At 60.7% G+C, this 57,671-nt stretch carries 50 protein-coding genes (1 of these 50 only partly in view); 29 read left to right on the top strand and 21 right to left on the bottom strand.

Annotated elements, in window-relative coordinates; all coding sequences use genetic code 11:
• The 5 genes from BV071_RS00700 to BV071_RS00680 form a co-directional block, all read left to right on the top strand.
• Positions 1 to 417 carry the end of an alpha/beta hydrolase gene (locus BV071_RS00700; RefSeq protein ID WP_052572705.1) on the top strand. Its footprint begins 1,263 nt before the window's first position, so only the last 417 of its 1,680 coding nucleotides appear in the window; its start codon lies off the left edge, out of view; its stop codon occupies positions 415 to 417.
• A gap of 79 nt (positions 418 to 496) precedes the next feature.
• A complete protein-coding gene (locus BV071_RS00695) occupies positions 497 to 1,210 on the top strand; it encodes a DUF3313 family protein (RefSeq protein ID WP_265593902.1) in 714 nt (237 codons plus the stop codon).
• Positions 1,211 to 1,296: 86 nt separating this feature from the next.
• Positions 1,297 to 1,683, top strand: coding sequence for a hypothetical protein (locus BV071_RS00690; protein WP_035600674.1), 387 nt, complete (start codon positions 1,297 to 1,299; stop codon positions 1,681 to 1,683).
• A gap of 18 nt (positions 1,684 to 1,701) precedes the next feature.
• Complete coding sequence (locus BV071_RS00685; RefSeq protein WP_081885690.1) at positions 1,702 to 2,634, top strand: polyphosphate kinase 2 family protein; 933 nt, start codon at positions 1,702 to 1,704, stop codon at positions 2,632 to 2,634.
• A gap of 93 nt (positions 2,635 to 2,727) precedes the next feature.
• Positions 2,728 to 4,428, top strand: a complete 1,701-nt coding sequence (locus BV071_RS00680; RefSeq protein ID WP_035600671.1) for an SbmA/BacA-like family transporter — start codon at positions 2,728 to 2,730, stop codon at positions 4,426 to 4,428.
• A gap of 20 nt (positions 4,429 to 4,448) precedes the next feature.
• On the opposite strand, the gene BV071_RS00675 is transcribed toward BV071_RS00680, so the two are convergent.
• The 12 genes from BV071_RS00675 to BV071_RS00620 form a co-directional block, all read right to left on the bottom strand.
• The gene (locus BV071_RS00675) at positions 4,449 to 8,210 is read right to left on the bottom strand and encodes a glycosyl transferase (protein WP_052572704.1); all 3,762 of its coding nucleotides are present in this window, start codon (positions 8,208 to 8,210) and stop codon (positions 4,449 to 4,451) included.
• The gene (locus BV071_RS00670) at positions 8,207 to 11,281 is read right to left on the bottom strand and encodes a discoidin domain-containing protein (RefSeq protein WP_035600669.1); all 3,075 of its coding nucleotides are present in this window, start codon (positions 11,279 to 11,281) and stop codon (positions 8,207 to 8,209) included. Before BV071_RS00670 ends, BV071_RS00675 begins: the two co-directional genes overlap by 4 nt.
• A 21-nt stretch (positions 11,282 to 11,302) precedes the next feature.
• On the bottom strand, positions 11,303 to 13,603 hold the full coding sequence (locus tag BV071_RS00665; protein WP_035600667.1) for an acetate/propionate family kinase: 2,301 nt from the start codon (positions 13,601 to 13,603) through the stop codon (positions 11,303 to 11,305).
• Positions 13,600 to 16,068 carry a glycogen/starch/alpha-glucan phosphorylase gene (locus tag BV071_RS00660; RefSeq protein ID WP_035600665.1) on the bottom strand — a complete coding sequence of 823 codons (2,469 nt, stop codon included), beginning with the start codon at positions 16,066 to 16,068 and terminating at the stop codon, positions 13,600 to 13,602. The genes BV071_RS00665 and BV071_RS00660 overlap by 4 nt, the downstream gene beginning before the upstream one ends.
• Positions 16,069 to 16,086: 18 nt before the next feature.
• Positions 16,087 to 16,950 carry a hypothetical protein gene (locus BV071_RS00655; protein WP_052572703.1) on the bottom strand — a complete coding sequence of 288 codons (864 nt, stop codon included), beginning with the start codon at positions 16,948 to 16,950 and terminating at the stop codon, positions 16,087 to 16,089.
• Positions 16,951 to 16,967: 17 nt separating this feature from the next.
• Positions 16,968 to 18,209 carry an ATP-dependent 6-phosphofructokinase gene (locus tag BV071_RS00650; protein ID WP_035600662.1) on the bottom strand — a complete coding sequence of 414 codons (1,242 nt, stop codon included), beginning with the start codon at positions 18,207 to 18,209 and terminating at the stop codon, positions 16,968 to 16,970.
• A 98-nt stretch (positions 18,210 to 18,307) separates the two neighbouring features.
• The gene (locus BV071_RS00645) at positions 18,308 to 19,978 is read right to left on the bottom strand and encodes a putative transporter (protein WP_052572702.1); all 1,671 of its coding nucleotides are present in this window, start codon (positions 19,976 to 19,978) and stop codon (positions 18,308 to 18,310) included.
• Positions 19,975 to 20,385, bottom strand: a complete 411-nt coding sequence (locus BV071_RS00640) for an STAS/SEC14 domain-containing protein (protein ID WP_265593901.1) — start codon at positions 20,383 to 20,385, stop codon at positions 19,975 to 19,977. The genes BV071_RS00645 and BV071_RS00640 overlap by 4 nt, the downstream gene beginning before the upstream one ends.
• Before the next feature lie 6 nt (positions 20,386 to 20,391).
• The gene (gene pckA / locus BV071_RS00635) at positions 20,392 to 21,975 is read right to left on the bottom strand and encodes a phosphoenolpyruvate carboxykinase (ATP) (protein ID WP_035600657.1); all 1,584 of its coding nucleotides are present in this window, start codon (positions 21,973 to 21,975) and stop codon (positions 20,392 to 20,394) included.
• 134 nt (positions 21,976 to 22,109) lie between these two features.
• Positions 22,110 to 23,963: an aspartate ammonia-lyase gene (locus BV071_RS00630; protein WP_075090808.1), complete on the bottom strand. Its 1,854-nt coding sequence runs from the start codon at positions 23,961 to 23,963 to the stop codon at positions 22,110 to 22,112.
• 20 nt (positions 23,964 to 23,983) lie between these two features.
• The gene (locus BV071_RS00625) at positions 23,984 to 25,300 is read right to left on the bottom strand and encodes an anaerobic C4-dicarboxylate transporter (protein WP_035600655.1); all 1,317 of its coding nucleotides are present in this window, start codon (positions 25,298 to 25,300) and stop codon (positions 23,984 to 23,986) included.
• Between the two features lie 13 nt (positions 25,301 to 25,313).
• Positions 25,314 to 26,765, bottom strand: a complete 1,452-nt coding sequence (locus tag BV071_RS00620; protein WP_052572701.1) for a DcaP family trimeric outer membrane transporter — start codon at positions 26,763 to 26,765, stop codon at positions 25,314 to 25,316.
• A gap of 264 nt (positions 26,766 to 27,029) precedes the next feature.
• Here BV071_RS00620 and BV071_RS00615 point away from each other — a divergent pair, with 264 nt between their 5' ends.
• Positions 27,030 to 28,706, top strand: a complete 1,677-nt coding sequence (locus BV071_RS00615) for a SulP family inorganic anion transporter (RefSeq protein WP_052572700.1) — start codon at positions 27,030 to 27,032, stop codon at positions 28,704 to 28,706.
• A 4-nt stretch (positions 28,707 to 28,710) separates the two neighbouring features.
• Positions 28,711 to 29,142, top strand: a complete 432-nt coding sequence (locus tag BV071_RS00610; protein ID WP_035600652.1) for a potassium channel family protein — start codon at positions 28,711 to 28,713, stop codon at positions 29,140 to 29,142.
• 101 nt (positions 29,143 to 29,243) lie between these two features.
• Here the strand turns inward: BV071_RS00610 and BV071_RS00605 are convergent, their stop codons facing one another.
• Genes BV071_RS00605 through cmoA form a run of 3 tightly spaced genes read right to left on the bottom strand, consistent with a single transcriptional unit; the run spans position 29,244 to position 31,912 of the window.
• Positions 29,244 to 30,347 carry a CPBP family intramembrane glutamic endopeptidase gene (locus BV071_RS00605; protein ID WP_035600649.1) on the bottom strand — a complete coding sequence of 368 codons (1,104 nt, stop codon included), beginning with the start codon at positions 30,345 to 30,347 and terminating at the stop codon, positions 29,244 to 29,246.
• A gap of 10 nt (positions 30,348 to 30,357) precedes the next feature.
• Positions 30,358 to 31,095 (bottom strand): isoprenylcysteine carboxylmethyltransferase family protein, encoded by a 738-nt coding sequence (locus tag BV071_RS00600; RefSeq protein WP_035600647.1) that lies wholly within the window; start codon positions 31,093 to 31,095, stop codon positions 30,358 to 30,360.
• Between the two features lie 16 nt (positions 31,096 to 31,111).
• Complete coding sequence (gene cmoA, locus BV071_RS00595) at positions 31,112 to 31,912, bottom strand: carboxy-S-adenosyl-L-methionine synthase CmoA (RefSeq protein ID WP_081885687.1); 801 nt, start codon at positions 31,910 to 31,912, stop codon at positions 31,112 to 31,114.
• A gap of 588 nt (positions 31,913 to 32,500) precedes the next feature.
• On the opposite strand from cmoA, the gene BV071_RS00590 reads away from it, so the two are divergent.
• Together BV071_RS00590 and BV071_RS32245 are read left to right on the top strand one after the other, a co-directional pair.
• Positions 32,501 to 33,817, top strand: a complete 1,317-nt coding sequence (locus BV071_RS00590) for a hypothetical protein (RefSeq protein ID WP_035600644.1) — start codon at positions 32,501 to 32,503, stop codon at positions 33,815 to 33,817.
• Positions 33,814 to 35,274, top strand: a complete 1,461-nt coding sequence (locus BV071_RS32245; protein WP_052572699.1) for a hypothetical protein — start codon at positions 33,814 to 33,816, stop codon at positions 35,272 to 35,274. Before BV071_RS00590 ends, BV071_RS32245 begins: the two co-directional genes overlap by 4 nt.
• 54 nt (positions 35,275 to 35,328) lie before the next feature.
• On the opposite strand, the gene BV071_RS00580 is transcribed toward BV071_RS32245, so the two are convergent.
• Complete coding sequence (locus tag BV071_RS00580; RefSeq protein WP_265593900.1) at positions 35,329 to 35,961, bottom strand: hypothetical protein; 633 nt, start codon at positions 35,959 to 35,961, stop codon at positions 35,329 to 35,331.
• A gap of 231 nt (positions 35,962 to 36,192) precedes the next feature.
• On the opposite strand from BV071_RS00580, the gene BV071_RS34115 reads away from it, so the two are divergent.
• The 5 genes from BV071_RS34115 (at position 36,193) to BV071_RS00560 (ending at position 42,090) form a co-directional block, all read left to right on the top strand.
• Positions 36,193 to 36,414 (top strand): helix-turn-helix domain-containing protein, encoded by a 222-nt coding sequence (locus BV071_RS34115; RefSeq protein WP_075090805.1) that lies wholly within the window; start codon positions 36,193 to 36,195, stop codon positions 36,412 to 36,414.
• Between the two features lie 94 nt (positions 36,415 to 36,508).
• Positions 36,509 to 37,528, top strand: a complete 1,020-nt coding sequence (locus tag BV071_RS00575; RefSeq protein ID WP_035600639.1) for a hypothetical protein — start codon at positions 36,509 to 36,511, stop codon at positions 37,526 to 37,528.
• Positions 37,529 to 37,705: 177 nt separating this feature from the next.
• A complete protein-coding gene (locus BV071_RS00570; protein WP_035600638.1) occupies positions 37,706 to 38,863 on the top strand; it encodes a hypothetical protein in 1,158 nt (385 codons plus the stop codon).
• 424 nt (positions 38,864 to 39,287) lie between these two features.
• Positions 39,288 to 40,700 (top strand): hypothetical protein, encoded by a 1,413-nt coding sequence (locus tag BV071_RS00565; protein WP_035600635.1) that lies wholly within the window; start codon positions 39,288 to 39,290, stop codon positions 40,698 to 40,700.
• Positions 40,701 to 40,710: 10 nt separating this feature from the next.
• Positions 40,711 to 42,090, top strand: a complete 1,380-nt coding sequence (locus tag BV071_RS00560) for a hypothetical protein (RefSeq protein ID WP_265593899.1) — start codon at positions 40,711 to 40,713, stop codon at positions 42,088 to 42,090.
• A 64-nt stretch (positions 42,091 to 42,154) separates the two neighbouring features.
• Here the strand turns inward: BV071_RS00560 and BV071_RS00555 are convergent, their stop codons facing one another.
• Entirely contained in the window at positions 42,155 to 43,162 is a 1,008-nt protein-coding gene (locus BV071_RS00555; protein WP_035600628.1) for a hypothetical protein, read from the bottom strand.
• A 65-nt stretch (positions 43,163 to 43,227) separates the two neighbouring features.
• Here BV071_RS00555 and BV071_RS00550 point away from each other — a divergent pair, with 65 nt between their 5' ends.
• The 10 genes from BV071_RS00550 (at position 43,228) to BV071_RS00515 (ending at position 48,731) form a co-directional block, all read left to right on the top strand.
• The gene (locus BV071_RS00550) at positions 43,228 to 43,494 is read left to right on the top strand and encodes a helix-turn-helix transcriptional regulator (protein ID WP_035600625.1); all 267 of its coding nucleotides are present in this window, start codon (positions 43,228 to 43,230) and stop codon (positions 43,492 to 43,494) included.
• Positions 43,495 to 43,875: 381 nt separating this feature from the next.
• On the top strand, positions 43,876 to 44,073 hold the full coding sequence (locus tag BV071_RS00545; protein WP_035600623.1) for a hypothetical protein: 198 nt from the start codon (positions 43,876 to 43,878) through the stop codon (positions 44,071 to 44,073).
• Between the two features lie 104 nt (positions 44,074 to 44,177).
• Positions 44,178 to 44,708, top strand: coding sequence for a hypothetical protein (locus BV071_RS00540; protein ID WP_035600622.1), 531 nt, complete (start codon positions 44,178 to 44,180; stop codon positions 44,706 to 44,708).
• Complete coding sequence (locus BV071_RS00535) at positions 44,705 to 45,535, top strand: PD-(D/E)XK nuclease family protein (RefSeq protein WP_052572698.1); 831 nt, start codon at positions 44,705 to 44,707, stop codon at positions 45,533 to 45,535. The genes BV071_RS00540 and BV071_RS00535 overlap by 4 nt, the downstream gene beginning before the upstream one ends.
• Before the next feature lie 200 nt (positions 45,536 to 45,735).
• Positions 45,736 to 45,873, top strand: coding sequence for a hypothetical protein (locus BV071_RS35055; protein WP_265593898.1), 138 nt, complete (start codon positions 45,736 to 45,738; stop codon positions 45,871 to 45,873).
• 94 nt (positions 45,874 to 45,967) lie between these two features.
• Positions 45,968 to 46,987 carry a DUF3150 domain-containing protein gene (locus BV071_RS00530; protein WP_075090804.1) on the top strand — a complete coding sequence of 340 codons (1,020 nt, stop codon included), beginning with the start codon at positions 45,968 to 45,970 and terminating at the stop codon, positions 46,985 to 46,987.
• Between the two features lie 65 nt (positions 46,988 to 47,052).
• The gene (locus tag BV071_RS00525; RefSeq protein ID WP_035600615.1) at positions 47,053 to 47,607 is read left to right on the top strand and encodes a hypothetical protein; all 555 of its coding nucleotides are present in this window, start codon (positions 47,053 to 47,055) and stop codon (positions 47,605 to 47,607) included.
• A 286-nt stretch (positions 47,608 to 47,893) separates the two neighbouring features.
• Positions 47,894 to 48,280: a DUF1257 domain-containing protein gene (locus tag BV071_RS00520; RefSeq protein ID WP_035600612.1), complete on the top strand. Its 387-nt coding sequence runs from the start codon at positions 47,894 to 47,896 to the stop codon at positions 48,278 to 48,280.
• A 20-nt stretch (positions 48,281 to 48,300) separates the two neighbouring features.
• On the top strand, positions 48,301 to 48,477 hold the full coding sequence (locus BV071_RS34110) for a DUF2997 domain-containing protein (RefSeq protein ID WP_265593897.1): 177 nt from the start codon (positions 48,301 to 48,303) through the stop codon (positions 48,475 to 48,477).
• Entirely contained in the window at positions 48,474 to 48,731 is a 258-nt protein-coding gene (locus BV071_RS00515) for a hypothetical protein (RefSeq protein ID WP_035600609.1), read from the top strand. Before BV071_RS34110 ends, BV071_RS00515 begins: the two co-directional genes overlap by 4 nt.
• Here BV071_RS00515 and BV071_RS00510 read toward each other — a convergent pair.
• Positions 48,710 to 48,988: a helix-turn-helix transcriptional regulator gene (locus BV071_RS00510; protein ID WP_035600606.1), complete on the bottom strand. Its 279-nt coding sequence runs from the start codon at positions 48,986 to 48,988 to the stop codon at positions 48,710 to 48,712. The two genes, BV071_RS00515 and BV071_RS00510, sit on opposite strands and share 22 nt — an antisense overlap.
• A 99-nt stretch (positions 48,989 to 49,087) precedes the next feature.
• On the opposite strand from BV071_RS00510, the gene BV071_RS00505 reads away from it, so the two are divergent.
• The 3 genes from BV071_RS00505 to BV071_RS34630 all read left to right on the top strand — a co-directional run bounded on the left by BV071_RS00505 (position 49,088) and on the right by BV071_RS34630 (position 51,586).
• The gene (locus BV071_RS00505) at positions 49,088 to 49,447 is read left to right on the top strand and encodes a hypothetical protein (RefSeq protein WP_035600603.1); all 360 of its coding nucleotides are present in this window, start codon (positions 49,088 to 49,090) and stop codon (positions 49,445 to 49,447) included.
• 25 nt (positions 49,448 to 49,472) lie between these two features.
• The gene (locus BV071_RS00500) at positions 49,473 to 49,853 is read left to right on the top strand and encodes a hypothetical protein (protein WP_035600600.1); all 381 of its coding nucleotides are present in this window, start codon (positions 49,473 to 49,475) and stop codon (positions 49,851 to 49,853) included.
• A 794-nt stretch (positions 49,854 to 50,647) separates the two neighbouring features.
• Positions 50,648 to 51,586 (top strand): AAA family ATPase, encoded by a 939-nt coding sequence (locus tag BV071_RS34630; RefSeq protein WP_052572696.1) that lies wholly within the window; start codon positions 50,648 to 50,650, stop codon positions 51,584 to 51,586.
• 1,384 nt (positions 51,587 to 52,970) lie between these two features.
• Here the strand turns inward: BV071_RS34630 and BV071_RS00490 are convergent.
• Genes BV071_RS00490 through BV071_RS00480 form a run of 3 tightly spaced genes read right to left on the bottom strand, consistent with a single transcriptional unit; the run spans position 52,971 to position 56,707 of the window.
• Complete coding sequence (locus BV071_RS00490) at positions 52,971 to 53,408, bottom strand: hypothetical protein (RefSeq protein WP_265593896.1); 438 nt, start codon at positions 53,406 to 53,408, stop codon at positions 52,971 to 52,973.
• A gap of 45 nt (positions 53,409 to 53,453) precedes the next feature.
• On the bottom strand, positions 53,454 to 55,478 hold the full coding sequence (locus BV071_RS00485) for an RHS repeat-associated core domain-containing protein (RefSeq protein WP_035600595.1): 2,025 nt from the start codon (positions 55,476 to 55,478) through the stop codon (positions 53,454 to 53,456).
• Positions 55,466 to 56,707: a hypothetical protein gene (locus tag BV071_RS00480; protein ID WP_265593895.1), complete on the bottom strand. Its 1,242-nt coding sequence runs from the start codon at positions 56,705 to 56,707 to the stop codon at positions 55,466 to 55,468. Before BV071_RS00480 ends, BV071_RS00485 begins: the two co-directional genes overlap by 13 nt.
• Between BV071_RS00480 and BV071_RS00475 the strand changes: the two genes are divergently transcribed.
• Both BV071_RS00475 and BV071_RS00470 read left to right on the top strand, forming a co-directional pair.
• Complete coding sequence (locus tag BV071_RS00475) at positions 56,682 to 56,969, top strand: hypothetical protein (RefSeq protein ID WP_265593894.1); 288 nt, start codon at positions 56,682 to 56,684, stop codon at positions 56,967 to 56,969. The two genes, BV071_RS00480 and BV071_RS00475, sit on opposite strands and share 26 nt — an antisense overlap.
• 234 nt (positions 56,970 to 57,203) lie before the next feature.
• On the top strand, positions 57,204 to 57,656 hold the full coding sequence (locus BV071_RS00470; RefSeq protein WP_035600587.1) for an Hsp20/alpha crystallin family protein: 453 nt from the start codon (positions 57,204 to 57,206) through the stop codon (positions 57,654 to 57,656).
• Positions 57,657 to 57,671 lie beyond the last annotated feature (15 nt).

Genomic DNA, 57,671 nt, shown 5'->3' with positions numbered 1-57,671 from the left:
AATCTCGCCAGCCGCCGCATTGTACGCTGGGCCTCAAACATCATCCGCTCGCCCCTCACCTTGCTGAAAGCCGGCACAGAAGGCTTGCAGGCCACCACCTACAAAGAAGGCGACCTGAAGCTCAGCCGCATCCCCAGCAGCGTGGATACGCTCACGCCTAACAACCGCTTCGTGAAGGCAATCAACCGGATCCCGCTCGCCCCGGGCTTCCCCTACCACACCATCATCGGCGACCGCGGTAAGGGCAACAGCCCGGACTCCAGCGATGGAGTGGTCCCCTACTGGAGCTCGCACATGGACGGCGCGGTCTCGGAAAAGATCGTGCCCTCCGGCCACAGCGCCCACCAGAACGACGAAGCAATCGCCGAAGTTCGCCGCATTCTCCTTCTGAATCGCAAGCTCTCTTCAGACCGCTGATCCCCCTTGCTCCTCTGCCGATTATACCAAAGTACAATAGCCACCCATTGAATTCCCGTCCAAGGTTCCTATGACGATCATGAATCCCGCTCAACTCCGCCGCGCCTCGATGGCGATTGCCTGTGTCTCCACCGCCCTTTTCGCATCCTGTGCACCTTCCTCGTCCAGCAGCGGACGCGGAGCCTTCTTGGAGAAGACCTGGGCCTCGAAGCAGTTCGAGAAGACCGATGTCCAAAAGAACTACACCTCGGTCTACATCGCGCCGGTCGATACCTCGCGCCTGTCGAAGCAGGATTGGTGGCAGAGCCAGAATTCCCGCACGCAGTCAGGCGTGCTTGAGAAGGACGCAAACAAGCTCGGTCGGCAGCTCAAATCTTCCCTGACCCGCGAGATCCGCAACTACCCCGGTAACAAGCTGGCCATCGCTTCCAGTCCGGGACCACACACCCTGACGATCGAAACTGCGATCACCGAACTGATCCCCTCGAAGGCCTATTGGAACGCTGGCGCGACGGCAGCGGGATTTGTCGTCCCGGGTGCAGGCCTGCTCAGCGCGGCCGGTAGCGGCAGCATCGCGGTGGCCGGTCGCCTGCGTGACAACAGCGGCACAGTGGCCACCTTCTCCGACAAGCGCAGTGACCAGCTTTCGCCGATCAATCTGCGCAGCTACGAGTGGTATGGCGGCGCGGAGAACAACATCGAGATCTGGGCCAAAAAGGGTGCCGAGTTCCTCAACGCCAAACCGGGATCGACCGTGAAGCGGACTTCCAGCGTCACTCTGAATCCCTTCTAACCACCTTGCCCCTGGAATCGCGGCTGCGCTGAAGCGCTACGACAGCAACGAAGCTCGAATACCCTGCCAATCCCAAGCTCCCTGCCATGAGCCTTGCATCCAAACTGTCGAATAACATCAGCGCATGCCGCCTGCTCAGCTTGGCGAAGCACCGGCTGGCCTCCGAGATCAGTCCCCGGGACACCCACGGTCCATACATCATCCTCCAGCACGGCTACGAGCCCGGGGATGCCACGATGAAGTCAGCCGACTACCTGCTCGGCCGTTCTGGATCCTGGCTTGGCACCCATTGGTTCATTCGGATGCCTTTGGCCGAGCGCCGCAAGGAATTCATCTTTGGCACCATGGCCGAGGTGATGGAACTGATGGACAACCTCACCAGCAAGGTGAATGTGGTCGGCACCCAGCCAGCAGGCGTCACCGACGACAGCCCGGTTGACGAGGAAATGCAAAAGGTCCTCGAAGGAAAGTAAGCCCCAACTGCTACAGCCATGAAATACGATCTGGACCCGGACCGGAAAATCAAGATCGAGGTCGGCAATGACGACCGCGTCGAATTCAAGCTGCGGGATATCATTGTCCCCCCCGATCATCAGATCTCGCTGAAGAAGGACTACGATCCCGATTTCACCGGCGGCTTCGAGGACAAGGCGGGGGCGCTCGAGAGGGTTGCCTCCAACGTCCAACGCCTCTCGGAACTCCAGGAGAAACTCTATGCCCAGGACATCTACGGCATCCTCATCATCTTTCAGGCCATCGACGCGGCCGGCAAGGACGGCGCGATCCGCCATGTAATGTCCGGCATCAACCCACAGGGCTGCCACGTGACCAGCTTCAAGGCCCCCTCCTCGGAGGACCTAGACCATGAGTATCTGTGGCGCGCCGCCAAGATGATTCCCGCCCGCGGAATGATCGGCATCTTCAACCGCTCCTACTACGAGGAGGTGCTCGCGGTGAAGATCCACCCCGAGTTCCTCGCCAAACAGAACCTGCCCGGCAAGCCCGGCGGAAAGGGCTTCTGGAAGCGGCGCTACCGCGAGATCAACCGCTTCGAGAAATACCTCACCAGCAATGGCATCATCCCGATCAAGTTCTTCCTCAATCTTTCCAGGGAGGAGCAGAAGAAGCGCTTTATCGCCCGCATCGACGAACCGAAGAAGAACTGGAAGTTCTCCGTGGCCGACTTCAAGGAGCGTGCCCTGTGGGATGACTACCAGCAGGCCTTCGAGGACATGCTGAATCACACCAGCACCGAGCATGCGCCTTGGTTCGTGATTCCCTCCGACAACAAGTGGTTCGCACGACTCGCGATCTCGGAAACTATCTGCATGGTCTTGGAGCGCCTCAAGCTGAAGTTCCCGGACATCGGTGACGAGCGCCGCGCCGAGTTGCAGAAAATCCGCGCGGAACTGGAGAAGGACTGACCGGGTAGCGCGGGACGGGCACTCCGCATTTTGGATGGCGTGATGGGGGCAAGTGGTTAGGCTCCACCAAAACCCGCCGGTCAGCCCTGCGACATGCCCGACAAAGCAGTTCCCAATTCCCGCCAGACCCTGAGGCGCCTGCGGCGCGTGGTGCGTCGTTTCCTTCGCTCCGAGGAGGGCAAAAAAGCCAAATGGCTGGCCGCGGCGCTCTTGATCCTGATGCTCGGGATCAATGGAATGAACGTGCTGAACAGCTACGTCGGCCGCGATTTCTTCTCGGCCATTGAGAAGCGCGACCACGCCGACTTCGTTCGCCAAGGCTGGCTCTATGTGGCGGTATTCGCCGGCTCTACGGTGGTTGCCGTATTTTTTCGCAACGCCGAGGAACGCCTCGCCCTTCTCTGGCGCGAATGGCAGACCCAGGAAGTGGTGAAGAACTACCTTTCGAAGCGAGTCTACCTCCACATGAAGGAGGCCGGGGCCATTACCAATCCCGACCAGCGGATGACGGAGGACATCCGCGCGCTCACGACCACCACGCTTTCGTTTCTGCTGATGATCTTCAGCGGGACTTTCACCGCGATCTCGTTTTCGAGCGTGTTGTGGTCAATCAATCCCCTTCTCTTCGTCGTCGCGATTCTCTACGCTGGCATTGGCTCCGCGCTGACCTTCTTTCTGGGCAGGCCTTTGATCCGCCTGAACTACCAGCAAGCCGACCGTGAAGCCGACTTCCGCTCCGAACTCATCTACGTTCACCAGGAAGCCGAAGGCCTCGCCTTTGCCCGGGACGAGCGCCGGATGCGCGAGAGGCTTATCGCCCGCGTCGACCAGCTTGTCGGCAACTTCCGCAAGATCATCGCGGTGAACCGTAATCTGAATTTCTTCACCAATGGCTACAACTACATGATCCAGTTGATCCCGCCGCTCATTGTCGCTCCGATGTTCATCGCAGGGGGCGTCGAGTTCGGCGTGATCGGCCAATCGACCATGGCCTTCGCGACCCTGGTCGGTGCCTTTTCACTGGTGGTGACCCAATTCCAGTCGATCTCCTCCTACGCCTCGGTCGTCACACGGCTCAGCGAGCTGGTGGATGCCTCCGAGCAAGCGATAGCACGCGACGAGCGCTCGTGCCTGGACTGCAAAATGACGGGCGACAAGATCGAGTACACCGCGCTCTGTCTCCTCGTCTCCGACAAGGATGGGCGCGTGGTCCTGAAGGACCTGAATGTCCTTCTGGCACCTCATCAAGACGTTCTCGTCACCGGTCCCAACCAGTTGGCGAAGGAGGCACTCTTCAGTGCCACGGCGGGCCTAAATGACTCGGGTAGCGGCAGCATCCTGCGACCACCATCAGGGAGCATTTCATTCCTGTTAGAGCAGCCTTATCTGCCGCCCGGCACGCTGCGCGAATTGCTGACCCCGCCCAAAACGACCGACGTTCCCTCCGACAGTGAGATCCTCACGGTATTCAAGGAACTCGGCCTGGAGATCCCCATGGCGAACGAAGGCAAGTTCGATGAGTCGCTCCGTTGGGCCGACGAACTCAGCTTCGGGGAAGGCCAACTGCTTGCGGTGGCCCGGGCGCTCCTTGCGAAGCCACGCTACATCTTCCTCGATCACCTCGATTCCGCACTGGATGCCGAGGAGTTCAAGGTGGTCCGCAACGCGATCGCACGCCGGAACATCGCCGCCATCGTCTTCGGCAATGGCAAGTCTGCGCCGGAGGAATTCGATGCGGTGCTGGATCTTCTCGCCGACGGGAGCTGGAAGTGGCGGGAGCGAAGCCCCGCCTAAGCAGGCGGGGCTCCCGTCTTTCAGCCTAGCACCACACGCACTTCGTGAGGAGTCTTTGAACCGGAGAGCTGGACCCTCGCGGCGTCCCCGGACAGCTCCACAGGCACACCATCCAGCGTCGCCGAGATCACCTTCCCGGTCTTGCCCGTGGGATTCTCGACCGTGAGTCGATAGCTTGCCGAGCCATTCGCCAAGCGACCGTCGATACTGAACTCAGGCCAGTCGTCCGGGATGCAGGGCTTGATCACCAAGGTTGAGCCATTCTCCACCCTCACGCCGAGGATCGACTCCACCGCAACGCGGTACATCCAGCCGGAGGAGCCCGTATACCAAGTCCAGCCGCCGCGACCAATGTGAGGCGGAGCCCCATAGACGTCTGCGGCCACCGCATACGGCTCGACCTTGTAGAGATCCGCTGCTGATTGGGTCAGCGAATGGGAGATGGGCGCGAGCATCTCCCATAGACGCAGTGCCCGATCATTCTCACCGTGCTCCGCGACCGACTGCACCGCCCAGCACGCGGCATGGGTATACTGGCCGCCATTCTCACGGACCCCGGCGACATAGCCTTTGATGTAGCCTGGATCGTTCGGGGTGTTGACGAAAGGCGGCGTAAGCAGGCGGATGAGCCCCTCCTTCTCCGACACCAGCTGGCGTTCCATCGCCGCCATCGCCAGATTGGCGCGGTCGGCGGGAGCAGCCTTGGAGATGATGGCCCACGACTGCGCCAAGGTGTCGATCTTGCACTCGTCGCTCTCCTTCGAGCCCAGCGGCGCACCGTTGTCATAGTAGGCACGCCGGTACCACTCGCCATCCCAGCCACCGGCATTGAGCGCTTCACCGAGTTTCTCCCGGTGCTCGCGGTAGCGGGTCGCGCGAGCGCTATCGCCGCGGCTTTCACAGATCGGTGCGAACTCACCCAAGATCCGATAGAGGAAGAAGCCAACCCACACACTCTCCCCCCGGCCCTCGCGGCCGACGCGACTCATACCGTCATTCCAATCACCGGTTCCCATCAGCGGCAGACCGTGGGTACCGGTAACCAGGGATCGGTCGATCGTCCGGCAGCAGTGGTCGTAGACGCTGCCATCTTCACCCGCTGGCTCGGGGGTGAGGTAGGTCTCATCATGACCATCCGCCAAGAGCGGAGCCTTCAGATAGGGCAGGATTTCATCAAGAATCGCCGTGTCTCCCGTGGCACGCAGATAGTCGCGCGTGAGGAGTGGCAGCCACAGCAGGTCGTCGGAGAAACGCGTGCGCAGACCGCGGCCGATCGGCTCGGCGTGCCACCAGTGAAGCACGTCCCCTTCGACGAACTGCTGGCTGGCGTGCAGGAGGATCTGGCGCCGCGCAAAGGAGGGATCGAGTGCGAGCAGAGCGCCCGAGTCCTGAAGCTGGTCGCGGTAGCCGAAAGCTCCGCTGGATTGATAGAAGGCGGAGCGCGCCCACATCCGGCAGCAGAGCGTCTGGTAAGGCAGCCAGGCATTCACCATCAGGTCCATCACCGGCGAAGGTGTGCGGACTTGCACGCCGCTGGAGAGGGACTTCCAGAAGTCCTGCATCTCCGCGATGGCCGCACGCGCGGCACTGGCATCACGATAGCGGGCGATCAGCTCAGCTGCGGCTGTTTCCGACATCGTCTCGCCTAACAGAACGACGCACTCCACCGTTCCGCCAGCGGGCAAGGTGAAGTCCGACTTCTGCACAAAGCAGGGATCAAGCCCGGCCCCACAAGCACCACCGAGTTCACCGCCACCCCGGAGGGCAGCAGGATTCGCCGGATTACCGTGGTGTCCGAGGAACTCTAGACGATCGCAGGAGAACCCGCTCGCCGCCGTCGCTGCACCACCAATGGCCAGGGCGGAGAAGGCAATGCCACCACGGAAATCTCCGGCGCCACGATTCACTGCGCGCAAGCTTCCATCCGCCGCTCGGCTCGTGACGATCAGGCTTGGCCGTTCCGGCAAGGTCCCCATCACCAAGCGCTGGTAGGCGGTGAAGGACAGGCGCTTTTCTTTGGAGGAACGGTTGGTCAGCCGCACGATCACGATCTTCACAGGGTCGTGGCGCGGCACCCCCATGGTTGTCTCCTGCTCGATGTCCTTGCATGAAGACAGAAAACGTGTTGCGCCATGACCGTGGCGGACTTCGAAGTCAACGCCAGCGGGCACCGGTCCCGGCATAGGACACCAGACCTCGCCGCTGCTTTCATCGCGCAGATAGAAGGCCTCGCCGTGCGGGTCGGTGGCAGGCTCATTCGACCAGGGCGTCAGGCGATTTGCTTGGCTATTGCGCGTCCACGTGCAGCCGGCACCACTCTCGCTGACCAGGAATCCGGCGGCCTCGTTCGCCACCACATTGATCCACGGCATCGGCGGGCGAGCACCACCGCGAGGTAGGCGGATCACATACTCGCCGTCGTCACTGAAGCCACCGTAGCCATTGAAGAAGCGAAGCTCCTCCCAATTTCGCTCCCCACCCCCACCCTCGCCGCTCAGGATCTCTACCGGAGCAGACGGAGCGTGGTTGCTGGTCACATCCGGCAGGCTTCCGCGCACCACCAGCGTGGCGACTGCAAACAGCATCGCCCGGTCCTTGTCGGACATGTCCTTCGCGGAAAAGGTGAACACCCGGTCGTCCAAGCCTTCCGGGGTTTTTCCGCTATCGTCGAGCACGACGAAATTCGTGTAGAAGCCCTTGGCGCCCCAGTAGCCGCGGGCCTTGAGGGCTTCTTGCGTGGCCTCCGCGCTCCACCCGTCACAAAGGACTATCGTTGGCCGGTCACGGGGTATGGATGGCAGCTTGCCTCCCTCAAGGGCGGCAGGTGCCGGGACCAAACTCCGATGACCATAGTGCATCGCCGCGGCAATCGCTTGGAACTTCGACGCAGTAGAGGTGTCGAGTCCCAGCTCCGAATGGCGCGTCTCTTCCGCTGCCACCGCATCAGTCAACACACGATCGACCGCCGCGACTTCGCGGTACTTCGCTGCGAAGTTCAGGCCATCCTTCTTGGACTCCGCGATGCCAGTGACGAAGCCGAGAACAGTCTCAGCCTCCGGTGCAAGTTCCACCATGGTGCGGAGGCTCAGGCAGGGGTCGAGCACATTGCCAACCGACTTCGAGAGTTCGGTTACCTCAAGAGCCGGCGGGGATGCGGCCGACCGGCCCCGGCCCAGGAAGCGCAGACGATCGCTCTCCCACGAGGAAGCCGTCGCCCCGGACAGCGAGTGGAACAGGCAGGGCCAGGTTTCATCGGCTCCGCGAGGGCGACGCTCAGCAACAAGGGCTGAGCTCGCTGCGTCGTAGGAAGTCTGCACGAAAAGCTTCGAGAACGCAGGATGCCCAATATCCGCCCCCTGCCAAGTGAGCACCGCTTCCAGAAAGCTGGTCACTTCGATCCGCCTTGGCCGGGGCTCAAGGTTGGTCAACTGCAAGCGTCGTACTTCAAGATCATCTGTGGGCGAAACCGCGATATCCAATTGCGCGCGGACGCCATGCGCCTCGCTGATGATCCGGAAGCACCCGGGTTGGTCAGAGGACTGGTATCCCGTGAATTCGCTTTTCACCGGCTGCATTGCCACTGACCAGAACTTGCCGCTATCAAGATCACGCAGGTAGATGAACTGGCCTTGGGCATCCTCCACCGGATCACCGTGCCAGCGGTCCACCACATGGCCGTAGCGCCGCGATTGGCCGGTGCCAGCGGCAGTGATGAAAGTGTAGTAGCGGCCGTTCGACAGCAAGCGCGCGTGCGGTGCCGGGAGCATGGGTTCGATTCTCATGGCGAAACTTGGAATGAAATGATGACGCGGGCGGGGAATTCACGGACGACCACCTCATCCGCACTGAAGGTTTCTGCCGGTTTGCCGTTCACCGTGACGGAACGGATTGGTGCCGGGCACGGTGGGCGCAATACGAAGCCGCCGCGCGGAAGCTGCAGCGAGCCGCCGATATCGGCTCGCAATTCGAAGCCGAGTTTCATGGTAAGATCGAGGGGACCATACCAAGTCCGGAGGGCCTTGACGGCCACGCCGGTCTTGCTGGCAAGCCACCCGGCAGGCAGTCCCGAGGCGAGAACCAGCGCATCGTCCGACTCACGTTCCCAAGCGAAGAGGCTGGCGAAGGCGAGCATGTATTCCGAGGCGATCCATGTGTGCGGCACATCGCCCAAGTGCCCGGGGCTCCGCGGATCACGCCAGGAGATCTCGGGCCACTGGTTCCAGCGCAGCGGACGGCGATCGTCGAGGTAGCGCTCTAACAGCTCACATGCTTCCGCCCGCTTGCCGAGACGGACCAGCGCGCCGATAATGCGGATTTCGTAGGCGGTGTAATTGTTCCACTCCATCTCGCCGCTGTGCTTGCGACGGAAGTCGTGGACGAAGAGGTCAAACATGGCGTCGAGTTGCTCCGCGGGCACATCGTCGGCGGCCTGGAGCAGCGAGATGGCATTCGAGGTAGCAGTGGGATCGAAGTCCGCCCACTCAACCGAGCCGGGGATGTAGCTCAGCTTCTTCTTCGCGATGACCATGCGGATGGAGGCCCGCAATGATTTGCGGAAGGCCTTCGCGAGATCATCAAAGGCCTCGGCATCCTTCTTCTTGCCAAGGCGCGCGGCGATGGCGGCGGCATCGATGAGTCCACGCAGGGCCCAGAAGTCATCCCAGTATGAGTGAACAGGATGAGCAAGATAGCCCTCATGGCTCGCCGACTCGGGAAGGAGTCCGTAGCGATCGTTCTTGTCCTGGGCGAGGTATTCCGGGGTCATGCGCCGGGCGCGAAGCCGGCCGATGAAGCGCGCGGCTTTGCGGACGTGGGGCCACATCTCCTTCAGGAGGGAGAGATCTCCGCTGAAGCGGAAACACTCCCGCACACCGTAGATGAGCTGGCCATGGCTATCGTGCTCGACCAGCCAGTCCGGCCCGTTGCGGTCCACGCAGCATGGAACGAAGCCGGACGGCCGCTGGAAGGGCGCGAACCAGCGCATGAACTCCGGCAAGGCCGCAGCTTCACCCACGCGCAACAGTGCCGCACCCATGATCACCCCATCGCGGATCCACGAGCGGGTATAGCGCCGGGGCCCAGGCTGAAGGGCCGGGCCGTCGCGGTTGATCAAGATCTGTCCGGCGGCTGTCTTGAAGGTCTCCGCGGCATCGCGAGCATAGCCGGCTGGAAGCCGGAATCGCATGGTGTGAAGCCGTTCCTCCAGCACGCGCAATGCTTCGTCGAATTGCTCGGCACCGTCGAAATCCGCGATCCCCGCAGCTTGGCGAGGAGTATTCTTGGGAGCGAAGGGAACCGCTACAAAAACCTCGCGAGAGGCCCCTGCCGGGAGGTTCAGGTTGAACCCCATCGCGGCGGAGGCGAAGCCAAACTCATCCGTCACCTCGATTTGCTCGGGCATGGTTCCAGCTGCCAGGTGCTCGGCGACGGAGCCTTGCTCGAAGGTGGCCATGCCGACGGTGGATGGCTTCGAGAGCGGGACCACCGCCTTGTCGCCGTTCACCCATAGTGTCCCATGCTTCCAAGCCAGTTTGTTGATCTTGCTGACGCCACCGAGTTGATTCCACTCCTGCCAGGGCGGATTCACTTGGAAAGGCCGGGCTGCCACAAACAGCTTCACCCGACAGGCATCCTCCGTGTCGTTGGTGACACGGTAGCGAATGAATAACACAGACTCCGCCAGGCTGCCGGTGGCGAAGGCGGTGATCTTCAGCTTAAGCCCATCGAGCGACCAGTTCGAGGAAGGGATCGGCACCCCATCCTTCTCCATGCTCACCGAGCGTCTGGCATCAGCCCAGGTAATGAGTTCCCCATCCTTGCGCAGGAAGGGTTCCAGCGAGAAACTCCCCTTACCCGGCTCCACCATACCCTCCTCGTTGATCAGGGCACAGATATGCCCATCCGGAGATCCAGCACAGGTCCAGTAGCTTTGCTCACGGCTCAGGTAGCGTGGATAGAAGCCGCGGGTGCTGACTGCGGCGATCGCGTGGAAGGTCTCAATCAATGAGCGCGAGAACGCGAAGGACTGAACGGAGAGTCGCTTCACTCCCGGACAAGGAACTTCGAAGACGATGCGCAAGAAACGCGATCTCGTTACCGCCAGGTGGATAAAGCTGCGCGCACCGCGGGCATCGTTCGCCACATGGAGCTTGCGCCACTGCACGTTGTCGTCAGACGCCTCCACCGTGAAGGCTCGCCGGGCAGGACGCGGCATCCAGTCGATCACCACTCCGCCATACTCACGGGAGGCGTGGAAATCGATGCAGACCCAGGGCCGCTCGTCTTCGGTTTCAGCGCGCCAACCGGCCTTCGGTCGCGGCGAGAGCAAGTCTGCGGGACTGCAACCACGGGCCGAACTGGAGGTCGTGATCCGGGGCTTCTTGCGCAAGGTTCGGTCCTGGAAGCGGAAGTGGTCGATCCAGACCGTTCCCTTCCCGCCCGGGCCGGCGCTGAGCACAAACTCGATCGCGCCGAGGTGATGAATCGGGCCGCCGCCGGTAGGTCCCCAAGCGAAGTCGATGCCGCTGCCATGCAGGTGTAGCTCCCGCGGGGTATCGCGGAAGTCGAATTCATCTTCCTGCCAACGCCAGACGTTTTTCCCGGACGGATCGGCCAGCTTGAACTCCAGCTTGTTTTTTGGAGCCTGGCCGCGGACCCGGAAGGTGAAAGCATAGTCGATGGGCATGCGCCGCGCAAACTCCTTGCGCGCTACCACAAAGCCGCCGCCACCATGGAAATCAAAATCGAGCCGGAGCGCCCCATTCTCCACGGAGAGGCGCAGTTCTGCTTCTCCGGAGGCAAAGGCCCGCCAGCCATCAAGGGCGGAAAAATCGTCGAGGACGCTTTCTTTCATGCGTGGGTTTGTTAGACTCTATCACCCTTCGTCCTGGACGCCATCGATGAATCCTTGCGCGCCATTGCCAAGGTTGGCCGCGTTCGCCTCGTCGGTATCGATGTGCATGGCGAGGGCGAAGTTGCGGTCGACCCGGACGCGCACGTCGCCGAAGACCATTTCCCGGTCGCCCATGACGCGGACCCTGACGGAAGACTTGTCCTTCACACCGTAGCGCAGGGCGTCAGCCGGGGTCATATGGATGTGGCGCAGCGCACAGATCACCCCCTTCTCCAGCTCCACGCTACCTGCAGGCCCTTCCAGCACGCAGCCGGGGGTGCCGTTGATGTCTCCGGACTCGCGGATCGGCGGCTGGATCCCGAGCTTGAACTGCTCCGTCATTGCAATCTCGACCTGAGTCGCCTTGCGGGCCGGGCCGAGAACCCGGACCCGCTCGATGCGGCCCTTCGGACCGACGATCGCGAGCTGTTCCTTGCAGGCATACTGGCCCGGTTGGGAGAGATCGGCATGTTTGGTGAGTTCGTGCCCTTCACCGAACAATGCGTAAACATGCTCTTGGGAAAGGTGGATGTGGTGGGCGGACACCTCGACCGGAATCGGCTCGGAGCGGCAGGCTTCACTGGCTCGCACCAAGTAGTCGCGGCTCAAGGCCTTCAAGGACTCGCGGGCGATCATACGCTCCTCGTCCGTCGGCAAGACCAGGATCGCGACGGGCGATGAGTCGGATGAGATGCGCTCCGCCTCCTTGCCGGTGGCTGCCCGATTGCGCGCCTCATCGAGATGAATGCCCATACATTGCAGGCCTTGCACAGCGGCGCCGCGCACACCGGCACTGCCCTGGCCGATGCCCGCGGTGAAGACCAGGGCATCGATGCCGCCGAGTGCGGCGACCAGTGCGCCAATGCCCTTTCGGACGCGATAGCAGAAGACCTTGAAGGCGATCAGGGCGCGGGTGTTGCCTGCATCGGCGGCAGCCTCGATCTCGCGCATGTCGCTAGAGATCCCCGAAAGCCCGAGCAGACCGCTATCCTTGTTGAGGACCTTGTCGAGCTCGGTGACCGAGATTCCTTCGTTGCGCTGCAGATAGGCGATGATGCCCGCGTCCAAGTCGCCGCAGCGGGTCCCCATCACCAGCCCCTCCCCAGGGGTGAAGCCCATGGTGGTGTCGACCGAACGTCCGTGATCGATGGCACACAAGGAGGCGCCACTCCCGAGATGACAGCTCACGATCCGCAATTCGCGCGGCCGCTTCTTCAGATATTGCGCCGCAGCCAAGGCCACATGGCCATGCGATGAGCCGTGGAAGCCAAAGCGCCGGATGCCCCTATTCTCATAGTAGTCGTAAGGCAGGCCGTAGAGGAATGCCGGGGCTGGCAGCGTGGCGTGGTAGGCGGTATCGAAGACCGCCACGTGCGGCACCGAGGGGAACAGACGCCGCGCCTCGCGAATGCCGGCAACGTTGACCGGATTGTGCAGGGGCGCCAGTGGAGCCAAGGCCTCGAGCTGGTCCAAAACAGCATCGTCCACGATCACGGGACCGGTGAACTTCTCGCCACCGTGCACCACCCGGTGCCCCACCGCGCTAATGGAAGAGACATCGGCGATCACCCCGGACCCGCGGTCAAGCAGGGCCTCCATCATGGCCTCGAAGGCCTGCGAATGACCACCGGGTGACAGCTTGCGAGTCACTTCGCAGCGCGGACCATGCTGAGCCAGCCGGGTGCCGCTGCTACCGATCCGCTCGATGTGGCCGTGAGCGTCATTCTGCGGCTGCACGGTATCGAAGACGCTCCACTTCAAGGACGAAGAGCCGCAGTTGAGGATCAGCAAGCGTTCCGGACGCTCGCCCTTTAGGGCCAGCAAGCCATCCACGTCATCCTTGCGGGCTACCGCCGCGACATTCGCCGGGTCCGCCATCACCTGACGGAAGCGCTCGCCGATGGTGCGCGAGATCTGCTGGACCGCGCGGGGTTCCGCCATGACGTGGGACTGGAACAAAGTGAGCGGGACCAGCATCACCTTGCAGGCACCCACGGCCGTGAGGTCCGCCAGTGCCGCATCTCCGGTCATGAGCGCCATCTCGCCAAATGTCTCTGCCGTGCCGAGACGCCCGAGTTCCCTCGGGGTTCCGTCAGCGTCCACGGTGGCAACAACCTCGCCATCCAGCACGATGCCGAGGAAATGGACAGCATCGCCAGCATGCGCGAGCCGCTCACCGGATGCGAAGGACTCGATCCTCGATCCTGCAACGAGTTCACTGAGCCGCTGCTCATCGAAGCCTTCGAAGAGCTTCACGCGGTTACGGAGAAATTCGGCGTTCATGCATTAACGGGTTTGGCATTCACTTTCCAGATTCGCTGGCAGTATTCGCGGACCGCACGGTCGGAGGAAAAACGACCCATGCGTGCGACATTGAGAACGGAGCAGGTGGTCCAAGCATCCGGATCGGACCAGAGTTCTCCTACCCGGCGTTGTGCTTCTAGATAGCTGCGGAAATCCGCGAGCGCCAGATAGGGGTCACTATCCAGGAGGTTATACACCAGCGGGCGGAAAAGCTCCGGATCGCCACCGAGGCCACCATTCGCCAAGAAGTTGATCACCTCCCGCAGCACAGGATCGGCCTCATAGAGATCGCGCGGCCGATAGCCACCCGACTTCCTAGCGGCGACTTCGGGAGTGGTCAGGCCAAAGAGGAAGAAGTTCTCCTCTCCCACCGCTTCGCGAATCTCGACATTGGCCCCATCGAGCGTGCCGATCGTCAGCGCGCCGTTGAGCGACATCTTCATGTTGCCGGTGCCGGATGCTTCCGTGCCCGCGAGCGAGATCTGCTCGGAGAGTTCGGCCGCCGGATAGACATAGTGGGCATTGCCCACATTGAAGTTCGGGAAAAAGACCACCGTGATCCGGCCCGCCACGTCGCGATCCTCGTTGACCAAGGCGGTAATGGCGGTGACCAGACGGATGATCCGCTTGGCCATGAAGTAGCCCGGTGCCGCCTTGCCGCCGAAGATGAAGGTGCGCGGAACGACTGGTGCTTTCGGGTCGCGCTTGATCGCGAGGTAGAGCGAAAGGATGTGGAGCAGATTGAGGTGCTGGCGCTTGTATTCGTGGATCCGCTTTACCTGGACGTCGAAGAGCGAATCCGGCGAAACCTCGATCCCGGTCCGCGAAGCAATCACGGCGGCGAGGCGACGCTTGTTGGCAAGCTTCACCTCGCGCCACTCGTGGCGGAATCCAGCATCCTTGACGCAAGCTTCAAGCGCGAGCAGTTCGTCAAGGTTTCCCGGCCAGTCCTTACCCGCGTGCCGGGCCAGTAATCCGGCCAAGCCTGGATTGGCAAGGGCGACGAAGCGACGCGGAGTAACTCCATTGGTCACGTTGGTGAACTTCTCCGGCCACAGCGCGGCGAAGTCCGCTAGCACCGTCTGCTGCAGCAAATCCGAATGCAGCGCAGCCACGCCATTGATGGTGTGGCTGCCGGCACACGCGAGGTGGGCCATCCGGACATAGCGCGGCCCGCTTTCATCGATCAGCGAGAGCCTGGCCACCTTGTCACCATCTCCCGGGAAGGTCCGCCGGACCTCGTCGAGGAAACGCGAGTTGATCTCGTAGATCATTTCCAAGTGGCGGGGCAGGAGCCCGCCGAAGATCGCCACCGGCCATTTCTCCAAGGCCTCCGGCAGCAGCGTGTGATTCGTATAGGAAAAGGTCTTGCAAGTGATCTCCCACGCCCGGGTCCATCCGATCGCCTGCTCATCCACCAACAGGCGCATCAACTCGGCAACCGCCACCGCCGGGTGGGTGTCGTTGAGCTGAACCGCCCAGCCCTCGTGGAAGTTATCCGGCGTGCCGCCGCTCATCTGGTGAACGCGCAGCATGTCCTGCAGCGCGCAACTGGTGAAAAAGAACTGCTGCTTGAGGCGCAGCTCCTTCCCCCGGTGCAACTCATCATTCGGATAAAGCACCTTGCTGAGATTCTCCGAATCGACCTTCTGCTCGACGGCACGGTAGTAGTCGCCGTGGTTGAAGGCCTCGAAGTCGAAGGACTCACCCGCCTCGGCCTTCCACAGGCGCATCAGCGTGCAGATATCAGACTCGTAGCCGGAAATCGGAGTATCGTAGGCCTCGCCGCGAATGACAAAGGCAGGAACCCAGCGCACCCGGGAGCGGCCACAATCATCGACCCAAGTCTCGGTATGTCCGCCGAACTTCACCTCGCGGGCGACGCCAGGGCGGTGGATCTCCCAAGGGTTGCCCCCTTGCAGCCACTTGTCGGCACTCTCCACCTGCCAGCCGTCGCGGATGCTCTGCTGGAAAATTCCGAACTCGTAGCGGATCCCGTAGCCGATGGATTGAACTCCGACGGTGGCCAGAGAATCCAGATAGCACGATGCCAGGCGACCGAGGCCACCATTGCCCAGGCCGGGCTCCACTTCCGCGGCCAAGACCACATCAAGATCGATGCCCAGGCCACCCAGTGCCTCACGAGCCGCTTCGGTGATCCCGAGGTTGAGCAAGTGATTGGCAAGATGCGGTCCCGGCAGGAATTCGGCGGACAGGTAGGCCACGCGCCGGATTCCCTTGGCCATCCCCTCCTCCACGTTTCCCACGGCGCGGAATACAACATGATCGCGGACGGTCAGCGCCAGCGCCAGGTAGTAGTCGTGTGTGCTGGAGAAGGTCCGCAGGCGACCGAGCGCACAGGTAAGATTATCGAGGAATGCCTGCCGAAGCTCGTCCACTCCCGTGCCTACACGGATGGGATTGGAAGTTGGTTGCGATTTCATGGCAGCAAGGAGTGGGGGTTAAAGTCCGAGGCCGGTGCTAGTCACGATCCGGCGACGCTTCGCCCAAACCGCGGCGGAAAAACAGAAGAGGCAGCCGACCACCGCACTGGCAGCAATCATCAAGAGCGCTTGGGGATCACGCAGGCTGGAGGTAGCGGGCACCATGGCCGCGCCGAAATTGCGAGCCCCACTACCGAGACCGAGGACGCTCCGGCCATCCTCCGAAGGACCGCCCAGCCACCATCCCGCAATAAACAAGATTCCCGCATGCAGGGCGGCGGCGAGAAGGGCACCACTGCCGCAAAGGGCCAAGAGCGACTTGGCATTCGTGGCCACCAACAAGACGAAGAACAGGAGCATGCAGCCACCCGCGGCATTCGACAAGGAGGGTGCGGCACGGATGGCCTGACCCGGGCTCACCAAATTGGCCACCACTCCCACCAGCAAGGGCACCACAATCCAACCCAAGAGAGGACGACTGATGCGCCACGGATCCGCCTCAACTCCGGGAATCTCCAAAGGCAAGGCCAAGGGCAGGAAGATGATCGTCCCGGCGGTCAACAGCGCCATCAGCGCGACGCCACGGGCCAAATCCGCCTTTGCTACGGCTAGCAACTTCGGCAAAAAGGGAGCACCCGCAGCCCCACCCAGAAGGAGCAGGCCATTCGCCAGTCCCTTCTCAAGCGGAATCAAACGGATCAGCAACAATGCCAGTGCCGGGGCTAACAGGAAATTGAGGGCCAGCGCGATTGAAACGAAGCGGACATCACGAAGCGCTGACAGCGCCGCCCGAGGATCCAGGCTGAGGCCAGTCGCCACCATGCTGCTCACCAGAAAGGCGAGCAGAGACAGCTTCTCAATGAACTGGATAGCCTCGGCCATGGGCATCTACAAATCGGCTACTCGAACCTTTCGGGTTGTCCGGTGGTCGCGAGTGCGGAATGCCACCAGCCACCATCGGGATCGATTCGCTTCGAGCGACCGGCGATGAGTTCGATCGGCACGTGAATGAAGCGTTCGTGAAGGAAGCCGATCACCACTCCGGTCTTGCCTGCCATCGCGGCGTGCACGGCATTTCGCGCGAAGAGGTCACAGAGCAGTGCATCCTCGCAATTTGCTGCAGAACTCCGGACCAGATAGCTCGGATCGAAGTAGCGCATCACGACCGGAAGACCCACGGCCTTGAAGTGATTCTCGATCCGCTCCCGCAGGAAGACCCCGATGTCCGAGAGCTTCGTATTGCCAGAGGCGTCGTGTTGATCCGCTTGGGCTCTCAACAGCTCTTGCCCCGCGCCCTCGGCTACTGCGATCACAGCATGAGACTTGTTACGCATCCGCTCTTCCAAGGCAGCGAGGAAAGCCTCGAGCTTGAAGGGCACCTCCGGGATCAGGAGGAAGTTCACGTCCTGGCTGGCAACCGTGGCACCCACGGTGATGAAACCTGCATGGCGCCCCATCAGTTTGACCAAGCCGATGCCCCCGGGAGTGCTACAGGCTTCAGTGTGGGCCCGGTCGAGCACCTTCACCGCTTCCTCGACGGCGCTGAAGAAGCCGAAGGTCCGGGCCACGAAGGCCACATCGTTGTCGATGGTCTTCGGCACGCCGACGACAGCCAAGGAGTGACCGCGCCGGCTGGCTTCCTGATAGAGAGCGTTTGCCCCCTTTTGGGTCCCATCGCCCCCGACCGTGAAGAGGATGTCGACACCGCGCGCAATGAGATTGTCCACAGCCCGACCGATATCGACCGGGCCACGCGAAGTCCCCAGAATCGTCCCGCCCTTGCGGTGGATGCCTTCCACGAACTCCGGCGTGATGGCGACTGGCTCGGTGGCATTCGCTGGATCAAGCCCGGCGTAACCGCCACGGAAACCGAGCACTTCGGTGACGCCATATCCATGATACAGCTCCAGGAACAAGGAGCGGATGACGTTGTTCAATCCCGGACACAAGCCACCACAGGTCACAATGCCCGCCCGGGTTTTCTTCGGATCGAAGAAGAGTTTCCCCCTTGGACCTGCCACCTCAAACATCAGTCCGGGTTCGCGGCCGGATTCAATCCGTTCAGGGATACGGACCTCATCGCCAATTGTGTGGCGGAGACCTGAGGCAAAGTGTGCTGGACCGAGCGAGGGCGTATCCATGACCGTAACTCAGGGTGATCCCACGACCCGCCCGGGGTCTATTGCACTTTGGTTTACCCCGTCGTGATTAACGGCAGTCAGAGACCTTAAATCGACCATCAACCAAAGAGCACGATCGCCAGAATCTGCGCCGAGAGAATGCGCATGAGCGTGGTGAGCGGATACACCGTGGCGTAACTCACGGCCGGAGATCCGGAGCCGGCGACATTCGAGGCGAAAGCCAGAGCAGGCGGGTCGGTCATGCTGCCAGCAAGGAGACCACTCAGATCGATGAAGTTCATCTTGAGGAAGATCCTCGCGAGAATCCCGACCAGCAGAAGGGGGAGCATGGTGACCACCAGCCCGGCCAGCAGCCACTGCAGGCCGGTGGCACTGAAAACCGTCGCAAAAAACTTGGCCCCGGCATTCAGGCCCACCGTGGCGAAGAACAAGGCGATGCCGAATTCCCGGAAGGCTAGGTTCGTATTCACCGGCATATGCCACACCTGGTGACGAATTCGTCCCACGCGCCCGAGGATCAAGGCGACCACCAAGGGGCCACCGGCCAGTCCGAGTTTCACCGGCTGTGGCATGCCCGGCACCGCGATGGGCATGGTGCCGAGAACGACGCCCAGCACGATCCCGATGAACAGGGGAATGAAATGTGTTTCGTTCAGCTCCTTGAGCGAGTTGCCCAGCGCCTTTGCCGCACGGTCCAGATCTTCATTGCGTCCGACGATCTGGAGCTGATCGCCGAATTGAAGGTGCAATCCGGGCACTGCCGACATCTCCATATCAGCCCGGGTGACCCGGGTCACCGCCACGCCAAAGCGCTCAGTCAGACCCAGCTGTCCGATCGACTGGCCGAGGACCGTCCTGGTGGTAACTGCCACCCGGCGCGACGTCAGGCTGGAGTCGTCGATCACCAGATCCTGATCGCTGCGATGCCCGACCACTCGCTCGAATCGATCCAAGGCATCCGGAGTTCCTACCACCGTGAGCAGATCATTGCTTTGGATGACCGTGGTATCATGGGCGACCTGCGTTACGCCGTTTCGGCCCACACGGGAAATGGTCACACCGGCTTCTTCCCTGCCGGGCACTTCGGACAGCGGCAGGCCGTCGAGGTTCGGATTGGTGACCACCAAGGTCCGGCGCTCGATTTTCTCAACCTTGCGATTGTTGGCTTCCGCAAATGAGGCCGCCTCCTTCACCGCATCGATCTTGAAGATCCTCTTCAGGATCAGCAGCGCCGCGATGATGCCAACGATCGCCGCGGGATAGGTCACCGCATAGGCAAGGGCTGGCATGGCCTTCTGATCATCCGTGACGCCCGCCATGGTACTGATCGCCTGGGATCCGGCACCCAGCGCCGGCGTATTCGTCACCGCCCCCGAGTAGATGCCCAGCACCGCCGCCCGGTCGAAGCCCGCGATCCATCCGGCCACCGGCGCGGCAACCGCACCGATCACCACGATCGCAGCAGCGAGTGCGTTCATTTTCACCCCCTTCTCGCGCAAGGCGGCGAAGAAGCCGGGACCGAGCTGGAGACCGATCGTAAAAACAAACAGCACGAGGCCGAATTCCTTCACGAAATCCAGCGTCGCATGATCGACTGGTTCTCCGAAATGCCCGACGCCGATTCCGGCAAAGAGCACCCCCGCGGTCCCGAGGCCGATGCCTCGATACTTCAGGCTGCCCAACGCCATGCCTAGCACGCAGACGAATGACAAGACCCCGATTGCATGCGCTACCGGCTGGGTCTTGTGCAGTTCGAAAAGCCAACTCATGCCCCGTTCGCTTGCTTCGCGAGAATCCACGTCTTGGCCGCATCCAAGTCTTCGGCCGGGAACTGCTTCAGCTCCGCGGAAACAAAGTGAGACACCAGATGCTCCGCGACACGGCCCAAGGCAGAATCGGTGACCAAGGCCACGCGCTTGATGTGCTTGTGGTGATCGCGCACAAACTTCAGGTGGCTGACCATCGCAGCGAAGCTATCCCAGCCCGGGAAGCCGGAGATCTCCACGATCAGGCCGGAGAGATCCCCCTGCCCTTCGATAAAAGGATCCACCTCCTTCGCGAGTTCCTCGAAGTCCTTTTTCTCCAAGGACGACATGGGCCGAACGTGGAGAATGGCCGTCGTCGTATCGAAATGGTGCTCGATCATCTGGCTATTCGGTTGGGAGGCGAGATCCACCCCGGATCAAGGGACAGGCGCCGCGGCCCTCACCTCGGCGGAGGCTCCTTCTGCATAGGTCTCGAAGTTTTTCACGAAGAGCCCGGCGAGCTTCTTGGCCGTGGCATCATAAGCCGCCTTGTCCGCCCACGCGTCGCGCGGCCTGAGAATTTCCGAGGGCACGCCAGGCACCTCCGTCACGATGTCGAAACCGAAGACCGGATCACGGTCGGTCTTGGCGCTGGCAAGCGAACCGTCGTGAATCGCATCGATAATGGCGCGGGTATTTTTCAGGCTGATCCTCTTGCCGACACCGTACCCGCCACCGCCCCAGCCGGTATTGACCAGCCAGACGCGGGCATTGTGCTTGCGCATTTTCTCCGCCAGCAACTCGGCATACTTGCTCGGGTGCCACACGAGGAAGGGACCTCCGAAACAAGGCGAAAAGGTGGTCTGCGGCTCGGTGATGCCCATCTCCGTGCCCGCTACCTTCGCGGTATAGCCACTGATGAAATGATACATCGCGTGAGCCGGAGACAAGGAACTGACCGGTGGCAAGACCCCAAAGGCGTCGCAGGTCAGGAAGATCACATCGGTGGGATGACCGGCCACACAAGGCACCTTCGCATTCTGGATGAATTCGATGGGATAGGCTCCACGCGTATTCTCGGTGATGCTGGTGTCCGTGTAGTCAACGTCATGGTCCTCATCGAGCACCACATTCTCCAGCACCGGGCCGAAGCGCAGCGCCTGGAAGATATCCGGCTCGCTCTCGGGCGTGAGGTTGATCGCCTTGGCATAGCACCCGCCCTCGATGTTGAAGATACCCTCGTCGCTCCAGCAATGCTCGTCATCGCCGATCAAATGCCGCTTCGGATCCGCTGAGAGCGTGGTCTTGCCGGTGCCGCTTAGTCCAAAGAGCAGGGACGAGGCCCCGGTCTTGCGGTCGGCGGTGGCTGAACAATGCATCGATAGCACCCCGCGTTTCGGTGCAAAGTAATTGGCGACCGTGAAGACGCCCTTTTTCATCTCTCCCGCGTACTCGGTGCCGAGGATTACCAGCTCCTTGTCCTCCAGGCATAGATCGATGCTAGTCGGAGATCCCATGCCGCTGGTCAGGCGGTTCGCCGGGAAGGCGCCGGCATTGTAAATCACGAAGTCGGGCTCGCCGAAGTTCTCCAATTCCTCCTTCGACGGGCGGATCAGCATCGTGTGCATGAACAGCGCATGGTACGGACGGGAGCAAATCACCCGGACCTTGATGCGATATTCCGGATCCCAACCGGCAAAACCATCGAAGCAGTAGAGTCGTTCGCGGGTATTGAGATAGTCGAGGGCGCGCTGGCGATTGATCAAAAAGGTCTGGTGCTCGAGGGCAATGTTCACCCCGCCCCACCAGATGTCCTTTTCCGACTCCGGGCTTTTGACGACCCGCTTGTCCTTCGGCGATCGGCCGGTCTTGACCCCCGAGTAGGCCACCAGCGCGCCATTGTCGGCAATGCTGCTATTCTGCTCAAAACGGATCGCGTGTTCGTACAGCCCACTGGGTGGGAGATTGTGATGAACTTCAGCGACCGACAGGCCGCAAGCGGAGAGATCGATCGAGGACATGGTCGTGAGGATGGGTTGCCCCGGCCCCGCAGGACTGAGGGCCATTGTTCATGCCATGGCTTAGGCATGGTGAATATTGCACCTTGGTCGTACCCGCCCGAGCCTGACGCCAGGGCGGATTACTTCGTTTGATCTCAGATCGTTCGGGGACGTGTCATCTTCTCCGGCGAGAGCAGATCATCGAGCTGTTCCTTGGCCAGCCAGCCCTTGGCGAGCACGAGGTCATAGACGCTGCCACCGGTCTTCAGGGCTTCCTTGGCGATGGCGGCGCTGCGCTCGTAGCCAAGCACCGGATTGAGCGCCGTCACGAGGCCAATCGAGTTGCGCACGTACTCAAGGCAGCGTTCCTTGTTGGCCTCGATTCCGGAAACGCAGCGGGCGTTGAGGATCACCGCGGCATTCCGCAAGAGCGTCAGGCCAAAGAGCAGGTTGAAGGCAATAATCGGCTCGGCCATGTTCAGTTCCAGCTCGCTGGCTTCGGAGGCCATCGAGATGGTCACATCCGCGCCGATGATCTGGTAGCAGACCTGGCTGACCACCTCCGGAATGACCGGATTGACCTTGCCCGGCATGATCGAGGAGCCCGGCTGCATCGCGGGCAGACGGATCTCGTAAAGACCGCAGCGGGGGCCGGACGAGAGCCAGCGGAGGTCATTGCAGATCTTTGAGAGCTGCACCGCCGCGGTCTTCATGGCGCTGCTCATCAGCGCGAAGCCACCGCAATCCTGGGTCGCCTCCACCAAGTTCGCGGCGAGCTTCAGCGGCAGGCCGCTGACCTCCGCGAGCTGGCTGGTGCAAAGATCGGCGTAGCCGGGAGGGCTGTTGATGCCCGTGCCAATGGCCGTGGCACCCATGTTGACCTCGTGAAGCTCTTCGCCAGCGCGTTCGATATAGCGGATCCCGTCGCCGATCATCACGGCATAGGCTCCGAAGGCCTGGCCGAGAGTCATCGGCACCGCGTCCTGGTTCTCGGTGCGGCCCATCTTGAGCACGTCCGCGAATTCCACGGCCTTCGCTTCGAGCGCGGTCCGCAACTCACGCAGGGCCGAGACGGCATCCCGCAGCGCGAGGATCACCCCGAGCTTGATTGCCGTGGGATAGGCATCATTCGTCGACTGCGAGCAATTGACGTCGTCATTCGGGTGGAGGTGCTCGTATTGACCCTTCCGGTGCCCCATGATTTCGAGAGCGCGGTTCGCGATCACCTCGTTGGCATTCATGTTGGTCGAAGTGCCGGCTCCGCCCTGGATCATATCGATCGTGAAGTGCGAATGCCACTGCCCCGCGATCACCTCATCGCAGGCGGCGATGATCGCTTCCGCGCGGTCGGGCTTCAGCACCCCCAGTGTTTGGTTTGCGCTCGCCGCGGCCTTCTTCACGTAGGCCAAGGCCCGCACGAAATGGCTGAAGTGGTGAATCGGGATCCCGGAGAGCGGGAAGTTCTCCATGCCCCGCAAGGTTTGCACGCCGTAGTAGGCGCTATCCGGGATTTCCCGCTCGCCCAGAGAGTCGTGTTCACGCCGCCAGGTGGAGGCGACCGCGGGTCCAGCGCCTGCGGCGAGGCGATTGGCATCACGGAGACGGACGCTCAGGCGGCGGGCGACATGCCCCACCATGCGGTAAAAGATCTCCGGCTTCGAGGCACGAAGGTCCTCGAAAACGGCGCGCGAAATCTGCAGCACCTTGACGGGGCTGAGAGCGATGGCCGAGGCGGTGTGAGGGAGATCATCGAGCATCACGCCTTCACCGAATGCGACACCGCGAGTCAGGGTCGCAAGCCGCGTGGTGGCACCATGGACCCCGGCCACGATCTCGATCTCGCCTTCCTCCACGATTCCCATCCACTGCCGCGGCGTGGACTCGTGGAAGAGGTAGTCGCCTGCCTTGTATTCATGCGATCCGCCTTGGGCAAAGAGGGCGGCAAGTTCTGCCGGCTCGATTCCAATCGTGCCGGCAATATCGCTAATGCGAGTTTCGGAGAAGCTCATGTTGAGTGTAAATTTGAGGCTCAGAAGAAGATTTTTCCGATCAGCAGGCCGAAGCTCACTGCCCCGACGGTGCAAATCATCCCCGGCAGCATGAAGGAGTGGTTCAGGAGATACTTGCCGATGCGCGTCGTGCCGGAGCGGTCGAACTGCATCGCGGCGATGATGGTGCCGTAGTTGGGAATGAAGAAGTAGCCATTCACCGCGGGGAACATGCCGATGAGGGCTGGAATCGGGATACCAAGTGAGATACCCAGCGGCATCAGCGTCTTGGCAGTCGCAGCCTGGCTGAAGAGCAGCATGGATGCGACGAAGAGGCCGATCGAGAAGGTCCACGGTGCGGCCGTCGCCATACTCTTGAGGCCGCCGATGATCACCTCTCTATTCGCGTCCATGAAGGTGTCGCCGAGCCAAGCCAGACCCAGAATTCCGATGATCGCCGAGACGCCGGACTGGCAGGTCTTGCACTTCGGCACCTCAGCGGCAGGAATCTTTGTCACCGTGACAATCACCGCTGCCACCGTGAGCATCACGATGGCAATGGCGCGGTCCATGCCCAGCACCACACCTCCTACGGTCCGGAGCTTTACGAAAATACCCGCCAGCACCACGAGCGCGACGCCGCACAGGAAGATCAAGGCGCTCGCTTTTGCACCCTTTTTCATCGGAGCTGGCTCTGCAGCCGTCGATTTTTCCGGCGGCTGCAATTCACCCGAAGCCAGCAGACGCTGGTATTCCGGATCATCCTTGAGTTCCTTCCCGACCTTGAGCTGCACGATTGCGGCGATGATGACGGCGGCCAGCGTGGACGGCACACAGATTAGAAGGATCTGCACCAAGCCGTAGCCGTGACCCGCGAGCATGGTAATCATCGCTGCCGTCGCGGCGGAGACCGGACTCGCGGTGATCGCCTGCTGCGAGGCAATCGTCGCCACCGCCATCGGCCGCTCAGGACGGATGCCGCTTTCATGCGCCACCTCGTAGATCACCGGGAGCAAGGGGTAGACGATATGTCCAGTGCCGGCCGCAAAGGTGAAGCCATAGGTCACCAGAGGAGCCACGATTGTGACCTGCTTCGGATTCTTCCGGATGATTTTCTCGGCAACGCTGACCAGGAAGTCGATGCCGCCTGCCACTTCCATCGCTGAGGCGGCCATGATGACCGTGAGGACGATGAGTAGCACATCGCCGGGGATATCGCCCGGCTTGAGGCCGAAGCCAACCACAAGCACCAGCAGTCCGACGGCACCCCACAGGCCGAGTCCAACACCACCCGTCCGAGCCCCCATCGCGAGGGCACCGAGGATCACAACGATCTCGAGGATGATCTTAATATCCATGAATATGTTTCGGTTATTTGACCAGATCGTAGCGCACCACAAAGTTCAGCCGGTTGGCATCACCATCCGTGCCGTCGTAGGTTTCCTTGGTGCCGTAGAGGTATTCGAGACCCATCCGGAATGAGGAAGTCGGCTGCCAAACCAAGTTGGCCCCGATGCTCGCCGTGGTTTCCGGAGTAAGGGCATTCACCCCTGCGGGGAGATCCGCCATCACCCAGCTCGCGGCCACGGTCGAGCGGAAGTGCTCACTCCAGCGGTGCGTATAGCCGACCATCGGCGCAAAAATCGGCACCGCCTCGAGATCGCCGCCTACAAACACGGCATCCAGACTGTTGCCATTGAAGTCATTCACGTAGCGGGCGATGCCTTCGCCATAAGCAAGCTGCGCCAGAAGATCGTCTTTCTCGGTGATGTGCCAAGCGCCGGATAGGCTTACCCCCCAGCCCATCGTGCTGCCGTCTGCACCGGTATCGCTGTCGAAATTCAGGCTTCGACCAATGCCCGCAAGCTGAATGTTTCCTAGATCGCCCTCCCATCTCCCGCCGATCACGACATCGGGTGTGCTACTACGCGCCTCGGAGTTCGCCGGCAACGAAGCATCGAGCAAGTCGCTCTCCGGATACTCGAGGCTGATATAGGCCTGTCCCTCGCCACAATCATCCCACAGCGGTTGGGTATAGCGAATCTGCGCCTGACGGCGGTTAATGATGCCTACCGGCCCCTGGTAATCGATCACGTCAGGCCATGCGTCCGGATTCATGAAGCCGGAGAAGGTCTGGCCGATCAGGAAATTCCAAGCCTGCCCGTAGAAGTGGCGGACCCGGAAGGTCATCGTGTTCGAGGTCGAATCACCGAAGAAGTCGTTCTCGTTGTAGATCCGCAGGTTGCCGAACTGCTCTGTCGGCCGGCGGATTTCCAGACTGATGCGGGTACCCTTGCCGTGGATCGTCGAACGTTCGTCGCCGCTGTAGCCTGCTTGGTTGCCGACCGGAATCGTCGAGGGTACAAACTGGTTGGGGTTGCCATTGTCCTCGAAGTCCGCAATCGCATCGACCCGGGCTGAGCCACCAATCTTGAACATGGTGTCCGTGCCGGGAATCAGCACGAAGCCCTTGAGCTTCGGATCGAGCGGGCGGTTCTCCGGGCGAGGCGCCGCTTGCTGGAGTTCTTGGAAGCCATCGGAGTCGCGCACCTTGCTGCCCGTGCCTGCTGCTCCCGGGCTCGCCTCCACCACCGCGGGCGTGGTCAAGGCGGGAGCCGGTGGCGAGGACTTGGATGGCTCGGATTTGGACGGCGCAGCATGAGCACGGGATGGAGCCGGCGGCGCCGCGACCTTTACTTCGGCCTTTTCATCCTCAAGCACCGCGATTCGCGTCTTCAGATCCGAGATGGTCTTCTCCATCGCCGCGAGGGTCTGCTTCATCTCCTCCACATCATCGCCGCGGGCGATGGGCGCCGACAGCATGACTCCTGCAAGGCAGAGCCCTGCGGCTATACCACCTCCCTCGCGACCGAGCAAATCTACAGCCATAGCCACGGTGATAAGAAAGTTCCCATGTGGCGGACAACGAGATTCCAGTACAACCAAAGTACAATGCCTACCCGCAGCCCAAGGCTCGACCTCCTTGCCTAATGGGCAGGTAATGACAGCGATAAAGCACTCGCGTTGAGGCACACCGCGGACGCCATGTCTGGCGATGCGCAAGGCGATCCCTGACAGCGTCGGCCCATGAATCTTGCTCGCTATCTTCCAGCCCTCTCCTGGCTTCGCAGCTATCCACGCGACCTATTCCGCGCCGATCTCATCGCTGGCATCACGCTGGCGGCCTATCTACTCCCGGCCGGTCTCGGCGATGCCTCACTCGCCGGGCTGCCGCCCCAGTCCGGTCTCTACGCCTGCCTCTTCGGCGGGCTGGTCTTTTGGCTCTTCTGCAGTTCACGCCACACCGCCATCACGGTCACCTCGGCAATCTCCCTGCTGATCGGCTCCTCGCTCGCCCCGATGTCTGCCGGCGATCCCTCGCGCCATGCGGCACTGGCGGCTTGCACCGCATTGTTGGTCGCATTTCTTGCCTTCGTCGCATGGCTCGCCAAGGCAGGCTCCATCGTCAATTTCATCTCGGAATCGGTCATGATCGGCTTCAAGTGCGGCGTCGCGCTCTTCCTCGCCAGCACCCAGTTGCCCAAGCTCTTCGGCTACAGCGCGGGGCATGGCGACTTTTGGGAGCGCATCGGCCATTTCTTCAAGGATCTCGATCACACCAACCCCGCGGCACTCGCCACCGGCCTCGTCTCCCTGGCCATCCTCATCCTCGGCAAGATCTTCCTGAAGAACAAGCCGGTCGCGCTCGTGGTCGTCATTGGCTGCATCGTGGCCGCCAGCCTGTTAGGTCTGGAGTCCCGCGGTGTGAAGATGCTCGGCGAGGTTCCCCAAGGCCTCCCGCCATTCGGACTACCGGCGGTGAGCTGGAGCGACCTGAACGAGCTGCTGCCACTGGCGGTCGCCTGCCTCATGATCGGTGCGGTGGAAACCGCGGCGATCGGCCGCATGTTCACCGCCAAGCACGGTGGGCGCTTCGATAGCAACCAGGAGTTCCTCGCACTCGCCGCCTCGAATCTCGCCTCCGGCCTCGGCCAAGGCTTCCCCATCAGTGGCGGCATGTCCCAATCGCTGGTCAATGAAAGCGGCGGCGCTCGCTCCCCGCTCTCCGGCTTCATCGCCGCCCTGATTATTCTGGTGGTCACCCTCTTCCTCTCCAGCGCCCTCCACAATCTCCCCCAACCCGCGCTGGCAGCCATCGTGCTCGTCGCGGTGGCGGGGCTCTTCAAGATCAAGGCGCTGATCCATCTCTGGCACGGCTACCGGGCCGAGTTCATCGCGGCGATCTCCGCGATGGTCGGAGTGCTCGGCTCCGGCCTGCTGCGCGGTGTGATGGTCGGCGCGATCATCTCGCTGGTCCTGCTGATCCGCCGCGCCTCGCGTCCCCACGTGGCCACTCTCGGCCGGATTCCTGGAACCCGCCGCTTCTCCGACACCGCCCGCCACGAAGACAACGAATCGGTGCCCGGCCTCTTGATCTGCCGACCCGAGGCCAGCCTCGTCTACTTCAACATCGACCACATCCGCGATCAAGTCATGGCGGCCGTGCGTGACTCGGCGACGCCTCCGAGGCTGGTGCTGCTCGACCTTTCCTCTTCTCCCCACATCGACCTGCAGGCCACAGAAACCATCACCACCCTGCACCGCGAACTCGCGACCTCGAACATCCAACTCCAGCTTGTCGAAGCCCGGGCCGCCGCGCGTGACACCCTGCGCCGCGAAGGCCTTGAGGAAAAGACCGGCATCATCAATCGCTTCACCTCGGTGGCCGATGCCGTGGACGCCTTCGTCAAAGGCACCCCGTGACCCGATGTTTCGCGAACTGCTCTCCGCCCTGCTGCTTCTCGCTGTCTGCGTGGTCATCCACTCGGGCGGACTGGTCCTCTTGCTGCGGTATATCGATACCCATCCGATTCCCAAACGGGCACGTCTCTGGCATCTGGCAACCATCATCATCCGCATCGCCTGGTGGCTGACGCTCCTCCACCTCTTCCAGATCGTCCTATGGGCATTCTTCTATTGGGCGAAGGAATGCCTGCCCGACTGGGACACTTCCCTCTATTTCTCCGGGGTCAGCTACTCCACCTTGGGCTACGGTGACGTCGTATTGCCCACAGGCTGGCGCATGCTCGGCCCCGCGGAAGGCCTGACTGGCATCCTCATGTGCGGCCTCTCCACCGGCTTCTTCTTCGCGATCCTCCACCGTCTGATGGAGAAGCGCCCGCGCAAAGGCGAGGCGTGAGGCAGTCTCGATCAGGTTACCTACCGGAACGGAATCCGGTGAAATACATCCGCGCCCGCACTTGAATCGGCCTGCTACGAACTGCGATTGAACTCAGCCAATTAGTCCTTCCTCGGCAAGGCGGGCGTCAGCATGAGAACCAGCAATCCCGTAACAGCAACGATGAGCAAGGGCAGCAGGCCTTCAAAAAGAGTCGCGCCGACCCACCAGGCGTCCGCCTTCGGCAAGCCGGCAACCGGCCAAGTAGCAGCCTTGAAAAGACCCACACCGACGATCCAGCCCAAATGGAGGCCGACAGGCAACCACAACGAGGCGGTGCGATAGCGCGCGAATGTCAACACGCCGCCCACCATTGCCATCAGGGAGAAGCGGGAGAGAAGCGGAAGCGGATCGACGAGGCGGCCGAAGATCTGCCCCAGCAGCAGAAAGCCCGCGCTAGCCGACTGGGGGTCAGGCAAGGGGCTGCCATCGGGCGGCCTGAGGAAATGGATGAAGGCGAAGAGTAGAGACAGCAACACGATCGCAGGCAGCGGTCGGGTCGCGCGCAGGAAGATTCCCAAGAGCAGGCCTCTGAAGAGGATTTCCTCGACCAAGGTAACGATGATTGCGCCGGGAAGAATGATGCCGAAGGACTTCAGGAGCTGGATCTCCGTGACAACTTTGTTTGGCGCGCCCCGCGTGGAGAAGGCCGCGTCCTTCCATACAAAGAAGCCCGCTTGCTGCATCCCCCACCCTGCCAGCAAGAGCAGCCCGGCAGCGAGAAGGAAGCCCGTGATGAACTGCCTCCAGCCGCGGGGATTGCGGCGCAGCGGTTGTCCCTGGTCGAGAACCACGGCCTCATCCGGCAACCGCAAGGACCACGGAGTATCTCGGTAAGGTCCCTTTGTCCGACCGGAGCGCAGCCACAGGATCAAGGGAAAGGCCAGCGCCACGCCCGAAAGCAAAGACGCGCGGTTGAAATAGGTCGGGAAGTCAGCGCGGCCCGCGGATTTTGCGATAAACTTGAGCGGAGCAAATGATGGCGGATATGCCGCCAGGCTCTTCCCAAGCTGATAAATCCACGGAGCCAGCAGGGCACCACAGGAGAGTGCTGCCGCTATGTAGGCCAAGATCTTCAGGACGTCGCTCTGGAGGATCCAGCCTGTGGACTGGATCCTGTGGAGAGGGCGGGAGCTATCGCTTCCGGCTCCGGGGGGCGGTGCCATTTCCCGCGCTTTACGCTTGGAGCACCCGCTTCCGCGAGATGTTCTTCTTGTAGCGGTGGACCACCAGGCTGAAGGCAGCCGCCGTAACCAAGATTGCGCATCCGGCGATGATGCGACCGGATGGAAGGCTCATACCGGAGCGATAGGCCTCATACATGAACAGCAGGCTGACGATCACCACCCAAGTGCAGCAGGTGCTGTAGTCCTTCGTGATCACCTTGCCCCACTGGAAGACCATGCCATCCGTGGCACCGCGGAGCTTGGAAAGACGCGGCATCCAGCGCGAGACCTCGCGGCAGTATTGCTCGAATTCCTCGCCGAACTTGTTCCGCAGGAAGCGCTCCTCCGTGAGCACGATCGCCTGGTAGGAGGCGAGAGTGAAGAGGCCAGCGATGAGATAGACCCAAGGATTGTTGTGAACGACCAGAATCCCGGCAGCGGCCAGAAGATTGCCGACGTAGAGCGGATTCCGGCACACGCCGAAGATCCCACGGGTGACCAGCGTGTCCGCGTAGACCTTCTTGTTCAGGCCGCCTCGCTTGATGTAGGCGAAGCCGATCACCGCGCCGCGCACAGCCTGCCCGAGCAGGCAAAGGCCGACTCCAACCAGATCCAGCCGTATGTCACTCGCCAAGGTGCCACCGAAGAGAACCGGCGGAAACAAGACGAAGAGAATGACGAGGAACACGGGAAAAACCGTGTTGCGGTATTTGAACAGGAAGCTGCCCCAAAGGTAGACAAGATTCATGGAAAAGAGGGCTGGGTTATTTCAGGGCGATGACGCCGGTAAAGTTATACCAGCGGAAAAATTCCTCCACGCAATCGAAACCACTGTCCTTCAGGAGCTTGGTGTTCTCCTCAGGGCGGTAGGGAATGAGCACGTTCTCCAGCGCCTCGCGTTTCTGCGAGATCTCGATCTCGGAGTAGCCGGCACGGCGCTTCATGTCGTAGTAGTTCTTGATGAAGAGCCGGTTCAGGACGGTGTTCTCGGTGGTGATCTTCTCCACGAGAATCAAACAGCCGTTCTTATTTAGCCCATCGTAGATCCTCTGGATCATCCGCTCGCGGTAAAGCGGACGTATGAATTGGAGAGTCAGGATCAGCATCACCACCGAGGCATTCTCGATCACCGGGGTCTCATGGAGATCCCCCTCGATCAATTGGATCACGCGCGGGGTGCCGGAGCGTTTGATTTTGGCACCAGCTTCCTCAAGCATGGGGCCGGAGTTGTCGACGCCGATGAAATTGACGGATGGATCCACCTTGCGATCGAGCGCGAGCAGCGTGGTGGCGGTCGAAACACCCAGATCGTAGAGATTCGAGCCCGGCGTCGCAAAATCGGCCGCCAGCTCGCAGCACATCCGCTGGATCTCCGCGTAGCTCGGGACCGAGCGGTCGACCATGTCGTCGAAAACTGCCGCGGTTTCCGAATTGAAGCTGAAATCGGCGGAGCCAGCCCCCTCCTTGGCGAAAACGTGGTCGCGCTTTTCTTCAATTGGAGGGACGACCCCTACATGGCCGGGAAAGGATGCGATTGGGACTGCAGCGGATGGTTCCGGGGTCATAGGAGAGTTTACCTAAGGTTCGCTTCGGAGCGTAGCGATCTTTTCATGAGAAAATAGTGAGTGCCTCAATTTATTTCCGCCTCCGCAAGGGACGAACCGAACCCATGGTTGAATGCCCGGTCAACTGGAATTCTCACTCCTCCCTCCTTTATTGGCAATCCTCCTCGATTCTGCCCAGGGAGTCTCCTTGCGCCCCCCCAAGAGCCCGCCATTTCATAGGAAAATTGCCCCCCATGATCCGGATGCATCCCTGCGTGGACAGGGAAAGGAAAGGCTGCGATCCGGAGGCACCCGCGAATTGGGTCTTGGAAGGCCCGGGGTCAACGGAGCAGCACGGCGAGACTCGACCTCCAAGGACGTCACCGCTAATAGGCCCGGTGGGGTTCGAACCCACGACCAAGGGATTATGAGTTTGAAATCGGGGATTTTTAGGACTCCACCAGACTGCACCTAACCCAATCACAACACACTATTAGTGAGCCATTTAAATTACGAATCCACCCAAATTCCGGTGGATTCCGGTGGAGTCCTTGGGGTTCTGGATTGACCTATAATTGCCCTAGGCCAGATTCTCTAACGGTCCCCATAATGGAGAAGCGCAAAACACAGTCCAGCAGGGCAAATCAGTTCCACTTTTTCCAGCAACCAGGGAGTCGCTTCTATTCGGTGCGTCTGATGGTGGATGGCCAGCGGCGGCGTTTTTCCACTGGCGAAACAACGCTAAAGGCTGCGCATTCAAAGGCCGCCGCCATCATGGCGGACATCAAAAGCCGCGGCTTTGATGCCGCCATCAAGCTCCACGGGAAACGCCGCGACGAAATTCCCGCGGATCCGACAGTCGAAGAGTTCTGCAAGCTGTATCGGGAAGCAATCATCACGGCTGACTCCCCGCCGAGCAAGGTGACCAGCGAGCGGTATATTCGCAGCTTGATGCGGGTGTGCAGTGGCTCGGGGATCACGCGAATTCGACGATTGGATGCTTCGTCGGTGGAGCGCTTCAAGGATGTTTACCTCCGTGCCGCGTTGCCTACAGAGACGCCGACAGCAACAAAAAAGCCTCGTGCCAAGAAGAAGCCAAGACCCCGCGATGCTGCGAGCGTTCGGACGACACTCAACGGGATACTAAGGAATGCTGCCTCGATTTTCTCGCCGAGCTTGCTCGCGTCCTACCGAATCAGGGGCCTCGTTCTCGACAACCCCTTCTCCGGCACAAAGATGAAGCGGGTTCCAATCAAGGCACACTCACCGTTTCCAAGGGAGTTGATCGATCTCATTTGGAATTCTTCCACGGTGCTCCGCGACGGCAACCCGGACGCTCCGGAGCCCACCCTCAAGGGAGGGAGGCGCTCTGATGGTGCCATCGACTTTCGGCTCCCCCGCCCCGATGCCTTCGCCATTCTGCTCCTAGAACTGGGGCTGGGCTTGAGGCGCAACGAAGCTGACAAAGCTGAGTGGTCATGGGTGATAGAGATGCCTGACGGCAGGCGATTTCTCGAAGTTCGTGCTTCTGGCGATTTCGTGCCCAAGTCCAAGCAGTCCCGGGTCATCCCCATCGACCCAGTCGTATGGGAAACCCTTCTCGCAAACAAGGCGGACGAGCGCTTCATCGTTCCGGCCCCCAAAGCCAAACCCAAGCGCGGATCGGTGAAACAGAGCCTCGTTTATCGATGCGAAGAAGCCCACAGAGTCCTCGTGGTATGGCTGCGTAAGCTGGGCGTGACCGACCCAAAGCCCTGTCACGCCTTGCGCAAAGAGTTCGGCTCCTATGTGGCCACCCGTTTTAGTCTCTTCCACGCGCAGAAGCTTCTTGGCCACTCCACCCCAGCCGTTACTTCAGCTTACTATGCCAGCTTGACGGACCTACCGCACCTTGAACCGACCCGAATGGGAAAATTCCAATCATGAGCGCGAAGAAAGCCGCTGCCAAGCAGGGCACCACCAAGCAGGGCACCACCAAGAAGGGCACCACCAAGAAGGGCACCACCAAGAAGGGCACCACCAAGAAGGGCACCACCAAGAAGGGCACCACCAAGAAGGGCACCACCAAGAAGGCCGCCACCAAGAAGGCCGCCACCAAGAAGGCCGCCACCAAGAAGAATGCGAAGCGCTCCCCTGCGTCCATTCGGGAAACCCCTGACATGAAGGATGTCGTCGCCTTGGCCACCAGTCTCGTGTCCGCCCAGATTGTGGCCAGTTCGTATTACAACACGTCCATGGCCGCGCTGGAAGAGCTGCGCCAAGTGGTTCTAGATGTCGTCGAATCGCTTGATGATCTCAAGTCGTCTCGCGAAGCCTCTTCCGTTCTGAAGCTCGCGATCGGTGCCATGAACAAAACCCGGATTGACCGTCGCCGGGTGCGAAGGTTCCGGCTGCTTGAACCCATGAGCCATCCGGATCTCGACCGGCTGTTTCAGTCTGCCATGCGAAGGGCGTTCGTGATGCTCAATGCTCCATTCGACCCCGAACGAATCGTTTTTGCGGAACAGATTTTCAGACCCGACGAGATTCTGACCGAAGGAGCAATCCGGAAGAGATTGATCGACTTCGGCTGGCCGGGACTCAAATCGGCGGACTCCGTCATCAGGCTCATGAAGGATGTGAACATCTGGTTCGCCAAGCATCTCGACGAGCTTCGCGCCACGGACCCGCAAGAGGACGGGGTTGATCTGGTCTCGGCGACCGGCCCTGCAATTCCTATCAAGGTCCGGATCGAGTCCGAGGTGAAGAAGCTGATGTGGTTGTTGCAGCAGACGGACGGGGATGAGTCATCGCCCCCAGGTCAACCTTCTTACCGAGATCTCTCCGCCGCGGTTTCCAACTTCGTCAACCACCGCAACGGCATGGACCTTGGAGGTGCTTACCGGAAGCTCGATGCCATCGAGCGAAGCAAATTGATCATGCTAATGTTCGGCGAGCGTGGGCCATGTGGTCCCCTTGACGCAAGTGCTCCTGATGGCAGCAGTTCCTCACAAGAAGGGGATCTTGCCACGGGCGAAGCAAGCTCTTCCACCTACTACCGCCCCTGGGCCATTTTCCGTTACCTGCTGCGCCACGGCAGAAGACCCGGCGACGAACCGGGAAACGACCTAAACCTCCGGCTTCGCTCCAAGCGCTCCGATCTCAACCGAAAGCTGATCCCGGACATCCGGGGTATCATGCCCGCTGGCTTCAACTTCGGCCCTCTGCACGAAGAAGCCGAAGATCTGCGCTGCCAGCTCCACGACGATGAGAGCTATTCTGACAGCGCGATGACATCCGACGAATTGGCGCTCTACGGCCCTGACGCTGCTGACATCGCGGAGAGCGCCTCGGAGTTTGACTCCAACGACGGAGACATCGGCGACGATATCCCGGGATTTTAGTGCTTCGCCCGATTCTCCGTCCGGCTGCGTTCAAGGACAAATGCGAGAGGGATGTCAGCTGGAATCTTGCTGCAGACGCTCAAGCACGCCGCGCAGCCATCGTGGTTTGGATCGTCCTACCCGTTCGATCAGAGCTTGGGCGACGCGTCTGGCATCGGCAGCAGGCTCACCGTGGGTGAACGTGAAAGCTTCCAAGCCACGCTTGCTCAGAAGCTTCCAAAGAGTCCCTCTCTGGTGTGCACCATGGTGAATCGTGATCTCAGGCTGAACCCAGTTCGAGGCAACCAGACGGAAGCCCCTTCCCGTCGAAGGGCCCGCATGGATGTCCCACCGCTCAAAGAGCCTTACGATCGTCCGACGGCCAAGTTTGGCCCCGGACTGCTCCCGGATGAGATCCTGTACGCGTTTCCAATCATGGAACCTCCCCTCCGCACGGAGAGCCGCCAGCGCCCTTGATTCGTTGAATGGCGGAAGCTTCCTCGGACGTCCCTGCCGGGTCACCTCCTTGACGGACTTCCAGCGCTGATGCCAGCCGATCACCGTCGTGCGAGGCAGGTGGTGCTCGGCCGCAAACTGCCTGGCGGTCTTCCCGGCCTTGAAGTGTCCGACTGCCAGAATCTTGAGCCGATCCCGGTCCTGCTCGAAGCCCATGTCGGACTTTTGGCATCGTTTGTCGAGTTTCGCCACTGCATGCGGAGGATCTGAATCCGAGCCGGCCTTTGTCGACACTTTGTCGCCCTCATCGAGGCAGCTCTCCCGCAGCTGAAAATCTTATTGTCGGCAAATTGTCGGTCCCCGCTTCCCGTCGCCCCAGTTGGAGCGCCTGGCCTTGTCGGATGGCTGCCGGGAGCTTCCCGCAATTTTCCGCCGTCTACACCTTGAAGTCCGGGCTCCGGCGGTTCGACGATTGTTGCCGTTGTGACCAGCAAACCGAAGCGTTCCTCCCTGACTCCCGACTCCCGCGGACGTGTGGCTTATCGCCTCCGTGAAGTCGCCGGGATGACCGGGATTCCGGCGAGCACGCTTCGGACAATGGTGCGCCGCGGCGACCTCAATCCCATCACGAGCTTCGGGGTGTGGTTGATCTCAACAGAGGAACTGGAGCGCCTGCTTGGCAGCCGGCTCCGTAATAGTTCCTGAACCTTAACAATACCGTAATTCATCCCAAATTTCTGTGCGCGTCTGAAGCGCGCTATCCGCCTCTCCCCGCTGAACCACCACCTCCCATTTAACTATGCAAACAACAACCAACAACGACCCGCCTCTCCGCGGTCCCTTTATCAGCAAACTCTTGGAGATTGCGACTAAGACTCCGACGCTCCTGCTCGAACGGCTCCTGATCACCCGGATCCAGTTGCAATGGCTTCACTCATCGCCCTGCCCGCTCGTAATGATCGTGAAGAGCGAATCCAACGGCGAGACTATCCCCTTGCCTCCTTCGGCTGACCCCTGGATTTCCGAATATGCCAGCGGCCACGGCCTCCTCACACCCGATGGGAGGCACCTCAAGGCCGTGTTCCCACTGAAGGCGATCTCCCTCCCCATCGAAGGATGCGATCTGTTCGCTCTACATCCGGCAACGCTGAGCCAATCAGAATGGTCGGAAATCGACATCCACACGATCGCACGCGGCGGGCAGTGCGTGGTGACGATCCCCAGCCAACGCCCTGTACCGTCTGAATGGGCCGATGCTCTAGACGAGCTCTTTTCGTCGTTCCGTAGCGAAGCCCTCTGCGGCTTCGAGGCCACGAACGGCGGATTTGACGACATGATCACTCCCGCCGGGTTCCTCGAAGCCCTTGATGGCTTCCCTGACCAGTTTGTGGAAGCTATGTGCACGCTCGCGGGAGAGATCGACCACCTTGTGGGTCACATCGCTGCCGTCGCCGGCAGCAGCCAAGAGGAATCTGAGTTTGAGCTCTGCGACGAGATCAGCAAGGCCTGCATTGGCGCAATGGTCCCCGGAATTCGTGCCCTCGCGTTCCATGGCTTCGGCTGGCCGATCCTGCCCCCCGCGGATGCGAAGATCTTCCTGGGCAAGATCCGAGACATGCAGCCGGTCTCCGTCGAGACGATCGCGAGCTTCAGGAGCGATCTCGATTCGGGACAACGCGAGGAGCTGTTCAGCTTCTTGTTGAAAGCTGGCTTGCTGTCCACGGATGGCACGATGATCTCGCTAGTAGAACCGGCCAATTTCTTTGTCGACCGGCCGGGAGCCCTCACGCCGACCACGGACGCTAGCCCTATCGCCTGAACAGGTCCCAGACGGATCCGCCGCGTCAACGGGGCGGATGCGCCTACTCGATCGAGTAGATAATCGAGGACAGCTAGTCGCCCTGCCGCATCAGCCGTCATCCACCTCCGCAATCCTTTCCATCTTAACACTACCGCAATCCAGACCAATTACCTGTGCAGCCCATCCCTCCGACGAATGATTGACCAAGCAAAAATCTTCCTGAACTTCATGCGTCTCAAGCAGGAGCTCTTCGACGACCCGGAGGCCTTCCGTGTGGCGTGCGGCCTCCCGCACCTGGACGTCAGGGTGAGCTCGTCCGGCAAGAAGGGCACCATCACGGCGCGGATCAGCCTCGTGGCCGATGACGCGGTGGTAATCACCGCTGTCCGGCGGGACGGCTGCTGGTACGCTTGGCTCGTCGAGTTCAACCTTGGAAAGCTGCTCCACGGCCACAACGCGATCCCCATCACTCGCGCCGCGATGCTTTGCGCGGCGCTCAGCGAGCTCCAAGCCGTCATGCAACTCGTGCTGGAGAAGTCCGCCGACGCCAAGCGGCTGATCCCGGGCCTACCAGGCTCCCGGAGCCATTGGAGCATGATCGAGCTCTCCCTCAACCTAGGGGACCCCGATCGAGTCCTCGTTCAGGCTTTCCTCGCGAGCAGCCACCCCGCCATCCGCAACGAGCCGATGAGCAGAGGAAACTGGCGCAAGCTGCCGGGCACGCACCTCGTCGTACGGACCTACGCCAAGGACGAGCAGATGGCTTACGCTCTGAGAAAATCCGGTGTCACTGACGTGCCTCCGCGCATGGCAAGAATCGAGTTCGTCCTCATGGGCCCGAGACTGAAGGAATCCTTTAAGAGCCGCGGCGATTTGGCGGGTTTCGACCTCCTCGATTTGCGAGAGGCGCACGTCCAGGAGGCGAGAAAACTTCTTGGCGTGTTTGTGCGAAACGCAGGCGATTCCAAGGCGTCCAAACTGGCAAAGTTCATTGCTGCATTGGTACGCGACGGGCGCGGGAGCCGGGAGGAGCTACAAAGCCTTTATGAGCGGATCAACATGCCGCATCGTAACACTCGCTCGACGCTGAAGTCTGACATCACCCGGGCGTTGGAAGAGTTCAGCCCTATCGCCTTCGACGACGTGCTGACCGACGAGGCATACTTCCTCCAGCCCAGTATCCGCATCCCCAAGCTGGAACGGTTTACGCGCGCGACCTGGCTCCGCGACCGGACAGATCTCAAGATCGTGGAAATCTACGGTGGCGCTGAACTCTGGCCCAAGGATTTTCGCCCCCACTTCTCCGAAGACGAGCTGATCGACGACAGCCCATACATTCTCAACCGGAACTGAAGATGCTGAAATCCCTCAGACAACCACCGGCGTCGCACCTCTTTGAAGCCTCTGTCCCGGCACGACAGGCCGAAGGAGGTCGCGTAGCGTCTGAGCCGACTACGGCACTCGACGTAGCTCCGCCGGCAAGGCGTGAGAGGTGTCGCCGCAAGACCCGCGCGAGGCCGCCGAAGGCGGTCCGCGCGGGGCGCAGCGCCGGCGCTCTGCAGTCCTGATAACCCTCAAGCAAAGGTCGAGCGCGGATAGTGCGCCGCAGGCGCGCTACTTGCCGCGCCGAGACCGAGCTTGACCCGAAGGGCGGCCGTGCCAGCGGCCGGGGGTATCATGACTGCGCGCCAGCGGAAAATCATCGTCACCGCACCCACAACCTATTCCTCCGGGATCGACCAACAACGCGACCCACCTGAATCACCCGACCTTTACCATGAAGCCCCTCATCATTCCAGATCCGGGACAGAAGCTCCTTCAATCGTTCAACCACCTGCTCCTGGGTGAAGGCGATCCCGTCGCCGGCATGAACGTCCTCGTGTCGATGTGCGCTGCCCTGTCGGCGGCAGCCGGTCCCGACGCGCGCATCGTCGACGACAACATCGAGTTGGCACCCGCCATGCATTGGCTGACCGGAGGCTCGCTCTCCCCCGTCCTCCACGAGCAACTCGTCATCGCCCCCATCCGGGAGCTGCAGAATGCCTTCTCTGACAATATCCTCCTCGCGTCTCTGAAGATGCCCGGAGTCGTAGATGCCAAGCGACCGCTTATGGTTGCCCACCTCGACGTCGATCACAAGGCCTCTGAGTTCACGCCCGGCCTGCTACATACCGCGCAGGATAGCATGCTCTTGGAGCAGATCCAAGCTCAGCCGAATGAGGAGCGGAACTTCACGCGTGTGGCATCCCAGCTTCTCAAGCGGGGAGCCTTGCACGACACTGCCAGCTTCTACACTCGCAACGGCTTCTTTCACGAAGGTAGCGACGCCAAGATGCTCTCGCACCAGTTGCGCCAGACGCATCGTGGCTACCCGCTGGTGGATTTCCCCATGGCCACCCGGCACCAAGCCGCGGCATCGGGAGCCACCCTGCTTGGGGTCATGGATGGGCGTGGCTTGCCTTCCGCCACGCCTCTCCACGTCCGCGGCATCACCACGGCCCGGCTTGGCCAAGGTCTGCTGGACGAACTCGTGGCGGATGGTTCCGTGGACCCGTGGCTGAACCGGATGCTCTGGCTAACCGACATGCCAGCCGGGAAGCCGCCTTCGGTGGATGGCATCGTCGCAATCGGCGACCCTGCCAAGCGCTACAAGCTGGCGCTGGAGAATGTCCTCTCGCACCGCCTCGGCGAACAGCGCATCTCCCTTACCCAAGGGAATCTGCTGAAGCACCACCAAGCCTTTGTCCGCCACCTTGGCACCTTCGAGGGTGCCGTCCCGGGTATCGTTGGAGCCCTCAAGAACCTACTGCCCATGCTCTGCTTCGGGCTGCGGCAAATTGTGGCGGCAGCCCCCGCACCTGCGGGCTTCACGCTGGACCTTAACGGCGTCATGCCCCTTGCGAGGCATCTGGCGGCCCGGATGGCGCGCGCCGCCACCCTCGCCCGATACGCGGATCAGATGAGGCAGCGCGAAAAGCTCGCCGCCAAGTTCTGCATCCTGCTCGCCGAGCGCCCTCACACCGCCCGGGAACTCGTCCGCCGCCACGACAAGTTGCCCATCGTCCTGTGCCGGGAGGTCTTGGCCGAATTGCAAGCAGCAGGGCGGGTGGCATCCCGCGACGACGTCTGGCACCTCGTCCGTCCCGCCATCCCTCCTAACCCCAAGCCCCTCGTCATCGATGTCGGCTGAATCCATCACCATGCCCTCTTACCTCGGTCCGGAGGAACAGGCATTCGCCTCGCTCCTTCACGCCGTTCCTGAGGACGATCTCGCGCAGAGCACCTTGATTACCTCGCTGGTGCTGTCGATCTGGCAGTTCAGTGGCTCGGCCTTCTCTATTTCAGCGCCGTCGTTCCTGCTCGTGAACGGGAGTGACGGCGAAGACGAAGCTTTCAAGGCTCTCGCGAGGCTGATGGGGCCGATGTTCAATCCGGCGTTTCCCCCAAAGCGCACGAGCGAGCCTCATCCCGAGGCGAACGGCCTCTCGGGCCATCCCGATCATGCTCGTACAACGATGCGAGCGGCATTGGCGTTGCGCAGCAAGCTGAGGGCTCGAAACCTCGATCCCGTCTCTCTCAAGCGACTGCTCGGCGACTACCCGGCATATTGGCAGCAGTACAAGGCAGCGCTCTTCCCTGCCGTGGAAGCAAATCACTATGATCAAGCTTGGGATAAGGATTTCGGCTTCGTGACGGGTGACGACGATCACATCAGCTTGATCGTGCTGTCAAAAGAGAGCCGCGCCGCTCTGCTCAGGGATCTTGTCAAACACCTCGACCGGTTGCTGTCCCCGAAGGGATTCAATAACCAGCTCGACCCGACGACCAAGCGCGTGGCCTTGACCGGCTCCTTCCCCATGACGGAATGGAACACCGACTTGGTAGACGCCACGCTGGCTTTGCCGAAGCCCGTCTTCCATCTGCCCCATTTCCTCGGCCAGCAGGTCGTCATCGAGAACCTGCGGGACTTGGTCCCGCCGATCGTCGCCTCCACCCGGTTCTATCGCCATCACCCGGGAATGTTCTTCACCGACACGACCCAACAGCCCGTCTTGGACGATTTCCAAGTTTACGAGGGTCTGATCAGACGCATCTCCGCCAGCTTGCCCGGTGATCGTGAATTCCTCCTCCGGAACTTCATCCGGCAACTAGGCACCGTTACCGACCACATCGCCCAGGCCATAGGCAAGGGCTCTCGGGATAGCCCTATGAGGCAGGCGCTTCATGCTGACCTCTACCGGACCACGCTGCGAGGCATCGCCTACAGCTTGGTAGCCCTGCAATACCATGCCCACGGCTTGGGTCTCGGAAACAACCGCGCGCTAGCAGCCGATGTGCTGTCCTTCATCCGCTCTAAAGGGAGCGCCACCCGCCGGGAAGTCCAGCGGAAGGCCTACACCTTGGACGCCGACTCCCGGGATCACCTGCTACAGTGCCTGGAAGACGCTGGCCTGGTAGTCACCGAGAACAAGATGGTGCGCCCGGTGCCGTTTGAGGACTTCTTGAAGGCCAGTCCCGTCCGCGAACGCTTCCCCCATCTCTCTCTGCTCACGGCGGGTCTGCTTGTGAATCCTGCGTGACGGTGCTCGCGAGCATTGTCAGAGTGCTCCTTCCAAGGGATTCCATGACGGGCGGCCTGCCTGCTCACGGTAGGCTCAACCCATGGACCACCAGTTGTCGCGCCGTTTCCGAAAGGAACAGGCTGTTGATCTCCTTGGTCTTGCCCTCAATCCGCAGCACCGTGTGAATGGCACACCCGCCCCCGTCGACCTTCCTTGTATCGTACCGGACGGTGGAATCAGGGACCCCCTTCCGGCGGAACTGCACGAAGTTGTAGACGCTCAGCTCAGCTGCATCGCCGAATTTCTTCCTGTCCGCCTCCTTCGGATCCTCGCAGGTGAATTGAACCGCCACCGTCTGGCCCACGGCATCCGTGACCACATACATCCGGTTGTAGGACACATCCAACAGAAGTCCCGGAATCTGCTTCGAGGAGAATTCGCCGTCGAACCCGTAGTAATGGAAGCTTTTGTTGGGAGAGCCCGACATGCCCACATCGAAGCCGGCGATCTCGGGTAGCTTCCCCTTTACGCCGGGAATGTCCTTCGCGAACTCCTCCAACGGCGTGAGGATAGGCTTGTTCACCAGCTTCGATTTGTCGGTCTCCGCCAAGTCGAGATCCGCTCTCAGGCTGTCCGGACTGGGTTTGACACCCATCACAGTCCGGAAGTCGCCGGTGGCCTCCTTGTATCCCCGGCAGTCCCTCCAGGTGCGGTCCAGCATCACCCTCCGGAACTTGGCCGGATCAGCCAGCCATGCGCCCTTCACCTGCACGACCCTGAGCTTCTCCTTTCCGATCGATTTCACCAGAGGCTCATCCGAAGAGCCGGCATCTTTGAGCTGGCGCTCAAGGGCGGCAGTGAAGCCATCACAGAGCTTCGTGAGCGCAGCCTGATCCTTTGCCTTCAGGAGCAGGCCATCGAACTTCGCCCGGCTGTCGACGAAGGCGTCGCGCTGCCGTTCGTCGCCAAGCGCCCCACCGATACAGAGTAGTCCGCCGACAAGCAGGATGAGAGGCTTGGAGAAGCTGAAAAACAGGGGGAGGATTCCGGCAAGTCTACGGACGGGAGGGGAGGAAATGGCTGTGCTCATTCCGGAACATTCTGTGCTCGTTCGGGCACAGCGACAATCCCGGAGTTCGTTAGAATCCGCGTCGCATGGCTCGTTCCTACCCTCTCAACGTGGTCGGGCGACAAGTAGCCAAGCTTCGCACGGCCGGTGGCATGTCCCAAGCCGAACTCGCCGCTGCATGCCAGCTTCTGGGATGGGACATCGCCCGCGACACCATTGCGAAGATTGAAGGCGGTCTGCGGTGGGTTGGCGACATCGAGCTGATCCACTTGGCCCGGGCATTGAAGACCGACGTCGCAAGCCTGTTTCCCGAGGAGCCGCTTTACCGCGATTGCTTCCGCAGCAAGAAGTGAACGGTCGATCGGCTGAGTGCCGAGTAGTAGCGCCGTGCAACGGTCAGGACTACGCTTGGTCCCGTGATTCTTCGCCGCGATGGAGAGAGCAGCTTGAGCCCGGCGGCAGGTCGGACGAGACATCCTTGAGGGCACGCTGAGAAGCTGAGACCGCAGTCTACTCGCTTCATTCAGTCCTTGGCGAAAACTGTCAAGAAATCGCCCCTCCCCCCTCCGCTGTCACCTCACCTCCCGGCTTGGAATACCACTGCATGCAATGCATCCCACTGCAAATGGACTGCGGCAGCCATTGCATGCCCACCGCGATGAACTGCAGGCCACAGGCAGCGCAAATCCGGTCTTTCCAGTGCCATAAGATTCTGAAGAAACCGCACTTTGTCTATGCCTCGCACCCTCTACAGCCCGGCTCTCTCAGATGATGTGATCCGGGCACTCTACCACGAAGGGCAGCGCCAGCGCATGCCGATGACCCGTTTGGCCGACCTGCTCCTGCGGGAGGCGCTAGGGACCAACGTCACCGCGTTGATCATCCTCCCGGACCCAAGCCCGCCTAGCCCTTCGGGCAAGGCGGTCGCCTGATCCACCACTCGTCCGTCGCTCGCAAGCCCCCGGTTCTCCAAGCGAGAGCCGGGGGCTTGCTGCGTACGAACCTCCACCAAATCCACCACCAACCCCAACCAGCCATGGCTATCAAATTGATTGCAAACTACAGCAAGCGCCTAGGTCTCCCAGGCTACTCGTCCCACCAGTTTAGCGTCGAGATCGAGACCGAACTCGTGACAACAGACGATGTGCCGGCGGAAGCTGCCCGCATCTACGAGCTGCTCCAGACCAACGTCGACGAGCAGATCCAACATACCGGCTTCGTTCCTCCCGGAGACTACGGGATGACCGATCAAGCACCACCCGCTGCTTCCGGTGGGCTGACAAAGGGCACCGGGCGCCCAGCTCCCAGCAGCCCTTGGAAGTGCTCGGAAAAGCAGAGAGAGCTGATCGAGAACCTCGTCGCCGAGCACCATCTTGAGAAAGCTGATGTCGAAAACCTAGCCATCGAGCGCTTCGGCAAGGGCGTCCGCCAACTTAACAAGGTGGAGGCCTCGGGTCTTATAGACGAGCTTCTGGAAGCTCACGGCGGGCCGAAGAACCCGGTTACTACCCGTCGCCGCTCCGCCTACGCGGGCGTCAACGGCAACAACGGAGGAGGTCGCCGATGATCGCCTTCGCTAGTCCACAGAAGTCCGGGATCTCCTCGCTCCCGGATTACATCAGTCCGTCCGCCGCGAAGTCCTACCTCGCCTGCTCGCTCCGCTTCTACTTCGAGCGGGTGGCGGAGATCAGGAAGCCGACCACCCCGGCGCTGCATCTGGGGAAAGCGGTCCACTCCGCACTCCAGGCATTCCACTTGGCGCGCTGGCGTGGCACTGACGATTCCCCGGAGGTTGTTGCCGCAGCCTTCGGAGATGCCTTCCTCAAGCTGGAGCAGGAGGAAGGCCCGGTGCGCTGGAAGGAAGGCGAGCGCGAGAAGTCGCGCCTCGCCGGACTTTGCATCGTTGCCGCCTATCTGGATTCCCCAGAAGTACTTCGTGGGAAGCCCCGGGGGGTCGAGGTCCCTCTCACTGAGACCATTCCTGGCCTTGCGGTGCCGCTCACGGGAGTCCTCGACCTAGTGACCGACAACTTCACTCCGGTCGACTTCAAATCGGTCGCGGCGAAACCCGATTCGCAGCATGCAGCCTTCGACCACGAAATCCAGCTTGTAGCCTACCAGCTTCTACTGGAGGTGGCGACGGGCGAGAAGCCTGCATCCCTCGACCTAGTCTATCTCGTAAAAACGAAAGTGCCGCAGGTCTTTCGGGTATCGTCGCCGGCGGCGGATCGGAAGCGGAAGGACCGGGTGGTCCGTCTGATCGACACCGCCGTCAGTGGAATGTCGGAAGGGCGCTTCCATCCGCAACCCGGAATGACATGCATGTCGTGCCAGTACCGGAACGAGTGCAAGCGCTGGCCTGGAGTGATGTCGGAAAGGAGGGCGGCAGCATGAAGCGCACCCTCCTCCTTACCGGATGCCTCGCCCTACTGCTGCTATGCAACTCGTGCAGCGAGGCCACACCACGTGCATGCCCGGCACCCTACGTCACCGACACCAAACCGCTGGGCGACGGTATCAAAACCCTCGCCTACGCGTTCCTCGGAGCCTCTGTGGTCCTGACTCTAGGGCGCCTTTTGCGCTAAGAATCCACCATGAATGCCAACCTCATCATATCCGTCTTCGCTGGCCTCTCGATAGCGGCGCTGTCCCTTCAAATCATCGACGACTTCTACTTGCCGATGCTGCTTGGAGTGATTGCCACCATCGTGATCGCCCGCCTGACGAGATAGAAAGCCAGTCCATCCGCGAAGCGCCCGCCCGGTCTCCGAGACCCGGCGGGCGCTTCGTTTCCAGCCATAACGATCAATTCCAACAACCACCTATATGTCCCAAACTCAATACAACCTGCCACTGCTTGAAGCTGTATGCCGACGCGGAGTCCTTTGCGCCACCTCGGTTCGATACTGGCGAGGTTGCAAGCGACTCAACGCCGAAGACCTCGGCCTCGACCCTGCCAATGTCAGCGACCGATTGATCCAGCTCGGTCATAAACGTCTGGTTCCCCGGGAAGCCCTGGCGGCCTTCTCGCTGATCGAGTCCCGGGCCCACGCGCTCGTGGAGGGATCGTCGTTCCCCTTCCTCGGCGGGATCGCCCGCTTCGTTCCCAATCCCCGGTTGGCCGGGCTCACCGAGGGGCTCGACAAGCTCCGCGATGAATTCCGCGAAGCCACTCTTGATTTCGTCGCCGGTTACGGCCCGCTGCGGGAGAAGGCGATGGAGGAGTGGCGGGAAGCAGCCCGCAACCTCAATGATAGCGCGGAGCGGCTGCTCATCACCATCGAGCAATCCTTCCCTCCTGCTGGAGATATCACCAAGCGCTTCGGGTTCGAGTCGAAGTTCTTCCAGATTGCGGCACCCGAGAACCTCCGCCTGGAAGTCTCGGAATCCATCGACCAGATGGAGATTGTCGACCAGCGCCGCCGCGTGGCGGAGGATGCGCAGCGCCGGCTCCAAAGCGACCTGGACGGCTTCATCCGGGAGAGTGTGACGACTCTCCGGGAAGAAACCGCCCGGCTCGCTGCGGACGTCCTTGCGACCATCGATGGCAGCGAAGGAGGAGTCCATCAACGCACGCTGAACAGGCTGACGTCGTTCATCGACAGCTTCCGTAGCCTGAACTTCGCGGGCGACTCCCATCTGGAGTCCACGCTGGAGCGCTTCCGCCAGGAATTGCTCACCCGCAGCGCTGAGGACTACCGCAACGATAGCAACGCGATGCAGAGCCTCCGCGCGGGGCTCGACCAACTCCGCTCCAATGCTGTCGCAATGGTCCGTACCGAAGGTCGCGACGTCTTGAGCCGCTTCGGCCAACTCGGCGGGCGAAAGCTCGCAGTGGCCAGCTAGCAACACCATCCGTCCACCCGGCAGAGACTTGCGTCCTGCGGGGTGGATGGTCATTTCTCCAACCAATGAAGACACCACCCACAAAGAGCCAACAGCTCGCCCGCGACGCGGTCCAACAGGCGGCTGCCTATCTCCTCTCCTGTGGTATCCGCGTGCCTCGCTTCACGATCACCACGAAATGGGATCTTCCACTCGGCGGCTCGGAGGTTGTCTTCAACGGCACGACCTCCCGGTTGAACATGGGACGCTACCCGACCTCCTTCCTGAGAAACTGGTTCGCCATGCATGAACTCGGACATGTCCTCTGGAACGAATACCGTCCCCTGCACTGGAAAAAGTTTCGGGAAGCATTCGGCGAACCGGCACCGGCGGACTACCTTGAACTCTACAGGACCGAGTCATGGAAGACGGCGGCGTCCGGCCGACTGTCGTGGCTACCTGGACCGCATCGGCCGCCAGGTGAGCCTTCTTGGTACGGGGCACGAGCTGGAGGCCAAGAGCGGTTCTGCGAGCTGATCGCGCTCATGTATGCCAGCGAAGATTTCGCCGAGCCTCCTCCCACGGACCTCCGTGGACTTTGGCAAACCTGCTGGGATCACGGGCTCTCCCGGATGACCTGAACCCTTCTCCATAGCATAGCTGCCGCCGATGCCCGCGTTGTCTCCGCGCGGGCATCGGCGCGTACCGGCATACCTTTCCCACCGTGCTGCCATCCATCACCCGACACCCCTGACTCCATCCCAACTCTCCATCTTTTCCAACCACCACGACTCCTGCCAAAGAAACCACCTCCACTACCTGACTAGCCAAAGATCGCCCAACTAACGCGCGCAAAGGGCGGCTCCATCGCGGGGCCGCCCTTTGCGCGTAACTAACCTTCAATTCAACGATCATTCGCAATTTCCCATGTCTCACTTCACAACCATCAAGACTGAGGTCCGTGACCTCGAAGCACTTCGCGACGCCTGCACCGAACTCGACCTCGTGCTGGAATCCGGGATCATGTGCCGCGGCTACGCTGGCATCAACCGGACAGCCCACCGGGTAGTCCGGTTGAAAGGCCCCTATGACATCGCTGTCGATCCTTCCGAGGACGGCGGACGTTATTCCCTGACCACCGACTGGTGGAACGGTCATGTCGAACGCGAAGTGGGTGCCGGCTTCGGCCGACTCCTGCAGAACTACGGCGTTCAAAAGACGATCCGGGAAGCCCGGACCCGAGGCCTGCGCTTCAACCGCCGGCTCGAAGCCGATGGCTCCGTGCTAGTCACGTTGGAAGGAGGTGTGCTTTGAGCCGTCGCATCCTCGTTCGGGTGTCGCCGACCGGTGACATTCAAGTGGAGGCTGAGGGCTTCCAGGGCAAGGGCTGCGAGGCCGCCACGCAGAGTATCGAGCAGGCCCTTGGCAAGCCCACCGGGCGCACGCTCAAGCCGGAGCACCGGCAGGGCGGCGTCAACGTCCAGCAACAGCAATCCCTCGGAGGATCATGAAAACGACACTGCGTTTCGATCCCAGAGGGGCCGTCGACTGCATCTACACGGAAGCGATCGATCTCAGGCAACTCGGACGGCTCCATGTCGTCCGGGCCACTGCGATCGACTTCAACCCGGAGGAGCAATGCTGGGAGGTCCGCTGCGCGGATACCCTGCAACTCCTCCATTCCAATCCCTCGCGCGAGGCCTGCCTCGAGTGGGAGCAAGCCAACCTGCAACCGGGTTTCGCTCAGCCACCGGCCTCGCCCTGACGCAACACGTCGGCGATGGCCTTGGCCGGAAACCCTTCCAGCAGGTCTCCGACCGTGCAGCGCAAGGCCTTCGCCAGGATAAGCAATTCCGCGTCGTTCACCCGGCGCAGGCCTGCTTCGATCTTGGCGAAGGTTCCGCGGCTCACGTCCCAGCCTGCCGCCCCGCATCTCGCCGCAAGCGACTCCTGGGACAGTCCGGCCGTCGTCCGGAGCTTGCGAACGCGACCACCCACCAGATTCTGTTTTCCAGCCGCCATTGCTCCGAAGTCGGAGCTTGACCCTATCCCGGCAAAGATGCCGGATTGCTCCAATATCGGAGCAATCCGGTTCCTGCCACTCCTCCAACACCTCCATCCATGAAGAAACCACATTGCCTCCCCCTCGCCATCATCCTGCTCTTGGCAGCCTGTGGCCCCAATAAATCCGAACTCAGAGCCGAACTCCGCTCCATCCAGACCGAGATTGCACAACTCAGTATCGCCGCCCGGCAGCACCAGGCCCAGATGAGCAGCGCGGAATTCGACGCCTTCATCGGTTCATTCGCTGCAGGTTACGGAGCCGTCTCCGGCGACTACGACCTGGCCAATGACGGCGCGAGCACAGCCTACGACGCCTCCAACCAGGCCAGCGCCGCCAGCTACTCGCTCGATCAGATCCGGAAACGCTTCGAGGTTCTCTCCAAGCGCCGCATTGAGATTCTCAAGAAACTCGACTGACCCTAACCCAAGCATCCATAGAACAATGAAATCCCGTGAGATCATCACCTTGGTTCTGGGACTTGCGGCGGTGGTCGGGTTGGTCTTCGTCGTGAAATTCAAGGGATCCCCTCAAAGTGGCACCGCATCCCCGGAGATCACTTCCGCTGCTACGTCCGAGGAAAAGGATGCCCGACAATCTTGGCACGCCAGTGCTCCGAAGCTGATGCAGAACGGTCCTGCGAAGATCAATCGCACCCTCAATCAGTACACGCAAAAGAGGGGCCTCAACCTTATGCACGACGAGGATCTCCCCTTAGTGCTTCGGGGCTCATCGACGATCTCGAATTCCATGCTTACGTCGATGCCGCACCAGACAATGACGATGCCCAATGGATACCGATCGCCGTCGACTACTACGATTTGAAAACCGGGAACCTCGGTATCCTGTCGACAGCAAACCAAATTCGGGAGCCTGAGCGGGGAACCTTCCTGCTTACCAGGGTCCCTCGATGAATTGGCCTCGTCGGTGTCCCCATTAGTCTCCACTGACCCATACCCCACTCCCTACCCGATGGCCCCGGCTCCCACGTGGAGACCGGGGCCTTTTCACATCCATCCCAATCATCATGAATACTCCAATCACCACCTACCTCCGTGCCGGCTACCCCGGCCTTGTCCTCGTCACGCCGGAAGAAGCGCGCGCTGAAGCGGAGTTGTCCGCAGCGTGCACCGAACTCCAACGCCACCTTCACGCCTGGTCGTCCACCGACGGCCTCGTGGATGTCCAAGCGGGACGCTCCACCCCGTGCCCAGACCCGCTGGAAGCTCTGATGCACGTCGATGCCCTCTTTCGTCAGGAAGGCGAACGCCACATCGTCATGCTGCGCGACCTCCAGCTTCACCTTGACCAGAACGACCCGCTACTCATCCGCCGCCTGAAGGATCTACTTCGCCTCGCCAAGGTTTCCGGCCACGCGCTGGTCATCACCGGTTGCCGCCACAAGCTGCCTCCCGAACTCGAACACGAGGTTGCTGCCATCGACCTCGACCTGCCCGGCACACCGCGCCTGGGTGAAGTCCTAGACGGCATCCTACGATCCGCGGATCAGCCTGAGCCGGACGAAGGTCTTCGCGAGCGGATCCTCCACGCGGCCCTCGGACTCACCACCGTGGAAGCCGAGAACGCGTTCGCCCTGTCACTGGTGAAAGCCGGGCGGGTTGACCCGGATCTGGTGGCGCGGGAAAAACGCCGGGACCTTGAAGCGTGGCGGTCTGGTCGAAGTGATCGAGGCGAAGCCGAACCTCGACGACATCGGTGGTCTGGAATGCCTCAAGCGTTGGCTGTCCCAGCGCCGACCCGCCTTCGGTGCCGCCGCCCGCGACTATGGGCTACCGGTGCCGAAAGGCCTGCTCATCGTCGGTATTCCCGGCACTGGCAAGAGCCTCATCGCCAAGGCCACCGCCAGCGTACTGCAACTGCCTCTCCTGCGTCTCGATATGGGGAGGGTGTTCGGCGGGATCGTCGGTCAGAGTGAGGCGAACCTTCGCTCGGTGATCCGCACCGCTGAGGCCGTCGCGCCATGCGTGCTGTGGGTGGATGAGCTGGACAAAGCATGCTCAGGTATGGCGGGAAGCGGAGGTTCGGACGGTGGGACTTCATCCAGGGTCTTCGGCTCCCTGCTGAGCTGGATGCAGGAGAAGATTAAGCCTGTCTTCGTGGTTGCTACCGCCAATGACGTGAGCCAGCTTCCGCCAGAACTCCTCAGGACTGGCAGGTTCGACTCCATGTTCTTCGTTGATCTGCCCGACGCCAAGGAACGCACCTCCATCTGGGAAATCGTCATCGCCGGGCACCATCGTGACCCGAGATCCTGCGACCTTACCGCGCTGTCCAAGGAGACCGAGGGGTTCACCGGGGCGGAGATCGAAGGTGCTTATCGTGAAGCGCTGCATGAGGCATTTGCAGAAGGCCGCGAACCGACTCCAGACGACATCCACACCGCCATCGCCGCCACCACCCCGGTGGCGAAGCTGATGAAGGAACGGATCGAGGCGTTGCGGAAATGGGCCAAGGGACGGGCGCGGGATGCAAATACGGCAACGTCCCTCGCAGATGCCACTTCGCGACCGTCTCGACGGGTGCAATCCATGAACTGAAACTCGACCGGAATGGTTGTGATGGATTGCACGCGCAGCGATGCCGAGAGGAATACAACCCGGTGATATCGTCTCTCTTTTCGACAGTTTCGACGAAGGGGCATGCGCAGATTATTGTGATGTATTACGGTAGTGTTAAGGACCGCAGAGCGCCTCGCAGCAATAGCCCCGGTTCGTCTAGGAGCTTGGTGAGCTACTCGGGCGACGCCCTTTGCTCCAAGAGTTCACGAAGCCCGACCAGCCGACAGCGGTTTGCCTACCTGCTTTACTGCACGGGAAGCATCGGTCTCTGGAATTGCGATCATCTTGCAAACCACGGCACCTACCGAAGTGCGTGTCGGTTAGCCTCCGGCCCGTTCCGCCGCTGCCTCCCTCGCCGGCCGCTGCAAGATGGGATCGGGAAGGCGGAATTGCGGACGAAGCTTCTATTCACCATGCGGAGCCAGCAATCCAGGGGTGGAACCATTTGGTTCCACCCCACCGAGCATATGTCCAACACCGGCCGTCCAGATAAGGCGGTTGGCGTGAACCTTCGACAGCCTTGCCACCCCGCCGCAATAGGCCTTGCCATGAAGGATCGCCGCCCGTCTTCCAAAGCTTGAGACCACGCCCAATTCCCTTTTTTTACCTCCCTCTTCAATTCATCATAGAATCCACGCCCGCAGGGATTCGCTTTGGGGCTACGGGCGGCATGAAGCTAGCAGAGGGACAGACGGTGCGTCCAAGAGCGCGTCACGTTGGTCGGCCGCCTCCAGCACGCGGCCCTGGGTGTCGGAGCGGATCAGCCGGGCCGCTTCCCCGGCAGGATCTACGATAGAGGTCATTCATGCCTATCTATCACCTTTCTCGTAGGTCCGGGAAGAGGTGCTCGGTGAAGCGCTTACGGTCTTCTACACGAATTTCGAGAACTGGCGGCGGCTGGGTATTGATGCCCTGAGAGTATCCGGAGGACGTCCTGACCCGCTTGCCGGTCATGAAAGGAGCGAAACAGCCACGCTAACCCCGGCGAACTGGCTGCGGGCCCCGCAAGGCAAGCCGGTTTGGAAAGCGGCCTGAGCCCCAAAGCCGCCAAGAGAAATCACACGGCCGCTCGAACCACGCTTACGCTTACGCTGCCCGGGCTTCAACTTCCACTAACTCCAGCCGGGACCGCGCGGGCGACCCCGGCAAGGCGCCCAGAAACCGACAACGGAAACCATACTGCGCTTCCGACCAGCTTACGCGCTCCTGGAAATTCAAATCACTTTGGCCGAGCCATCCGCTTCAATTGGCACTTTTTATCCCACCCATGGGCGAGTCGCCTTCTCAAGCTTCAAGAACTCTCCAAACTCACGCCCTACAATTTTCAAATCCCTTGGAGATCTCCCTGCCTTCTTACAACATCTTAAAGCCTTTTCACAATTTCAACCCTGGTCTTAAAGTCTTTGGACACAATCATATCAACTATACACTTCCCCATTCGAAAGGGCTTCCTCGTCTTGGCAATATCTTGGTTGACATCGAAAATCTGCCAAGCGCTCACGTCAATTTCATCAACCTCTTGTACAACATCTTCCAACCGAACGGGCATCTTTCCTTCAGCGTGAACATATTGTTCAATTGAAATTGCTATACGAGTTGCCTCACGGTTTCTAGTTCCGTACTCCGTGGTCTTACGATTGCTTCTGCAGCCTCCCAAAAAAATCAGCGCGATGAGGAATAACCTCATAATCTTACCTAACGTAGCTTGGGCCATCTGTTCTTGGCGGGCGTCCATATTTGTCAGTTGTGATTGATTTTTTGGCGGGGACACGGTGTGACGGAAGCGGATGAAGAACTTCATGGGGAGGAAAATTCTTATTGTAATCCTCATCCGACACCGGGATATTTACGGTATATTTATCTCTGTTTTATATGGCGGCTGAGCCCCATGCATATCAAAGTAAGCATCAAACATAATTTCCTCCCCGCTATACGAGCGACATATCACCCACCAGTGATCCCCTGATTTTTTTAGAGGCTTATCCATTGGCGTCCTGCCATTTTCTAGATGACACTCCCAGCAGGGCGGAACAACGATGCCTGCAAGAAAATCAGCATTTTGATTGTAGCAGCTAGCTTCTCCATCCCTAAAGTAGGGAAGAAATAGCTTCCGGTTTACCCCTGTTGCCCGATACATGTTGCGGCGATTTTCGTATTGAGCGACTAATTTTTCCTTACCTCTCGCTCTCATCTGTTCATTGCAACCTCCCTCGTCCAGTAGTCTTCTAATCGCCAAATCCTTCTCTCTCAACTCTCTTTTATCGTACTGCTCTTCTGCTATCCTTTGCTCCTTCGCTTTACAATCCTCCATTGCCTCCGCATATCCAGGCATTGCACCCTGCAAGCCGAGAATATCCCACACATTAACTCCATCATTATCAATGAAACTGTAAAGATTGGAAATCACTTCTTCCCCCTTAGGGTCCCTACTCGACCACCTCCCATTTACCGGATCATAGTATCGATAGCCGTAGTAATATAGCCCAGTGCGACGGTCTTCGGGCTTAGTTGAGAACCTAAACTCAAACAAATTGCCCGGGTCATACCAGTTCGTCACCGACATACTGCGTAGGGTATTGCCGAAGGGATCATAATCCCAATGCCCCTTGACCGCACCAGCATCGTTGAGCAATTCGGTCACGTTCCCATTGCCATCGTAGAGAGGGTAATAGTTGTTCCAGCTACTACCGGAGTTGTAGGACGTGACCCATTGCAGCATTCCCCCCACCCCGCCAGCACCTTGGAGGGTACCACTGAGGTCTAAACCCCAGACGTATTCGTCCTGGAGTAGATTCCAGTCCAAGTAAGACTCGATACGGTTCCATCCATCATACACGTAGCGGTAATTTTCACTAGCGTTCCACGACGAGGTTCCCACGTTCCAATTGAAGAACCGACGCGCACAAAGGCGACCAAGGTAGTCGTAGACATACCCGACCTTCGTCCCACTCGTGGGCACCTTGGGAGTGGCTGAAATCATGCGATTTTCTCCGTCCCAAGCATAATCCCACCCAGCCCCGTCGTCCACGAGATTTCCATCATCGTCGTGAACCGGGTCAGCAGCATTCACCCCCGTGACGATTGAACCATACTGGTTGAGGGCGCTGCCTCCAGACGAGGTCGCCCCTGCGTCGGCGTAGTAGTTTGTAGTTGCCGTTCCACCGGTGGAAGTTGCCGTGCCGACGCGCGACTGAATGCGATTCCCAATTTGGTCGTAGGAATAAAAGCGGTCATCACTTGTACCGGCCGTCCCAGCGTCTGAATCCGCCGAGACAACTTGGCCTTTTGCATCGTATCCCCAGCTGATCCATTCGGAAGTGGCACCAAAGCCGCTGGACAAGCCCACGCCTTCTCGCTGGCCAATGGCATTATAGTTATAGTCGAAGGTTGATGGATTGTTGACACCTGAAAGGTTGGAAATCGACTGTAGGGCGTCCCGAGTCGCATGATACATTTTGGTGACGGAATGCTGCGGACCATCCATGCCAAAGGGCATGAGGGATTGCTTTGCTGTGCCGCTCCCGTGCCTTACATGGCTAGCGCTCGCCACTTCGTATTCGTAATCGTAAGTGAAGGTCTGCGACGGCGGCGGCGGCGGCATTGTTGCTGCTGGAATGCGCTGGTAAGTGAGGCTGGAAAATCGGCCCGCGGTATCGTAGGTATAAGTGACCTCACTGATTGCGTTGTTGAGTGAGGTCGTGCCAAGCTTATACCCGGTGGGCCGCAGGTAAGCATCGCGCTTTCGCGTCAATACCCGTTGCTGAACGATGGCGTCGTTCTGAGTCTCCGTCAAAAGGTCGAGATCAGTCGACGAATAGGTGTAGGTGAAGTGAGTGTTACCGCCGCGCGTCACCGAGCTCAATCGGCCCATCGCATCGTAAATGTAATCCAGAGGGGGGTAAGTGAATCCACAGTGGTCGCCGCGGAGCTCGTAAAATAATCCACCGCCGACAGTAATCCCTGATCGTAGCTGTACAGCGTGTGGGCACCACGAGCCCACGTGCGGGTCTTGAGCCTCCCCGCCGCGGTATAAGAGTAGTGGGCACCCTTCGAGGCCGCGTCGTCCTTATCCGTCAGCCAGCCGCGCTCGACGTCGTAGATCCAGGCGGTTGGATCTCCCGCATCGGGAGTGCCCACTTGATTGAGAGGATCCTCGTTGTGATCGAGCGCCCGATAGGTTCGCATCTCCTTCGGTCGGCCCTGCTCGTCGTAAGCGTAGGAGAGCGCATAACCTTGATCACCCCAATTGGCAGAAACGCTGCCGTCGTAGAAGTAGGAGGTGTAGCTCTTGTTGTAGACCGTGTTGGACGATGCGTCCAAGGTATTCTCTCCATCAACTTCAGTCACGCGCCCCATCTTGTCGTACTTCCACGCGGTCGTGCGGGCTGCTGAATCCGCTTGGCTCAGGAGATTGCCTGACTCGGTATAGGGACCTTGGTCTACAGTTCCCGTTCTGGAGTCTGTAGTGGAGTCCACACGCCCCAAATCGTCGTAGCCGTATGTCGTGCTGGCGATAACCACCCCCGTAGCCCCCGTGCTGTCGCGTTGTTCTTCCGCGTCGAGGCGACCGTCGACATATTCTCGGCGCAGGCGAGTTCCATCCGGGTGGGTGGTAATCTCGGTCCAGCTGCCCGCTGTCCAAGTCGTAGTCGGCCCGCCCAGCACGGCGACTGAGCGGGTCGTGCCACCGAGGGTAATCGTTCCGCTGCCGAGACCATTGGCCGCGGTTAAACTGGTCGAAATACTCGTGCCGTTGACTTGCGTCTCGACCGAGTAGCAAGGACCGAGGGTGCCGTCGGCTGTAGAGCCATGATTGAATGCAGTTGTCCGACTTCCGGCGGAGTTCGGCATGGTCTCAGTCTTATAGGAGACATGCCCCTCCGAATCATAGGTATAGCTCACAACCACCCCGTCTGCGTCCGTGGCCTGAGATTGTTTGCCTCTTGCTCCGGCCGCGGCAGAAGACGGGTAAGGGAGGTGAGGAGGATCGCTTGGAGCCCGTGACCGGCGCGTATGGGCCGCGGAAAATCGATTTACATCGCTAGTGCCATTGCGCGCACCCACGGTGGAGGGGATGAAGCACTTTTTTGCGGCCCTCAATGACCTCCTCGACACAATCACTCCGATCGATCAGGTCGAAAACCTGAAGACTTTCGCCGCAATCGACTCGATCACGAGAACGATCGAGCAAAGCGTGGACATCGCAGCCCGCTCGGTCGAGAAGCTACGGAAATTCCGCTGGGAAGCGCTCTACGCGATTGTTCCGGGCGAGAGCACTAGGCACCTGCCACAGTCCCATTACATCGCCGAGGCGCGGTTTGCCCTCCGGCAGGCAGCGGAAGAAATGGAGAAGGACGACTAGGCCCGTCGGCCGACCAGCGCTCATGGATTCCGTAGACGGCGGGGGGGCCGGAGCGCGTTCACAGGCCTAACGAAAAATTTTTCGTGGCCGTCTTGACGTCTGCGAAATTTGGATATTTTTTCCGCTCGTGGGCCCTTCCTGGAGGGCTTCACAGGATGAACCGGCTCGCACGCGAACCGGCGGGGCGAGCGGGCCGGAGGATAGATCTACCCGCCTCATCCATACTGAAGAAACATGAATGCGATCATTCGTTGGAGCCCGATCCGGGATCTGGCCGATGTGCATGGGAGTCTCTCCAGCATACTCGGTCATTCCCTGAAAAGCGGAACAAGCAAACAGGAAGCATCCAGCCCGAGCCCGGACTGGATGCCGGTGGCGGACATCGCCGAGAACGAGACCGGCTACCTGCTAAAGATCGAGGTTCCCGGTGTGCGGGAGGATGAGATCTCGGTGATGGTCACGGATCGGCTGCTCACCGTGACCGGCGAGCGCAAACTTGAGGAGGGGGAGGGTGTCCATCACCGGTTGGTGGAACGCGCCTCAGGGACCTTCGCGCGCGCATTCAAGCTGTCCGCGAACGTGGACCCCAACAGCATCGAAGCCCGTATCCGCAACGGTGTGCTAGAGATCCACGTGGCGAAGCACGAAAGCGCGAAGCCGCGCACGATCCAGATCAAGTCCGAGTAACTTCCAAGGCAAAGG

Origin of the sequence: Haloferula sp. BvORR071 (genome assembly GCF_000739615.1) — a bacterium.
Taxonomy (GTDB): Bacteria; Verrucomicrobiota; Verrucomicrobiia; order Verrucomicrobiales; family Akkermansiaceae; genus Haloferula.
This window is presented reverse-complemented; position numbering and strand designations above follow the sequence as displayed.

Excerpts from the sequence above, each read along its gene's own strand:
- cmoA (WP_081885687.1), bottom strand. The coding sequence starts at position 31,912 with ATGACCCCGGAACCATCCGCTGCAGTCCCAATCGCATCCTTTCCCGGC.
- BV071_RS00525 (WP_035600615.1), top strand. The coding sequence starts at position 47,053 with ATGAAGACACCACCCACAAAGAGCCAACAGCTCGCCCGCGACGCGGTC.
- BV071_RS00655 (WP_052572703.1), bottom strand. The coding sequence starts at position 16,950 with ATGGCCGAGGCTATCCAGTTCATTGAGAAGCTGTCTCTGCTCGCCTTT.
- BV071_RS00600 (WP_035600647.1), bottom strand. The coding sequence starts at position 31,095 with ATGAATCTTGTCTACCTTTGGGGCAGCTTCCTGTTCAAATACCGCAAC.
- BV071_RS00660 (WP_035600665.1), bottom strand. The coding sequence starts at position 16,068 with ATGAAATCGCAACCAACTTCCAATCCCATCCGTGTAGGCACGGGAGTG.
- BV071_RS00625 (WP_035600655.1), bottom strand. The coding sequence starts at position 25,300 with ATGGATATTAAGATCATCCTCGAGATCGTTGTGATCCTCGGTGCCCTC.
- BV071_RS00565 (WP_035600635.1), top strand. The coding sequence starts at position 39,288 with ATGAAGCCCCTCATCATTCCAGATCCGGGACAGAAGCTCCTTCAATCG.
- BV071_RS00530 (WP_075090804.1), top strand. The coding sequence starts at position 45,968 with ATGTCCCAAACTCAATACAACCTGCCACTGCTTGAAGCTGTATGCCGA.
- BV071_RS00670 (WP_035600669.1), bottom strand. The coding sequence starts at position 11,281 with ATGAAAGAAAGCGTCCTCGACGATTTTTCCGCCCTTGATGGCTGGCGG.
- BV071_RS00490 (WP_265593896.1), bottom strand. The coding sequence starts at position 53,408 with ATGAAGTTCTTCATCCGCTTCCGTCACACCGTGTCCCCGCCAAAAAAT.
- BV071_RS00505 (WP_035600603.1), top strand. The coding sequence starts at position 49,088 with ATGAAGAAACCACATTGCCTCCCCCTCGCCATCATCCTGCTCTTGGCA.
- BV071_RS00665 (WP_035600667.1), bottom strand. The coding sequence starts at position 13,603 with ATGAACGCCGAATTTCTCCGTAACCGCGTGAAGCTCTTCGAAGGCTTC.
- BV071_RS00510 (WP_035600606.1), bottom strand. The coding sequence starts at position 48,988 with ATGGCGGCTGGAAAACAGAATCTGGTGGGTGGTCGCGTTCGCAAGCTC.
- BV071_RS00630 (WP_075090808.1), bottom strand. The coding sequence starts at position 23,963 with ATGAGCTTCTCCGAAACTCGCATTAGCGATATTGCCGGCACGATTGGA.
- BV071_RS00555 (WP_035600628.1), bottom strand. The coding sequence starts at position 43,162 with ATGAGCACAGCCATTTCCTCCCCTCCCGTCCGTAGACTTGCCGGAATC.
- BV071_RS00535 (WP_052572698.1), top strand. The coding sequence starts at position 44,705 with ATGATCGCCTTCGCTAGTCCACAGAAGTCCGGGATCTCCTCGCTCCCG.
- BV071_RS00615 (WP_052572700.1), top strand. The coding sequence starts at position 27,030 with ATGAATCTTGCTCGCTATCTTCCAGCCCTCTCCTGGCTTCGCAGCTAT.
- BV071_RS00575 (WP_035600639.1), top strand. The coding sequence starts at position 36,509 with ATGCAAACAACAACCAACAACGACCCGCCTCTCCGCGGTCCCTTTATC.
- BV071_RS00675 (WP_052572704.1), bottom strand. The coding sequence starts at position 8,210 with ATGAGAATCGAACCCATGCTCCCGGCACCGCACGCGCGCTTGCTGTCG.
- BV071_RS00685 (WP_081885690.1), top strand. The coding sequence starts at position 1,702 with ATGAAATACGATCTGGACCCGGACCGGAAAATCAAGATCGAGGTCGGC.
- BV071_RS00485 (WP_035600595.1), bottom strand. The coding sequence starts at position 55,478 with ATGGGCCGATTGAGCTCGGTGACGCGCGGCGGTAACACTCACTTCACC.
- BV071_RS32245 (WP_052572699.1), top strand. The coding sequence starts at position 33,814 with ATGAGCGCGAAGAAAGCCGCTGCCAAGCAGGGCACCACCAAGCAGGGC.
- BV071_RS00560 (WP_265593899.1), top strand. The coding sequence starts at position 40,711 with ATGCCCTCTTACCTCGGTCCGGAGGAACAGGCATTCGCCTCGCTCCTT.
- BV071_RS00470 (WP_035600587.1), top strand. The coding sequence starts at position 57,204 with ATGAATGCGATCATTCGTTGGAGCCCGATCCGGGATCTGGCCGATGTG.
- BV071_RS00620 (WP_052572701.1), bottom strand. The coding sequence starts at position 26,765 with ATGCTGTCGGCGCCCATCGCCCGCGGCGATGATGTGGAGGAGATGAAG.
- BV071_RS00500 (WP_035600600.1), top strand. The coding sequence starts at position 49,473 with ATGAAATCCCGTGAGATCATCACCTTGGTTCTGGGACTTGCGGCGGTG.
- BV071_RS00515 (WP_035600609.1), top strand. The coding sequence starts at position 48,474 with ATGAAAACGACACTGCGTTTCGATCCCAGAGGGGCCGTCGACTGCATC.
- BV071_RS00690 (WP_035600674.1), top strand. The coding sequence starts at position 1,297 with ATGAGCCTTGCATCCAAACTGTCGAATAACATCAGCGCATGCCGCCTG.
- BV071_RS00540 (WP_035600622.1), top strand. The coding sequence starts at position 44,178 with ATGGCTATCAAATTGATTGCAAACTACAGCAAGCGCCTAGGTCTCCCA.
- BV071_RS00545 (WP_035600623.1), top strand. The coding sequence starts at position 43,876 with ATGCCTCGCACCCTCTACAGCCCGGCTCTCTCAGATGATGTGATCCGG.
- BV071_RS00570 (WP_035600638.1), top strand. The coding sequence starts at position 37,706 with ATGATTGACCAAGCAAAAATCTTCCTGAACTTCATGCGTCTCAAGCAG.
- BV071_RS00605 (WP_035600649.1), bottom strand. The coding sequence starts at position 30,347 with ATGGCACCGCCCCCCGGAGCCGGAAGCGATAGCTCCCGCCCTCTCCAC.
- BV071_RS00590 (WP_035600644.1), top strand. The coding sequence starts at position 32,501 with ATGGAGAAGCGCAAAACACAGTCCAGCAGGGCAAATCAGTTCCACTTT.
- BV071_RS00695 (WP_265593902.1), top strand. The coding sequence starts at position 497 with ATGAATCCCGCTCAACTCCGCCGCGCCTCGATGGCGATTGCCTGTGTC.
- BV071_RS00610 (WP_035600652.1), top strand. The coding sequence starts at position 28,711 with ATGTTTCGCGAACTGCTCTCCGCCCTGCTGCTTCTCGCTGTCTGCGTG.
- BV071_RS35055 (WP_265593898.1), top strand. The coding sequence starts at position 45,736 with ATGAATGCCAACCTCATCATATCCGTCTTCGCTGGCCTCTCGATAGCG.
- BV071_RS00520 (WP_035600612.1), top strand. The coding sequence starts at position 47,894 with ATGTCTCACTTCACAACCATCAAGACTGAGGTCCGTGACCTCGAAGCA.
- BV071_RS00645 (WP_052572702.1), bottom strand. The coding sequence starts at position 19,978 with ATGAGTTGGCTTTTCGAACTGCACAAGACCCAGCCGGTAGCGCATGCA.
- BV071_RS00650 (WP_035600662.1), bottom strand. The coding sequence starts at position 18,209 with ATGGATACGCCCTCGCTCGGTCCAGCACACTTTGCCTCAGGTCTCCGC.
- pckA (WP_035600657.1), bottom strand. The coding sequence starts at position 21,975 with ATGTCCTCGATCGATCTCTCCGCTTGCGGCCTGTCGGTCGCTGAAGTT.
- BV071_RS00550 (WP_035600625.1), top strand. The coding sequence starts at position 43,228 with ATGGCTCGTTCCTACCCTCTCAACGTGGTCGGGCGACAAGTAGCCAAG.
- BV071_RS00475 (WP_265593894.1), top strand. The coding sequence starts at position 56,682 with ATGAAGCACTTTTTTGCGGCCCTCAATGACCTCCTCGACACAATCACT.
- BV071_RS00680 (WP_035600671.1), top strand. The coding sequence starts at position 2,728 with ATGCCCGACAAAGCAGTTCCCAATTCCCGCCAGACCCTGAGGCGCCTG.